Annotated in this window: 51 protein-coding genes (2 of these 51 only partly in view); 22 read left to right on the top strand and 29 right to left on the bottom strand. The window is 72.8% G+C overall.

Annotated elements, in window-relative coordinates; all coding sequences use genetic code 11:
• Positions 1–276: the 3' end of a thioredoxin fold domain-containing protein gene (locus IT347_12520; GenBank protein MCC6350403.1), read on the top strand. It extends 1,677 nt beyond the left edge of the window; only the last 276 of its 1,953 coding nucleotides appear in the window; the start codon falls outside the window, past its left edge; the stop codon is at positions 274–276.
• A gap of 79 nt (positions 277–355) precedes the next feature.
• On the opposite strand, the gene IT347_12525 is transcribed toward IT347_12520, so the two are convergent.
• Positions 356–841: a hypothetical protein gene (locus tag IT347_12525; protein MCC6350404.1), complete on the bottom strand. Its 486-nt coding sequence runs from the start codon at positions 839–841 to the stop codon at positions 356–358.
• 208 nt (positions 842–1,049) lie between these two features.
• Between IT347_12525 and IT347_12530 the strand changes: the two genes are divergently transcribed.
• Together IT347_12530 and IT347_12535 are read left to right on the top strand one after the other, a co-directional pair.
• Positions 1,050–2,966: an aspartyl protease family protein gene (locus IT347_12530; GenBank protein MCC6350405.1), complete on the top strand. Its 1,917-nt coding sequence runs from the start codon at positions 1,050–1,052 to the stop codon at positions 2,964–2,966.
• A complete protein-coding gene (locus IT347_12535) occupies positions 2,963–5,215 on the top strand; it encodes a hypothetical protein (GenBank protein MCC6350406.1) in 2,253 nt (750 codons plus the stop codon). The genes IT347_12530 and IT347_12535 overlap by 4 nt, the downstream gene beginning before the upstream one ends.
• A 43-nt stretch (positions 5,216–5,258) precedes the next feature.
• On the opposite strand, the gene IT347_12540 is transcribed toward IT347_12535, so the two are convergent.
• From IT347_12540 to IT347_12600, 13 genes are all read right to left on the bottom strand, one after another.
• The gene (locus tag IT347_12540) at positions 5,259–6,476 is read right to left on the bottom strand and encodes a hypothetical protein (GenBank protein ID MCC6350407.1); all 1,218 of its coding nucleotides are present in this window, start codon (positions 6,474–6,476) and stop codon (positions 5,259–5,261) included.
• A gap of 131 nt (positions 6,477–6,607) precedes the next feature.
• Positions 6,608–7,387 carry a hypothetical protein gene (locus tag IT347_12545; protein MCC6350408.1) on the bottom strand — a complete coding sequence of 260 codons (780 nt, stop codon included), beginning with the start codon at positions 7,385–7,387 and terminating at the stop codon, positions 6,608–6,610.
• On the bottom strand, positions 7,384–7,611 hold the full coding sequence (locus IT347_12550) for a hypothetical protein (protein ID MCC6350409.1): 228 nt from the start codon (positions 7,609–7,611) through the stop codon (positions 7,384–7,386). The genes IT347_12545 and IT347_12550 overlap by 4 nt, the downstream gene beginning before the upstream one ends.
• Before the next feature lie 220 nt (positions 7,612–7,831).
• Positions 7,832–8,680, bottom strand: a complete 849-nt coding sequence (locus tag IT347_12555) for an isocitrate lyase/phosphoenolpyruvate mutase family protein (protein MCC6350410.1) — start codon at positions 8,678–8,680, stop codon at positions 7,832–7,834.
• A 126-nt stretch (positions 8,681–8,806) separates the two neighbouring features.
• A complete protein-coding gene (locus IT347_12560; GenBank protein ID MCC6350411.1) occupies positions 8,807–9,211 on the bottom strand; it encodes a DUF1801 domain-containing protein in 405 nt (134 codons plus the stop codon).
• Positions 9,212–9,398: 187 nt separating this feature from the next.
• Entirely contained in the window at positions 9,399–9,749 is a 351-nt protein-coding gene (locus tag IT347_12565; protein ID MCC6350412.1) for a cupin domain-containing protein, read from the bottom strand.
• A 58-nt stretch (positions 9,750–9,807) separates the two neighbouring features.
• A complete protein-coding gene (locus IT347_12570; protein MCC6350413.1) occupies positions 9,808–10,287 on the bottom strand; it encodes a nuclear transport factor 2 family protein in 480 nt (159 codons plus the stop codon).
• Positions 10,288–10,395: 108 nt separating this feature from the next.
• Positions 10,396–11,802, bottom strand: a complete 1,407-nt coding sequence (locus IT347_12575) for an amidase (GenBank protein ID MCC6350414.1) — start codon at positions 11,800–11,802, stop codon at positions 10,396–10,398.
• A 1-nt stretch (position 11,803) separates the two neighbouring features.
• Positions 11,804–12,112: a hypothetical protein gene (locus tag IT347_12580; protein ID MCC6350415.1), complete on the bottom strand. Its 309-nt coding sequence runs from the start codon at positions 12,110–12,112 to the stop codon at positions 11,804–11,806.
• Positions 12,109–12,549 carry an acyl-CoA thioesterase gene (locus IT347_12585; protein MCC6350416.1) on the bottom strand — a complete coding sequence of 147 codons (441 nt, stop codon included), beginning with the start codon at positions 12,547–12,549 and terminating at the stop codon, positions 12,109–12,111. Before IT347_12585 ends, IT347_12580 begins: the two co-directional genes overlap by 4 nt.
• Positions 12,550–12,594: 45 nt before the next feature.
• Positions 12,595–13,869: a GNAT family N-acetyltransferase gene (locus tag IT347_12590; GenBank protein ID MCC6350417.1), complete on the bottom strand. Its 1,275-nt coding sequence runs from the start codon at positions 13,867–13,869 to the stop codon at positions 12,595–12,597.
• Positions 13,866–14,378: a hypothetical protein gene (locus IT347_12595; protein MCC6350418.1), complete on the bottom strand. Its 513-nt coding sequence runs from the start codon at positions 14,376–14,378 to the stop codon at positions 13,866–13,868. Before IT347_12595 ends, IT347_12590 begins: the two co-directional genes overlap by 4 nt.
• 161 nt (positions 14,379–14,539) lie before the next feature.
• Positions 14,540–15,094 carry a DinB family protein gene (locus tag IT347_12600; protein MCC6350419.1) on the bottom strand — a complete coding sequence of 185 codons (555 nt, stop codon included), beginning with the start codon at positions 15,092–15,094 and terminating at the stop codon, positions 14,540–14,542.
• 249 nt (positions 15,095–15,343) lie between these two features.
• On the opposite strand from IT347_12600, the gene IT347_12605 reads away from it, so the two are divergent.
• The 3 genes from IT347_12605 (at position 15,344) to IT347_12615 (ending at position 17,888) form a co-directional block, all read left to right on the top strand.
• Positions 15,344–16,039 carry a hypothetical protein gene (locus tag IT347_12605; protein MCC6350420.1) on the top strand — a complete coding sequence of 232 codons (696 nt, stop codon included), beginning with the start codon at positions 15,344–15,346 and terminating at the stop codon, positions 16,037–16,039.
• A gap of 268 nt (positions 16,040–16,307) precedes the next feature.
• Positions 16,308–17,063, top strand: coding sequence for a hypothetical protein (locus IT347_12610; GenBank protein MCC6350421.1), 756 nt, complete (start codon positions 16,308–16,310; stop codon positions 17,061–17,063).
• 81 nt (positions 17,064–17,144) lie between these two features.
• The gene (locus IT347_12615; GenBank protein MCC6350422.1) at positions 17,145–17,888 is read left to right on the top strand and encodes a hypothetical protein; all 744 of its coding nucleotides are present in this window, start codon (positions 17,145–17,147) and stop codon (positions 17,886–17,888) included.
• Positions 17,889–18,007: 119 nt separating this feature from the next.
• Here IT347_12615 and IT347_12620 read toward each other — a convergent pair whose 3' ends face one another.
• From IT347_12620 to IT347_12630, 3 genes are all read right to left on the bottom strand, one after another.
• On the bottom strand, positions 18,008–19,090 hold the full coding sequence (locus tag IT347_12620; GenBank protein ID MCC6350423.1) for an undecaprenyl/decaprenyl-phosphate alpha-N-acetylglucosaminyl 1-phosphate transferase: 1,083 nt from the start codon (positions 19,088–19,090) through the stop codon (positions 18,008–18,010).
• The gene (locus IT347_12625) at positions 19,090–19,944 is read right to left on the bottom strand and encodes a glycosyltransferase family 2 protein (protein MCC6350424.1); all 855 of its coding nucleotides are present in this window, start codon (positions 19,942–19,944) and stop codon (positions 19,090–19,092) included. Before IT347_12625 ends, IT347_12620 begins: the two co-directional genes overlap by 1 nt.
• Positions 19,945–20,313: 369 nt before the next feature.
• Positions 20,314–20,793, bottom strand: a complete 480-nt coding sequence (locus IT347_12630) for a hypothetical protein (protein ID MCC6350425.1) — start codon at positions 20,791–20,793, stop codon at positions 20,314–20,316.
• A 168-nt stretch (positions 20,794–20,961) separates the two neighbouring features.
• On the opposite strand from IT347_12630, the gene IT347_12635 reads away from it, so the two are divergent.
• Positions 20,962–22,200: a hypothetical protein gene (locus tag IT347_12635; GenBank protein ID MCC6350426.1), complete on the top strand. Its 1,239-nt coding sequence runs from the start codon at positions 20,962–20,964 to the stop codon at positions 22,198–22,200.
• Positions 22,201–22,587: 387 nt separating this feature from the next.
• A complete protein-coding gene (locus IT347_12640; GenBank protein ID MCC6350427.1) occupies positions 22,588–24,585 on the top strand; it encodes a right-handed parallel beta-helix repeat-containing protein in 1,998 nt (665 codons plus the stop codon).
• A 27-nt stretch (positions 24,586–24,612) separates the two neighbouring features.
• Here the strand turns inward: IT347_12640 and IT347_12645 are convergent, their stop codons facing one another.
• From IT347_12645 to IT347_12655, 3 genes are read right to left on the bottom strand one after another with little or no spacing between them, the layout of a single operon-like run.
• Positions 24,613–26,010: a TldD/PmbA family protein gene (locus tag IT347_12645; GenBank protein MCC6350428.1), complete on the bottom strand. Its 1,398-nt coding sequence runs from the start codon at positions 26,008–26,010 to the stop codon at positions 24,613–24,615.
• On the bottom strand, positions 26,007–26,828 hold the full coding sequence (locus IT347_12650) for a hypothetical protein (protein ID MCC6350429.1): 822 nt from the start codon (positions 26,826–26,828) through the stop codon (positions 26,007–26,009). The genes IT347_12645 and IT347_12650 overlap by 4 nt, the downstream gene beginning before the upstream one ends.
• A gap of 23 nt (positions 26,829–26,851) precedes the next feature.
• On the bottom strand, positions 26,852–28,288 hold the full coding sequence (locus IT347_12655; GenBank protein ID MCC6350430.1) for a TldD/PmbA family protein: 1,437 nt from the start codon (positions 28,286–28,288) through the stop codon (positions 26,852–26,854).
• A gap of 229 nt (positions 28,289–28,517) precedes the next feature.
• Between IT347_12655 and IT347_12660 the strand changes: the two genes are divergently transcribed.
• The 5 genes from IT347_12660 to IT347_12680 all read left to right on the top strand — a co-directional run bounded on the left by IT347_12660 (position 28,518) and on the right by IT347_12680 (position 33,649).
• The gene (locus IT347_12660) at positions 28,518–29,189 is read left to right on the top strand and encodes a TetR/AcrR family transcriptional regulator (GenBank protein ID MCC6350431.1); all 672 of its coding nucleotides are present in this window, start codon (positions 28,518–28,520) and stop codon (positions 29,187–29,189) included.
• The gene (locus IT347_12665; protein MCC6350432.1) at positions 29,186–30,538 is read left to right on the top strand and encodes a TolC family protein; all 1,353 of its coding nucleotides are present in this window, start codon (positions 29,186–29,188) and stop codon (positions 30,536–30,538) included. The genes IT347_12660 and IT347_12665 overlap by 4 nt, the downstream gene beginning before the upstream one ends.
• A gap of 34 nt (positions 30,539–30,572) precedes the next feature.
• Positions 30,573–31,643, top strand: coding sequence for an HlyD family secretion protein (locus tag IT347_12670; GenBank protein ID MCC6350433.1), 1,071 nt, complete (start codon positions 30,573–30,575; stop codon positions 31,641–31,643).
• Between the two features lies 1 nt (position 31,644).
• Positions 31,645–33,234 carry a DHA2 family efflux MFS transporter permease subunit gene (locus IT347_12675; protein ID MCC6350434.1) on the top strand — a complete coding sequence of 530 codons (1,590 nt, stop codon included), beginning with the start codon at positions 31,645–31,647 and terminating at the stop codon, positions 33,232–33,234.
• A gap of 64 nt (positions 33,235–33,298) precedes the next feature.
• Entirely contained in the window at positions 33,299–33,649 is a 351-nt protein-coding gene (locus IT347_12680) for a cation transporter (GenBank protein MCC6350435.1), read from the top strand.
• A gap of 28 nt (positions 33,650–33,677) precedes the next feature.
• Here IT347_12680 and IT347_12685 read toward each other — a convergent pair whose 3' ends face one another.
• Positions 33,678–34,838, bottom strand: coding sequence for a hypothetical protein (locus IT347_12685; protein ID MCC6350436.1), 1,161 nt, complete (start codon positions 34,836–34,838; stop codon positions 33,678–33,680).
• A gap of 119 nt (positions 34,839–34,957) precedes the next feature.
• On the opposite strand from IT347_12685, the gene cadA reads away from it, so the two are divergent.
• The gene (gene cadA, locus IT347_12690) at positions 34,958–37,345 is read left to right on the top strand and encodes a cadmium-translocating P-type ATPase (GenBank protein ID MCC6350437.1); all 2,388 of its coding nucleotides are present in this window, start codon (positions 34,958–34,960) and stop codon (positions 37,343–37,345) included.
• Positions 37,346–37,390: 45 nt separating this feature from the next.
• Here cadA and IT347_12695 read toward each other — a convergent pair whose 3' ends face one another.
• Positions 37,391–38,029: a hypothetical protein gene (locus tag IT347_12695; protein ID MCC6350438.1), complete on the bottom strand. Its 639-nt coding sequence runs from the start codon at positions 38,027–38,029 to the stop codon at positions 37,391–37,393.
• 187 nt (positions 38,030–38,216) lie between these two features.
• On the opposite strand from IT347_12695, the gene rocF reads away from it, so the two are divergent.
• Entirely contained in the window at positions 38,217–39,137 is a 921-nt protein-coding gene (gene rocF, locus IT347_12700) for an arginase (protein MCC6350439.1), read from the top strand.
• A gap of 37 nt (positions 39,138–39,174) precedes the next feature.
• Here the strand turns inward: rocF and IT347_12705 are convergent, their stop codons facing one another.
• Together IT347_12705 and IT347_12710 are read right to left on the bottom strand one after the other, a co-directional pair.
• Positions 39,175–40,884, bottom strand: a complete 1,710-nt coding sequence (locus tag IT347_12705; protein MCC6350440.1) for a hypothetical protein — start codon at positions 40,882–40,884, stop codon at positions 39,175–39,177.
• Between the two features lie 5 nt (positions 40,885–40,889).
• Positions 40,890–41,132 carry a hypothetical protein gene (locus IT347_12710; GenBank protein ID MCC6350441.1) on the bottom strand — a complete coding sequence of 81 codons (243 nt, stop codon included), beginning with the start codon at positions 41,130–41,132 and terminating at the stop codon, positions 40,890–40,892.
• A 360-nt stretch (positions 41,133–41,492) separates the two neighbouring features.
• Between IT347_12710 and IT347_12715 the strand changes: the two genes are divergently transcribed.
• The 5 genes from IT347_12715 to IT347_12735 all read left to right on the top strand — a co-directional run bounded on the left by IT347_12715 (position 41,493) and on the right by IT347_12735 (position 48,743).
• Complete coding sequence (locus tag IT347_12715) at positions 41,493–41,915, top strand: hypothetical protein (GenBank protein MCC6350442.1); 423 nt, start codon at positions 41,493–41,495, stop codon at positions 41,913–41,915.
• Between the two features lie 221 nt (positions 41,916–42,136).
• Entirely contained in the window at positions 42,137–42,487 is a 351-nt protein-coding gene (locus tag IT347_12720; GenBank protein ID MCC6350443.1) for a cupredoxin domain-containing protein, read from the top strand.
• Positions 42,488–42,500: 13 nt separating this feature from the next.
• Positions 42,501–43,928, top strand: coding sequence for a TolC family protein (locus IT347_12725; protein MCC6350444.1), 1,428 nt, complete (start codon positions 42,501–42,503; stop codon positions 43,926–43,928).
• Between the two features lie 142 nt (positions 43,929–44,070).
• Entirely contained in the window at positions 44,071–45,402 is a 1,332-nt protein-coding gene (locus tag IT347_12730; GenBank protein MCC6350445.1) for an efflux RND transporter periplasmic adaptor subunit, read from the top strand.
• Entirely contained in the window at positions 45,399–48,743 is a 3,345-nt protein-coding gene (locus IT347_12735) for an efflux RND transporter permease subunit (GenBank protein ID MCC6350446.1), read from the top strand. The genes IT347_12730 and IT347_12735 overlap by 4 nt, the downstream gene beginning before the upstream one ends.
• 55 nt (positions 48,744–48,798) lie before the next feature.
• Here IT347_12735 and IT347_12740 read toward each other — a convergent pair whose 3' ends face one another.
• The 5 genes from IT347_12740 to IT347_12760 form a co-directional block, all read right to left on the bottom strand.
• Positions 48,799–49,161: a hypothetical protein gene (locus IT347_12740; protein MCC6350447.1), complete on the bottom strand. Its 363-nt coding sequence runs from the start codon at positions 49,159–49,161 to the stop codon at positions 48,799–48,801.
• A gap of 224 nt (positions 49,162–49,385) precedes the next feature.
• Positions 49,386–50,276, bottom strand: a complete 891-nt coding sequence (locus IT347_12745; protein MCC6350448.1) for a histone deacetylase — start codon at positions 50,274–50,276, stop codon at positions 49,386–49,388.
• A gap of 56 nt (positions 50,277–50,332) precedes the next feature.
• Positions 50,333–50,884 carry a methylated-DNA--[protein]-cysteine S-methyltransferase gene (locus tag IT347_12750; GenBank protein MCC6350449.1) on the bottom strand — a complete coding sequence of 184 codons (552 nt, stop codon included), beginning with the start codon at positions 50,882–50,884 and terminating at the stop codon, positions 50,333–50,335.
• The gene (locus IT347_12755) at positions 50,881–52,353 is read right to left on the bottom strand and encodes a DNA-3-methyladenine glycosylase 2 family protein (GenBank protein ID MCC6350450.1); all 1,473 of its coding nucleotides are present in this window, start codon (positions 52,351–52,353) and stop codon (positions 50,881–50,883) included. The genes IT347_12750 and IT347_12755 overlap by 4 nt, the downstream gene beginning before the upstream one ends.
• Positions 52,354–52,361: 8 nt before the next feature.
• Positions 52,362–54,101: a hypothetical protein gene (locus IT347_12760; protein MCC6350451.1), complete on the bottom strand. Its 1,740-nt coding sequence runs from the start codon at positions 54,099–54,101 to the stop codon at positions 52,362–52,364.
• Between the two features lie 242 nt (positions 54,102–54,343).
• Between IT347_12760 and IT347_12765 the strand changes: the two genes are divergently transcribed.
• A complete protein-coding gene (locus IT347_12765) occupies positions 54,344–56,656 on the top strand; it encodes a hypothetical protein (GenBank protein ID MCC6350452.1) in 2,313 nt (770 codons plus the stop codon).
• A gap of 17 nt (positions 56,657–56,673) precedes the next feature.
• Positions 56,674–57,286, top strand: partial view of a hypothetical protein gene (locus tag IT347_12770; protein MCC6350453.1) — the 5' portion only. 1,703 nt of this gene lie beyond the right edge of the window; the window shows 613 of its 2,316 coding nt (coding positions 1–613); the start codon lies at positions 56,674–56,676; its stop codon lies beyond the right edge, outside the window.

Here is a 57,286-nt window from a genome sequence, read left to right on the forward strand (position 1 = left end):
TGCGTGCCGTGCCACGAGCTCGAGCTGCAGACATTCCCGGACCCGAACGTGGTCGCCGCCGCGCGTCCGTTCGACGCCTACAAGGTGGACCTCACGAACGACGACTCGCCCGAGACGATCGCCTTCCGCAAGCGCTACGCGGTGCGCGGCGTGCCGACGATCGTCTTTCTCGCGCCCGACGGCTCCGAGGTGGGCGACACGCGCGTCGAGGGGTTCGTGAACGCGCCCGAGTTCGTGAAGCGGCTGCGGGCCGCGGGCGGCGGCGCGAAGGACTGACGGCCGGCGCAAGACATCGCGGGCCGCCTCGATCGAGGCGGCCCGCGATGTCGGCCTTTGGCGAGGTGTCGCGGCGCCGCTACCGCAGCTTGAAGTGCCAGCCGGCGAGGACCTTGAAGTCCGGGCCGTCGCCCAGGCCGATCTTGCCCTCGACGAAGAAGCGGCTGCCCCGCTGCGTGGGCACGTCGGCGCCGAAGACGATCGTGCCCTCGGCGACGGTGTCGCTGCTGTCGCCGATGGGCCCCGGAGCGTCCCAGCTCACGAAGTGGACCGCGATGCCGCCGCCCGCGTAGGGCTGCCAGCTCATGCCCGAGACGGCGATGCGGTAGTGGAAGTCGCCGTTCAGCGACACGATCGTCATGTCGTCGCCGATGCCGAGGTCCACGCCCGGCACGAAGTCGAGCTGCGGGGCGACGTCGCCCATCTGCAGCTGGCCGCCGAAGACGACCTGGCTCGGGTCGGTCGAGAAGCCGATGTGGGGGCCGAAGGTCTGGAACGGGTTCGCCCACGCGGCGGCCGGCACGAGCGCGGCGACGGCGAGGGTGAGGACGAGCTTGCGGATCATGTCGAGTCCTTTCGTTGTGGAGGGAGCGGCGCGCCGGGCACAAGTAGCACGGCGGGCGCGCGGGACGCAATGCCCGCCGGCTCCGGCGGGGCCGCGCCCGGACGAGCCGGCGCGGCGCCCGTGCGGTTCCGGTTTCGGCGGGCCCGCGCGCTCCGTTAGACTTCCCGCCCGTTCGCCTCCTGTCCGCGACCTGTCAGAGGGAGTCCCGATGCCCCGATCCTTCGCGCCGCGTGCCGCCGCTGCGTCCGCCGCGCTCGTGGTCGCCATCGCGACCGGGCCGTTCGCACCGGCCGCCCGCGCCGAGATCAGCCCCGAGGCGGCGCGGGTCGTCGCGCGCTACCTCGAGGTCACGGGCGGGGCCGCCGCCGCGGCGGCCGAGCAGACCACCTACACGCACGCACGCGTGCAGGCCTTCGGCTTCACGGGCTTCGTCGAGACCTGGTCGGCGCGGCCCGACCGGCACTTCAGCCGCACCGAGCTCGGGCCGTTCAAGCTCTCGGAGGGCAGCGAAGGCGGAGCGAGCTGGCGCACCGACCCGACGACCGGCCGGGTCGTCAGCCTCGCCGATCGCGACCTGCTCGAATCGCGCGTCGCGACCTGGTTCGAGCTCGAGCGCTGGAGCGAACCGGACCAGGGCGGCGGCCGGGTGAGCGTCGCGGGCCGCGAGCGCGACACCCTCGGCGCCTGCACGGTGCTGGCGATCGAGGCGCCCGGCGCGGCCGAGCTCAAGCCGCGCAAGCTGTGGTTCTCGGATTCGACCGGACTGCTCGTGCGCATGGAGGCGCCGCACGACCAGTCGTGGGTCACCACCGACTTCGCCGACTGGCGGCGCGCCGCCGGCCGGCTGCGGCCGTTCGTCAGCGTCACGGGTGTCTCGAGCATGCCGGCCAACCGCATGCGCGCTGTCGTGGACTCGGTCACCACGAACGTGAGCGTCGCCGGCGTCGCCTTCGCGCTGCCCGACTCGGGAGGCGGCAACGCGATCACCTGGCTCGGCAAGCCGGGCCGCGCGACGCTGCCGTTCGACTACACGGCGCGTCACGTGTGGCTCAGGGCCTCGATCAACGGCGGGCCCGAGCAGGACTTCCTGTTCGACACCGGCGCCAGCGTGACGGTGCTCGACAGCACGTTCGCGGCGACGCACGGCATCGCGACCGAGGGCCGCATGCAGGCGGCGGGCGCGGGGGCCTCGGGCAGCGCCGCGTTCGCGAAGATCGCCTCGCTCGCCGTGCGCGGCCCCGACGGCGACGGCGTCGAGCTGCACGACCTGCGCGTCGCGGTGCTGTCGGTGAACCCGATGTTCGCGCCCTACTTCTGGCGCGACATCGCCGGGATCGTCGGCTACGACTTCATCAGCCGCTTCGTGGTGACGCTGGACTACGACCGCGACGTGCTGGTGCTGAACGACCCGAAGACGTTCCACTTCGCCGGCAGCGAGGCGCCGCTGCCGATGGTGATGAACGGCGTCGTGCCGGCGCTGCGCGGCACGCTCGACGGCCGGTACGAGGGCCTGTTCCGGCTCGACGTCGGCAGCAGCTCGACCGTGGACCTGCACTCGCCGTTCGCGAAGAAGCACGGGCTCGAGAAGCGCCTGCGCGACGCGCGCACCGTGACCGGCGCCGGCTTCGGCGGGCATTTCACCAGCTCGCTCGGCCGCGCCCGCGAGATGGCGTTCGGCCCCTACCACTGGGCCGATCCGATGGTCTCGATCTCGCACGCCACCGAGGGCGCGTTCGCGAGCGAGGAGTTCGCGGGCAACGTCGGCAACCGCATCCTCGAGCGCTTCCGCGTGACGCTCGACTACGACGGCCGGCGCGTGTGGCTCGAGCCCGGCGCGCGCTACCGCGAGCGCGACTCGTTCACGCGCGCCGGGGTGCTGCTGGTGCGCGACGGCGGCCGCGTGCTGGCGCGCTCGGTGCTGGCCGGCTCGCCGGCGGCGAGGGCCGGCCTGCGCGAGGGCGACGAGGTGACGGCGGTGGACGGCCGCGCGATGGACGACTGGAAGCTGCGCGACCTCGAGAACCTGTTCGAGCGCGGCGAGAACGGCCGCAAGGTCACGCTGGCGGTCCGGCGCGACGGCGGGACCGAGGCGCTGACCCTGACGCTGCGCGAGATGCTGAGGTGAGCGACGACCGCCCGCGCCCCCGCGCGGGCCGCCGGCTCGCGCTCGCCGGACTCGTGGCGCTGCTCGCGCTCGGCGGCTGCGGCAAGGGGAAGTACGTCGGCCTGATGCCGGCCAACCAGCGCCCCGAGTTGGAACTGACGCAGGTTCCCGCCTCGACGACCCAGCCGTACTTCTACGCCTACGAGATCCGCTGGGCGGGCTTCGACGCCGACGGCGTCGTGGACCACTACCTTTACTGTGTGGACCCGCCGACGACGGCGGGGACCGACACGCCCTGGGTCTCGACCACCGCGAACCGGCAGACGTTCGTGTTCCGCGCCGACCAGGTGGATTCGGCGACCGCGCGCACCGGGCACGCCTACCACACCTTCGTCATGAAGGCCGTGGACAACGGCGGACTCGCCTCGCTGCCCGAGCACCGCTCGTTCAACGCCTTCACGATCACCCCGACGATCAAGATCCAGACGCCGATCCTCAACCACCTGTTCACGCCGACCTTCGGTTCCTCGTTCCGCGTGACCTGGAAGGGCGAGGACCCCGACGGACGGACCAGCCACGCGCCGGTCCGGTACAAGTACAAGGTCTTCGAGGACGGCGGCGAGATCACGCTGCTCAACGTCCTGCTCGAGCCCGACACGCTGCGGCGCCGCTACGGGCCCGCGTTCGCGACCTGGGACTCGGTCGGCGGCGACACCACCGATCTCACGCTGCGCGACCTGACCCCCGGGCTCAAGCTCGCCGTGTTCGTGGCGTTCGACGAGGCGGGCGCCTTCTCGCCGGTCTTCAGCCTCGACGACAACATGCTGCTCTTCAACGTCTCGTACTCGAACGCCCTCGGGCCGGCGTTGACGTTGTGGAACGAGTTCCTCTACTACAAGTTCACCACGCCGATCTTCTCGATCGATCCGGCGACCTACATCGGCGCCGAGTTCCCGGCCGGCGTTCCGCTCCGGCTCAACTGGTCGGGCACGACGCACAGCGGCACGTTCGTCGGCGGCTATCGCTGGAAACTGGACGGGGACGTCTCGGACCAGACTCCGCGCTCCGACGAGGCGCTCGACGTCGGGCACTGGAGCCGCTGGTCGCCGCTCACCACGGAATGCGTCCTGCCGCCGATCGTCCCGCCGCAGGGCCAGAGCAGCGAGACCCACTTCTTCTACCTGCAGGCGCGCGACAACGAAGGCCAGATGAGCATGGCGGTCCTGCGTTTCGACGCCATCCGGGCCACCTTCGACAAGGGCCTGCTGATCGTGGACGACACGCGCTTCAAGCTCGACACGCGCCTCGCCAACGGCAACCTCGCCGCCCCGAGCGGCGCGTGGCCGACCGCGGCGGAGTTCGACACCTTCCTGTGCGCGGTCGGCGGCGTGCCCTGGCGCGGCTACGCCGCGGGCACGCTCAGTCCGCCGGGACTTTTCGCGGGCTACGATTTCGACACGCTCGGCACGCGCTTCCTGCCGGGAGGGCAGCTGCCGCTGGGCCTGCTCAGCCGCTACCGCCAGATCATCTGGATCGTGGACGGCAGGAGCGCGACCTACCTGAACCCCGTGGACTACCCGCGCGATCCGATGCCCGTGCTGCACGCCGTGTCGTACCCGGGCAAGTCGAACCCGCTCACGGTCTGGGTCGCGCAGGGCGGGCAGGGCTGGCTGATGGGCGGCGGCGCCGCGATGTGCCTGCAGAAGGAATGGGAAAAGTACGGCACCAGCGCGTTGACCTTCTCGAGCGCCGACAGCGAGCTCGTCCAGGGCCGGTTCATGTTCGACATCCCGCACTGGCGCAGCGAGATCCTGACCGGGCTCGGCCGCCAGGCCGCACGCTCGACGGCCGGGCGTTACCCGTGGCCGGGAATGCCCGACTACTCCGCGCTGCCCGCGACGCTGTCGGAGAAGACCGCGGCCACCGATCCGATCGCGACCTACGCGCCCGGCCGGCTGCTGCCCAACGACTACTACCAGAGCGTCTTCAACGCCGAGGTGCTGAGCAAGGCCAACACGATCGTGCAGGACAGCGACCCGGACCCGAACTTCCAGCTCATGACGCCGGTGCTCGACACGCTGTACGCGACGTCGGGCGGCGCCGTCGGCTCGGGCAGACCGATCATGACCCTGTACCACGGCAACGAAAACACGCCGTTCGTGTTCTCGGGATTCCCGCTCTGGTACTTCCAGCGCACGCAGTCCATCGGCGTTCTCGATTTCGTCCTGCAGCGCCTGTGGGGCGTGCCGCGCCGCCCGGCGCCGCGCTGACGCCGCAACGCCGGGTGCCGGCGCCGCGGCGGCGGCGCCGACCTCAGCGCAGTCGTGCGATGCGGCGCGTGAGCATCGCGCCCGGCGCGGTGAGCCGCGCGAAGTAAAGCCCCGGCGCCACGGCGCCGCCCTGCGGTCCGGAGCCGTCCCAGCGAACGGCGTGAGCGCCCGCGCCCTGCCCGCCTTCGGCCAGCACGCGCACGAGGCGGCCGGCGCAGTCGAGCACCTCGAGCCGCACGCGCGCCGGCGAGGCGAGCGAGAAGCGCAGCGTCACGCCCGCCGAACTCGGGTTGAGCTCGGGAGGCGCGAACGCGAGCGCGCCCGCGACCGGTGGCGCGACCGACAGCGTCACCGGCCCGCGGCGCGCCGCCCAGATCGTGGCGTTCATCAGCAGCAGGCTGTCGCGTCCGCTCGCCTCGCCCCAGCCGTCGTAGATGCTGCTGTTGCCGGGCTGCGCCGAACCGTCGTCGATCGGCGAGCTGTCACCGAGGAAGAACACGCGGCCGTCGCCGTACTCCGAACGCGCCGCCATCAGGCCGGTGTTGCCGTGCGCCAGACCGTTCATCCAGATCACGCCGCGCACGCGCGGGTTCGCGACCGGATTCAGCACGAGCGTCGTGCCGTTGTGGAACTCGACGCTGTCGGCGATCCCCACGGCCCCGTGGACGATCGAATCGGCGGGCGAGGTCCCGACGTTGCCGCTGTTCTGGGTGATGTTGTTGTTCGCTTCGCCGAAGACCTGCCAGTGGACGCCGAGCGACTGCGTCGGGTCGAACGCGTTCCAGATCTCGGGCGAGTCCCAGCCGTCGCCGTTGCGATCCGAGTTGCCGTGGTCGCCGACCGCGACCAGCCCGCCGCCGCCGGCGACGAAGGCGAGGATCGCCGCCGCCTCGCCGGCGGTGAAGAGCGTGTTGGGCTCCGGCACGATGAACACGTCGAACTTCGAGAGGTCGTACGGTTTCGTCGTGTCGCCGAAGGTGATGGCGTTGGGCGCCGAGAGGGTCGTCACCTCGAAGCCGCGCTTGACCAGATCAACGCCCCACGACGAAATCGCCCCCAGCCAGTAGGTGCGCGGTGTCGCCGGCCCGACCGTGGACTGATCCGGCAGCGGCAGCGGCATGTCGGTGTCCACGATCCAGTCGGCGTTGCCCGCGGTCTCCGCGTGCGTGTTGTCGAACAGCGCGCGTTTCGGCGCGGCGGCGGTCGGCGCCGCGAACGACGCGAACGTGGCGGCGAGAAGCAGAGCGAGGTGCGGGCGCATGGGACCTTTCGTTCGGGCCGCCGGGCGCGGGAGGATCCCGACGGCGTGGCGGGACGAAAAGTCTAGCCCGACCTATTCATGAACCGTGAGCCGAGAGTGACGGATGCCCGTGAAGCGCTGCGTCGTCGCCGTCAGACCGCCGCGAGCAGCCGGCCGGCCGCCTCGAGGCCCATCGGCTCGGCCGTCGCCTCGTCCAGCACCAGCACCGCCTTCCCGGGAATCCGCGCGTACGGAATGCGGCTCCCGAGCGGCAGCGGCGAGAACTCGGCCACGGCAACGCGCCACAGCGGCTCGTTCAGCATGAGCGCCCGGCCGGTCTCGGAGCGCGAACCCACGAGCCATGCGCGACAGCCGCTCCCGGGCGCGAGCTGCGCCCGCCGATCGCGCACCACCTTTCGCGACAGCGCGCCGAACAACGCGGCCAGCTCGTCCGGGTGCCCGGGCGTGAGTCGGTAGTACGCCGTCCCGCGCGCGTGCCGCAGCCACCGATCGAACTCGGAATCCAGGGACGGATCGGCCGTCACACCGGCGCCGGCGAGCATCCACCGGTCCTCGAAGGATTTGATCGCGGAGGCGACCACGACCGGGAAGACCCCCTCGCGGCGCAACTGTCCCAGCACGCGCACGCGGTCCGGCGTGCTCGTGACGGCCGCGACCGGATCGGTCGCGAGATAGAGGAGGAGCGCCTCGCTCAGCGCGCCCGGCTCGACCGGTGCGGCCAGGGGCCGCAGCGCCTCGCGCAGCGCCGTGAGTTCGGGCCTGGCCGAGGCGACTTCGGCGAGGAAGGAGGCCGGCTCCGTCATGCCAGCCAGCAGCGCCTCGGCCCACCCGATCACCTCACGCTCGTGAACGCGGCCGACCAGCAGCGCCGCGCGCAGGACGCAGGCTTCGAAGCCGATGTCGGGGATCATGGTCCCTGCCTCTGGCCCGGAGGAGGAAGCATGCACGCCGGGTTCCGCCGGTGGCGCACGTAGCCGGTCAGCGTGAAGAGCCCGCCCGAGGCGACACCCCAGGCCGCCGCGAACTTCGCCGCGTCCGCCGCAACGTTTCCCCGCAGGAGCCGAACGACGAAGAGCAACGCGGCCGCGACGAATGTCGCGACGAGAAACCGCACGAGCCAGAATCGAGCACCCATGTTCGCTCCGCTTCCCGCCGCGCCGTCACGCAACCCGACCCCATCGCGCCGCCAGGTCGTGCCGGCCCGATCGAAGCCTCGAGTGTGCCGGAGAGTCCCTCCGGCGCCTGCCGGAGGAAATGTACAGGCTCGAGAGGGCGCTGCCCATGATTCCCGCAAGGACGAGTGGACCCGCTCGCCGAAGTGCCCGCGCACTTCCGGGCAGGGAACGTCCGGCGCGCTACGCGTCGGCCCGGGGGGCGGCGAACAGACGCTGGAGGCTCCCGTAATCCAGCGCGGCGTCGAGGCCCTCGAAGCTGCCCGTGCGCCGCAGTCGCTCCGCCGCCTCGCGGGCGCTCGCGAACGCGATCGTGGACAGCCGCGTGGCCGTGCTGACGCGCGCCACGCCCAGGCGCCCGAGCCCGGCCAGATCCGGCAGGCCGGCGCGGGCGCCGATGTTGACCGGGCCCGGAATCGCCGCGCACAGCCGGGCGATCACCCCGGGATTCGCGAGGGCGATGGGGTAGATGCAGTCGGCGCCGGCGTCGAGATAGGCGCGTGCCCTTCGCAGGGTTTCCTCGACGCGCTCCTCCGTGGAGGATTCGCCGCCGACGATCCAGGCATCCACGCGCGCGTTGATCACGATCGGCACCCCCGCCTCGCGCGCGGCCTGCCGCGCCGCCGCGATCCGCCGGGCCGCGTCGTCCATCGCGCGCAGGCTCTGGTGACGAATCCCGTCCTCGAGATTGATGCCCGCGGCGCCGGCCTCGATCACCGCCCGGACGCTGGCGGCCACCGCCTCGGGGGAATCGCCGTAGCCCGCCTCGAAGTCCACGCTGAGCGGCAGCGAGGTGACGCGCGCCATGCGCCGGATCGCCGCCAGCACCTCGCCCAGCGGCGCCTGCTCGCCGTCGGGGTAGCCCAGCGACCAGGCCACGCCGCCGCTCGTGGTGGCGATGGCGTCGAAGCCGAGGCCGGCGAAGATCGCCGCGCTGCCCGCGTCCCAGGCGTTGGGCAGGAGCAGCACGCGGCCGCGGTCATGGAGCGAGCGAAAGCGTTCCGCACGTTGCGCCTGCGTGAGGGTGTCCATCCTCCATCCTCCTGCCCTTCGGCACGATGATCCGGGGACCGCGACGTGCGGTGACGCGGGTGTGGGGCATGCGCCGCCACGGACCTGTCCTCCGGCGCTGCGCCGCCTTCGCGGGCGATGCCGGACCTACCGCTTCCTTCTCCCGACGCCCGGCACCGCCGCGACCTGCTTCATCCACGCCGCGACCTGGCGCTCGTCGAGATCGTTCACGGACTCGAGCTCCACGCCCCGCGTGGCCCTGCCCATCGCCACCGGCGTCACCGGCGGCACCGGCTCGAGCGCGGCGCCGTTCACGAACATGAGTTTGACGTGGCCCGCGAAGCCGCCGCAACAGAAGCACCAGCCATCGCCGACGCCGTAGTACGACATGCCCCACTTCACCGAGCGCTGAAGGCCCGCGAGCGTCCGTGCCGCCAGCGCGTCCACTCGTTCCGCGATGCCGCGCTGGGGCTGGGGCAGGCTGGCGATGTAGGCGAAGACCGCCGCGTCGCCGACGGCCGCCTTCGCGGGGCTGGCCTTGCCGGTGAGCATGGAATCGGGCAGCGCCTTCGCGGTCCCGCCTCGCGGCTTCGCGCGCGCGGGCGCCCTCCGGGTCGCGGGCTTCACGGACCTGCCGGTCTTGCGCGCGGGCAACGGGGCCTCCAGTGTTCGAGGGGTGCCTCGACGTGACACACGAGTGGAGCTTGATCGATCGTCGGCCGGCGGACGGCGCGCCCGCCTATGCGGTGCGACGGGGGGCGGCCGTGGCTGCGTTCCCCGTGTTCGGTGTTCCCGCGAGCTCGATGAGGAGCAGATGGGCCTCCTCCTCCGCGAAAGGGCAGTGCTCGACGCCCCTGGGCACGACGAATACCTCGCCGGCCGCGAGCGCCACGTCGCCCTCGCGCATGCGGAGGGTGATGCGGCCCTTGAGCACGAGAAAGAAGTCGTCCGTGGCTTCGTGGCTGTGCCATACGAACTCGCCCTTGACCTTCACGACCAGCAGGTCGTGCCCGTTGAACCGGCCCACGACGCGTGGCTGCCAGTGATCGGAGAACGTCTCGAGCTTCTGCGCCAGGTTGATCGCGGACATGCCTTCTCGCTTTGGCGGAGGGACTTTCGGTTGGAGGAGCCTGCCGGGTGTGCAGGAACTACTTCCCGGGAGTCTCCGCGACGTTGTTGGCGTGCCTGAACGCCAGAAGCCACCGGTCGCCCTGTCGCATCCATGCGTTCGTATACCGCCTGCGAAGCACCTTGCCTTCGTTGGGCGCCCCGGGCGCCGGAACCACGGTCTCATCTCCCATCACGACGACCAGATCCTTGTAGAACAGGAACTTCTCGGGCCTGCGCTCGAAGCGCGTGTAGCGAATCGTGCCTCCGCGAATCAGCTTCAGCAGCTCGGCCTTCTCCTGAACGATGCGGTTGGTCGGATGATTGACGGTGTGATCGTCCGGCAGCAGCTCCTGCAATGTGATCGAGTCGCCCTTGAAGATCGCCTGTGCGTGAGCCAGGTCCAGCTTGCGGATCTGCTCCTTCAGTTCGGGATTGTCGGGAAGCTGAAGCTGTCCCGCGAACGACGCGGAGCCGGCCACGCTCAGCAGGACGGCAAGACCAAAACGGATCCACCTCATGTGACACTCCTCCCGCCGTGCGCCACGGCCTGGGTTGCTCCGCGAAATGAAGACTGCCTGAATGTGACGCCGGGCAACGCGAATCGCCCGCGCCCCGTGCCCCCGCGGTCACCCCAGCGTCGCGTGCGCGAGATGATGCTTCGTGACCTTCTGGTACGCGTCGCCGAGGTCGAGCAGCAGCGCTTCGGAGAAAGGCGCGCCGAGGAGCTGGAACGAAACGGGCAGGCCGCCGCGTCCGGCGCCCGAGGGCAGCGCGAGCGCGGGCAGGCCGCAGGCGACGCCGATCGCGCCGGCCGGGTCGCCGTAGGGGAGCGCGGCGTTCAGGTCCATGGTCACGGGCGGCGCGACGGACTTGAAGTTGGGCGTCACGACGACGTCGTACTTCGTGAAAAACTCGCCCACCCTGCCCTGCAGCTCGAAGCGCATGCGTTGCGCCTTCATCGCGTCGGCGCCGGTGATGGCGGCGCCGATCTCGCGCTGCTTCCAGGCCATGTCGTCCACGAGCTGCCGGACGCGGCCGTCGTTCAGGAACGGCTCGAACGCGGCGAGGGCCTCGACGGTGATGAGCAGGCCCGCCACTTCGCTCGCCGGGTACTCGGGCAGCGGCGCCTCTTCGGTCTGCAGTCCCAGCGCGCGCAGCGCGGCGGCCGCGGCGTCGAACGCCTGCTTCGCCTCGGGCTCACCGGTCTTCGACCAGTCGAGCGAGACGAGCGCGGCGCGCAGCTTGCCGGGCGCGGGCGAGGCGCCGGCCGCGAGCGCGAGCGTCTCGCCGCTCGACGCCGGGTCCCGCGGGTCGGGGCCCTGCAGGGCGTCGAGCACGATGCGGCAGTCGGCGGCCGAGCGCGCCATGGGTCCGATCTTGTCGAACGAGTAGGCGCCGACCATGCTGCCGGCGCGCGAGACGAGTCCGTAGGTGGGGCGCAGCCCGGTGAGCCCGCAGAAGGCCGAGGGGCACAGGATCGAGCCCCAGGTCTCGGTGCCGAGCGCGAACGCGCACAGCCCCGCGGCGACGGCGGCGCCCGAGCCCGACGACGAGCCGCCGGTCCAGCGTTCGGGGTTCCACGGATTGCGGCCGGGGCCGGCGACCGAGGCGTTCGCGAAGCGGTAGCCGAGGCAGCCGGCGAACTCGACGCAGTGGGTCTTGCCGAGCATCACCGCGCCGGCTTCGTGCAGCTTGCGCACCACGGTCGCGTCCTCGTCGAACACCTGGCCGGCGAGAAACTTCGTGCCCCAGCCGGTCGGGATGCCGCGGGTGGCGAGCAGGTCCTTGGCTCCCCACGGCATGCCGTGCAGCGGTCCGCGCCAGCGGCCGGCGGCGATCTCGGTTTCGGCGGCGCGCGCCTGTTGCCGCGCGAGGTCCGCGGTCACGGTGACGAACGCGTTGAAGCGGTCGCTGTACCGGGCGATGCGCGCGAGGTAGCCCTCGGTCAGCTCGACGGGCGAGAGCGCACGCGAGCGGATGCGCGAAGCCAGCTCGGTGACGGGCGCGAAGAAGACGTCCTCGGAGAGCGCCATGTCAGCGCTCCCGCTTCGCGCCGCGGCGCGCGCGGAAGACCGACGCCATCTCGGTGCCGGGCGGCATGGCGTGACCGCGGATCACCTTCAGGGTGTCGAGCGTCGCGGACTTCTGGCGCTCGTACTCCCTGCGCTGCGCGGGGGTCATCGCGGCGGCGGCCTGCGCGCCGGCCGCGGCTCGCGCACGCGCGGGCGCGGCGGCGGCAGCGGCGGCGACGGGCCGGGCGAGCAGCGCGGCCGAGCCGGCGGCCATCACCGCGACGAAGCGGCGGCGCGAAACGGACGTGGGAGGCTTCGGGCGATCGTTCATGACTTCACCTCGCGCGTGAGCGGGCGGCCTTCGAACGCTTCGAGCCGCGCGCGCATCTCCGGCGGGCAGGAAAGGCTCCGCTTGGTCGCGTAGTCGTAGAACACCTGCACGCTGCTCGCGGTCACGACGACGCGCTTCGTCGTCGCCTCGCGGATCTCGTATTCGAACCCGAACGACTTGTCGCCGATGAACGAGCAGCGGATGCACAGCTCGAGCAGCTCGTGCACGAGCGCCTCGGAGCGAAAGTCCATCTCGACGCGCGCGAAGATGAACGGCACGACCCGGTAGTCGGGGTCGCCCTTGAACGCGCGCCAGTACTCCTGCCGCGCCACCTCGATGTAGGTCACGTAGACCGCGTTGTTGATGTGGCCCATCGCGTCGGTGTCGCGAAAGCGCGGCCGCAGCGGCGCGGTCACGGTCCAGTTCGTTCCGCTCAAGCTTCCTCCGGTCGGCGTCCGCCTCGCGCGGCGGCGCGGCGCGATTCAGAACGCATTCAGCGAGTACAGGTAGGCGGGGCGCGCGCGGAACCACGGCTCCATGATCTCGGCGGCGCCGCGCACGTCGTCCACCAGGCCGGCCTCGGCCGCGCGCACGGGCGCGAGCGTGCCGGCGACGATCGACGCGAGCGCGCCGACCGGCGCCGACAGGCGCGGCAGCGCGCGCCCGCGGCCGTGCGCGCGCTCGGGCCGCACCTGCAGCCGGCCGTCGCGCGCGCTCACGCGCCAGGCGCGGGCGTTGTGCGGCAGCAGCGGGTCGTCCACCTCGAGCGTCACCTCGCCGCGCGCGTGCGGCGCGATCGGCAGCACTTCGAGCGCGCCCTTGACGTCCACCAGCCGCAGCATCGCGCCGTAGCCGAGGTGCCCGGTCGAGCGGATGACGCCGAGCTTGAACTCGCCGTTCACGTTGCTCGCGTCGCTCAGGACCGCGGGCCAGAGCTCGTCGCCGGGCATCGAGGCGACGATCTCGACGGCCTGGTCGCGCAGCGCGTGCAGGTGCCCCCACAGGCCGCGATGCGCGGCGGGCGTCGAGGCGACGAACTCGTTGACGGTCACGACCAGCTTCCACGGCCCGTCGGCGGCGTCCACCTGGTACTGCAGGTAGCCCTCGATCGCGCCGCGGCGGCGGCCCTCGTACACGACCCACTCGCCGTCGTAGGTCCACAGGCGCTTCTCCCACCACTCGGGGCGGCGCGCGAGCGCGAAATGACCGGCCGTCTGCGCGCGGTGCTCGAACAGCGCCTGCACGGCGGGACGGTCGGGAATGCGCAGCTTGCGCACGCGGCGCGATTCCTCGGACGCCGGCAGGGCCGCGGGCGGCAGCGACAGCAGGTTCGTGCGCTCGATGAGCGACCAGCCGAAGCGCGCGTAGAAGTCCGAGCGGAACGCGTACAGCAGCGACATCGTGTCGCCGCGCTGGCGCAGGTCGCGCAGCGTCGCGCGCACGAGCGCTTCGGCGACTCCGCGGCGGCGGTGCTCGGGCGAGACGGCCACCGAACCGATGCCGGCGACCGGCAGCCGCACGCCGCGCACCCACGCGAGCAGCGGGTACAGCACGAGCAGCGCGACCGTCTCGCCGTCCAGCTCGCCGACGCGCACGTCGCGGATCGAGAAGCGCGGATGATCGGTGAAGAACTCGCGGCGCGCTTCGAGGCTCGAGACGCGGTAGGCGCGCAGCGCCAGCTCGGCGAGCGCGTCCACGTCGGTGCGCCGCGCCGGCCGGTAGCGCAGCGCGGGCGGGCGCGGGGTGCTGCGGCTCATCGTTCGAGCTCCTCTTCGAGGCGGAAGGCGGCTTCCCCCTGTTTCGTGCGCGTGATGCCGGGGCCGCGCAGCGTTCGGCCGTCGTCGGTCGCCCGCAGCACGGCGGCGGTCTGCCACTCGGGCGTGAAGTAGGCGAGCAGTTCGAAGCGGTAGGTGCCGGGCGGAAGCGGGCCCATGTCGCCGGCGATCGGCACGGTCTCGAAGCGGCCGTCGCTGACGAGTGCCTGCGTCATGGCGACCGAGCTGCCGCCGCCCCGCGGGCGCACGGCGACCTGCAGGCGCGTTCCCTCGGGCAGGTTCACGCGCCCGTACACGCGCAGCGCGCCGCCATCCATGCGCACGACCTGCAGGGAATCCACAACGGGCAGCCCGTGCGAGAGGCCGGCGGTGTCGGGCAGCGTCTCGAAGGTGACCGGCTGCGACTGCTTCGGTCCGCCCCCGCAGCCCGCGACGAGCGCCGCGAGCAACACGCCGGGCAGCAGCCATCGCCTGGGACGGGCACGTCGCATGACACGCACGTTAGCGAACGGTCGCGCGGCCGTGAAGCGCTATTCGCGCCGGGGCGTCCGCGGCGGCGGGACGGTCGCGCGCCGCTCGCCGGGTTCTGCCCCGGCGAGGGCGGCGTCGCCGCCCATGGGTCGCGCCTCGCGCGCCGGTGCGGGCGGCTTCGCTACCCGCCGGTCGCGCGCCGCGCGCGTTCGGCCTGGCCCAGGTGCCGCTCGGCGTGCGCGATCAGGATCTCGAACGCGTCGCCGAGGTTGAGCGGCAGCGGCGCGAGCGGCGACCACAGGCGCTCGCGCAGGTCCGCGCCGTCGGCGACGTGCATCAGGCCCTCGAGCTTCGTGAGCGAATCGAGAAACGCTTCGATCACGCCCGCGCGGACGGTCAGCGGCCGCATCCTCGGCGTCGTCGGCAGCCGCCGGGGGTTGGACTCCGAGATCGCCCCGAGCAGCAGGCCGCCGAACAGCGAGCGGCGGTGCGCCCGCGGCGGGCGTCCGCGCCGGCGGGCCGCCGCGATCGAGGCGGAGATGGCTCCGAAGTACGCGTCGCTGCCCCGGCAGAGGTGCTCGAGCACCTGCGCGATGCTCCAGCCGCCGTGGGGCGGAGCCGCCTCGAGCCTCGCGGCGGAAAGGCCCGCGACCACGTTCATCGTGCGCGCGGGAAGTGCGCCCAGGCGCGCGGCGAGGCCGGCCAGAAGCGCATCGCGAAAGCCATCCGGTGTCATGGGGCGTCTTCCTGGGGTTTCGCCGCCGAAGCGTGACCGGCCGGAGGACGGTCGCGGACACGCCGCGGGAATCTACCAGCCCCCGCGGGGGAAAATCGTCCGCATTGCGGGCGGGCGAGCGCCTTTGCTAGCTTCCCCGCTCCGACTGCACACCGACCGCCCCGCCAGCTTCGTGCGCACGCGCACCGGCCGCCCTTCGCGGGGCAAACCCGACCGGGTTCATCGGTTCACCTCTTGAGGAGCACCCTGGTGTTCAACCGACCTGGAATCAAGCGACTCGCCGCGGTCGCCGCCGCGCTCGCCCTTGCCGGAGCGCTGACCACGACGACCGCCGAGGCCGCCGACGCGCCGGCGCCCGTCGCGGCGAAGCCCGAGGCGAAGGCCGCCGCCAAGCCCGCGAAGGTCGAGAAGTCCTACGCGGAGCGCCGGGCCGCCGACGGTCCGTGGGCGCAGGGCGCGGACTGGATCCAGTTCGGCGCCGGCTACGCGCGCGCGGGCGGCAAGAACGCCGGCGACGGGCTCGGCGGCTACGGTGTCGCCTACCAGCACATGCTCAGCAACAAGTGGTCGTTCGGAGCCTCGATCCGTCACGAGGTCCTCGGCCACCTCGGATCCAGCTACGAGATCTCGGTGCCCTTCACGGCCGAGTTCGTCCGGCACTTCAAGTGGAAGACCGTGATGCGGCCCTACGCGGGCTTCGGCGGCGGCTACTACTTCCACAAGTACTACCGGACCGCCGGCGACGACACCGGCGCGCCGGGTGGCGGCTGGCACCTGTGCATCGGCACGAACCTGCCGCTCGACGACCGGCACGTCCTGGGCGTGGATGCGCGCGCCGGCTTCGTGCAGGGCCGCGGCGAGGGGGTCGTGAACCCGGTCTTCGGTCCCGAGCCCGACTCGATCACGGAGTGGAGCGTCAAGCTCAACTGGGCGATCGTGCAGTAGTCGCGATTCCGCAGGCGTCCGCACTCACCCTTCACCCCGGTTCGCCCGCGCGAGCCGGGGTGATTCGATTTCGCCGGGGATCGGGCCGCCGCGACCGCAGGGCGTCGCCGGCGACGCCGCGACGACGTGGCGTACGCGCCTCGTGCGCGCCTCCGCGCGCGATCCTCAATGCCGGCGCGTTCGCGCGCGACGCGCGGCGCCGGCACGCGCCGTGCAGTGGATGCGCCACGCTTCCCCCGGATCGCGCCCCCGCCATGGAGGAGCCGCCGTGATCCGCCTGATCAAGCACGTCGTCGCTTCACGCCCCGCGAGGACCCTGACAGCCGCCGCCGCGCTGTGCGCCTGCACGCTGTCCGCGCCCGCCGCGCTCGCCTGCTGGGAGTGCGACGGCATCGCATGCCTCGTCTCGGCGGGCGGCGCCCGCGCGTGCTTCTACGGCGTCGGCGGCTGCGTCGCCTGGGGCGGGTGCGGAACCGGGACGCGGCCTCCCGTCGAGAGCGACGCCCTCATGGCGCTGCAGCTCACCTGGCTCGAGGCTCCGCCAGATGGCGCGATCAGTTCCGCGGGCTCGGCGGCCGCGCCGCGCATCGCGCGCGGCGTGGGCCGGCGGGCCTTCGGCGCCGCGGCGGCCCGCGCGTTCCGCGCCTCGGCCGGCGGCGAAGGCGGCACGCCCGCGGTCGTCGCGGCCATCGTCGGCTTCGGGAACGCCTTCGATGTCGCGCTGCGCGATCCCTCGGGCGGCGGGGTCACGCTCGCCTGGCAGGCCGCGGGCCGTGGCGGGCGCATCCGCGTGCGCGCGGCCGAATCGGGGCGGCCGCTGGCGGAGGAGCAGCTCGCCGAAAGCGACGCGTTGCTCGTGCCCGTGCGCTGCGAGGGCCGCGACTACGTGCTGCTCGCGCAGCCCCGACCGCTGGCACGTCTGGCGGTGCGGCTCGAATCGGAGGAGCTGGTGCGCGTCGCGCGCGACGCGGTCCGCCCGGGAAAGCCGCGGCTCGCGATCTCGGTGAGCGAAGCGCAGCCGTGAGCCGCGGCGTCGGCCGCGACCGATCGGCACGCGCACGCGAGCACGCCCGACCCCCGCTTCATCCAGATAAAGGAGAGTGACATGCGAACGAGATCGGATCGTGCGGGATGGGTCTTCGGCGTGGTCGCCGCCCTGGCCGCCGCTCTGGCCTGCTGGCCCGCGGAGGTCCGCGCCTGCCAGACGTGCGCACCGGAGATGTGGTGCGTCGAGACGGCGCGCGGCGCCCTCGCCTGCATCGGCAGCGGCGATGCCTGCCTGATGGCCGGCCGGTGCGGACTGGGCCGCGGCGGGCCCTACCTCGGGGATGCTTCGGTCATCCAGGTGAGCCTGCTCGAGGACTCGCCGGGCCTGGGCGCGATCGGGCGCTCGCGCGTGCTGCGCGGCGCCGGCCCGCTGGCGCTCGGCCGGAGGGCCCAGCGGCTCGCGCGCGAAGCGGCGGACGGCCTCGCCGGCGAGCCCGAGGTGCTGTTCAGCGGCATCGGCACCACCGAGGGCGCGACGCTGGCGTTTCGCTCGCGGCGTGGCGACGGCTTCACGCTGCGGCGTGACGCCGACGGTCGCGGGGCGATCGTCACGGTCCGCAACCTGTGGGCGCGTCACGCCGGCGCGCTGCTGGCGCGCGAGCGGCTGGACGAGGACGACGCGCTGGCCGTGCGGGTGACGCTCGATGGCCGTCCGCGCGTGCTGATCGTGCAGGCGCCGACTCTGCCGCACGCCGAGGCCGAAACGCGCGAGCGCGAGGCGCGTCTGGCGCTGCGCGGCGCGAACGGCTCCCGGCCCGGCCGGCCCGAGCTGCCGTTCGAGCTGGACGCCGTGGCGGACTGAAAGCGCGCGAGCGTCGGGTTCCCGGCGGTCTGCGCAGCCGCCGGGACCCGGACGCCACCGCCCGCCCGCCCGCGCGGCGGGTCTCGGCTGACGGTGCGCCGGCGCCCGCGGGCGCCGCTTCAGCGCCGGCGCGTATCGCGCCGCGGCGCGGCGGCCGCGCCGGATTCGCGCGCGCGCCGCAGCGTGCGGAGCAGCTCGAGCGTCACGTAGAGCACCGCCGCGAGCACCGTGACGAGCAGCGCCGACCAGGAGCGCGGAAGCCAGGTGAGCAGCACGGCGATGGTGCCGAAGAACGCGCTCAGCGCCCACATCGCGAACATCGCCGCGCGCGGCGAGAGCCCGACGGCGAGGAACTGGTGGTGCACGTGCGAGATGTCGCCGCGGAACACGTGCTGACGCCGCACCAGCCGGCGCACCAGCGCGAGCGCGCTGTCGGCGATCGGCACGCCGAAGGCCACGAGCGGCAGCAGCAGCGTCAGGGCGGCGGTTCCCTTGCGGTTCTCGAGCAGCGAGACGGCGGCGAGCGTCAGCCCGAGGAACTGGCTGCCCGTGTCGCCCATGAACACGCTCGCGGGCGGAAAGTTCCAGCGCAGGAACCCGAGGCACGACCCGATGAGCAGCGCCGAGATGAACATGACATAGAAGTCCGCGTGCAATCGCCCGGTCACCCACAACGCGCAGCACGCGATCGTCACCACGCCGGCGGCGAGGCCGTCGAGCCCGTCCACGAGGTTGATGGCGTTGGTCACGACCAGCACCCACAGCACGGTGATCGGCGCGTTGAACGCGCCCAGCTCGATGGCCGGGCCGAACGGGTTCGTCAGCACCGGCACGTCGAAGCCGAACAGCGTCAGGACCAGCGCCGCGCACGCCTGCACGCTCAGCTTCACCCACGGCGAGACGTTCCAGCGGTCGTCGGCCATGCCGAGCGCGAGGATCGGCACCGCCGCGCAGGTGAGCCCGATGAGCGGGCGCGGATCGAGCGCCGCGGCGGGGCCCGGCAGCAGCCGCGCCGCCCACGCGACCAGCAGCACGCCGGCCGCGATCGCCAGCCCGCCGAAGCGTGGCGTCGGCGTGGTGTGCACGCGCCGCTCGTCGGGCAGATCAATGGCGCCGGCGCGCAGCGCCAGCCGGCGCGCGAGCGGGGTGAGCGCGAGCGAGACGGCCGCGGCGGCCAGCGCGAGCAGGAGGGAATACGGCATCAGCGGCGCAGGGCGTTCGCGGCCAGCATGAGCCGCGCGCGCAGGTGGATGAACCCGGCGGCGAGCGTTTCGAGCGCCGGGTTCGTGCGGTGGTACTTGCGGAAGTAGTGGATCATCCCGCGGTGGCGCTCGAGGATCACGCGCGCCGCGACGCGCCCCTTGCTCGCGCCGATCGCGTGCACGACCCTGGCCGCGGCGACGAAGTCCACGGACCAGCCCGCGTTCTTCATCGCGTGGCACCAGTCCACGTCCTCGTTGAACATGAAGTAGAACTCGTCCATGCCGCCCACCTGCTCGATCGCCGCGCGGCGGACGAACATGCAAGCGCCCGAGACCCAGTCCACCGCGCGGTCCGACGCGTGGTCCCAGTCGGAGAGCAGGTAGCGCCGCGACCACGGGTTGCCCGGCCACAGGCGCGTCGCCAGCGAGTAGCGGTTGAACAGGAACGTCAGGTGACTGGGGAACGAGCGGGCGCTGTACTCGACCGTGCCGTCGGGGTTCAGGATGCGCGGCGCCGCGATCGCGCTGCGCGGGTGCGCGCGCATCCATTCGTGCAGCGCCGCGAGCGCGTCCGGGGCGAGCACGCAGTCGGGGTTCAGCACGAGCACGAACTCGCCGCTGCTCTCGCGGATGCCGCGGTTGACCGCCCGCGCGTAGCCGAGGTTGTCGCCCGTCTCGATCACGCGCGCCGACGGAAAGCCGGAGCGGACGGCCTGCACCGTGCCGTCCGCCGAGGCGTTGTCCACCACGACCGTCTCCATGGACAGCCCGCCGCGGGCCTGCGCGAGCGAACGCAGGCAGGCCGCGACGTGGTCGCGGGAGTTGTAGGTGACGACGACGGCGGAAAGGTCCATGCGGGCCGCTGGGGTGGGTGTCGGCGCTGCGCTCGGGATCGAAAGTCTAGCCCGGCGCGTTCGGCACTCGCGAGCGGCGAGTGCCGGGCGTGCCGCGGGCCGGCGCGAGGTCAGCGGGGGCAGCGGGCCTCAAACGAGAGCGCCAGGCCGGGCGGGAAGGTCGCCCGCATCGGACCTGGCGCTTCGTACGTCTCGAACGAATCGAGGGCCTGATCGAACCTCTCCCCACGATCTCTCCGGGTTCGAACCCGGCGCGCACGCTTCGTTCGCGGCCGGATTCTCGCGGAATCCCCGCCTCCGGCGCAATGCCGGAATGCCCGGAAACACGTTTTCAGGCGGGCTCGGGAGGCCTTTTCGTCACGGAACGGTTCAGGTGGACAGGCCGGTGACCGGCCTGCCGAGCGCGGCCTCGAACCACTTTCCGAGCCGTTCCGTGTGGCTGCCGGTCCAGTACCACTGTCCGCAGGCCGGGCACCAGGTGAGCAGCGCGTTCGCGCGCGTGACCCGGCCCGGAACCTCGCCGATGGCTTCGAAGCTCGTGCGCCGATGCAGCGCCTGATTGCAGCGCGGGCAGCGGCTGAAGGGAGGTCCGGCCGGCTCGTGCGCGTTCGCGATGGCGCGCACCGCCGCGGCCGGGTCGGCGCCCGGCACGGTCACCGCGGCGACGTGGCTCCACCGGCGCGGGTGGCGCGTGCTGGTCGTGAGCACCACGCGGCCCTCGCGCTCGGCCGCCTCGAACAGCTCCTCGAGCCGCGCGCCCGGGTGCGTGACCACGTCGAAACCAAGAAAGCGCAGTCGTCGCGCCACGAACTCGAGCGAGGCGGCGGTGACGAAGCGGGCGGGAGGCATGCCGGCACGCTAACGGCGGCGACGGCCGGGCCGCAACGCGAGGCGGCGACGCCCGGGATCTCCGCGGCCGCCCGTGGAAGTCCACGGCGCAGGCCCCGATGCGTCGTCGCACCCGCAGTTCAAGGCTTTGCCGGGCAGGCGCTTAGAAGACAGTGTTGACGCTCCCGGGTGCCGCTGCCACCTTTCGTGCCCATGGAAGGCCATCCAGGGGGCGCGCCCCGCCCGCGACCGTCGCGGCCGGAGTTCACCACCCTCACGCTCGACCGCCGCCGCTTCCTCGTGCTGCTCGGCGGCGCGGCGGCGTACACGGCGATCGCGCCCAGGCTCGGATGGGCGGACCGGGGATCGCGCCCCGCGACGGAGTCCGTCTGGACGCTGCCCGAGTCGCTGCCGGTGAACGCGCTCGATGCGACGCGCGCGCTGATCGGCGCCGCGATCCTCGCGCCGAGCTTCTGGAACGCGCAGCCGTGGCGCTTCGAGGTGGATCCGGCCGAGCTGCGCCTGACGCTCGACCCCGACCGCGCGCTGCCGGCGTGCGACCCCGACCAGCGCTTCGCGATGATGTCGCTCGGCGCCGCGCTCGAGAACCTGCTGGTCGCCGCGCGCGCCTGGGGCCTGCAGCCGACGGTCCAGTACCTGCCGTTCGGGACCAGCGTGCGCGCGGGCGCTCCGCTCGTGGTGGCGCGCGTCACCTGGACGCCGGGGGATCAGCCGCGCGACCGGATGCTGTTCGCCTCGCTGCCCGACCGGCGCTCGAACCCCGACCATTACGGCGGCCGCGCCATCACCATGTCGGCGCGCGCGCAGCTGCTCGCGCAGGTGCCCGAGGACCTGCGGCTTCACTGGATCGACGACCGCAACGAGATCCGCCGCGTCGGGCGGCTCGTGCGCGAAGCGACTGAGTCCATCGCGGCCGACGCGGTGGCGCAGGCCGAGCGCTGCCGCTGGCTGAGGCTCTCCGACGGCGCCGCCCGGCGCCACGGCGACGGCGTGACGCCCGAGCGCATCGGCCTCGGGGGCCCGCTCGGCTGGCTCGCCGCGCGCGCGCTGCACCCGCGCAGCCTGCTGCACGGCTGGGGCACCGGAAGCTGGGCGCACGAAGCCGAGGACACGGTCCGCTCGAGCGGCGCGCTGGCGCTGCTCACGACCCCGAAGCGCTCCGACGCGACCGCGATCGTCGCCGGTCAGGTTTACGAACGGCTGGCGCTGCAGGTCGCGAACTTCGGGCTCGCCCAGCAGCCGCTCTCGGCGCCGATCGAATCGCCGAAGCACCGCGCCGCGCTGGCCACGCGCTTCGCAGCGGCCGGCGAGGAGCCGTTGCTGCTGGTGCGGCTGGGCCACGGCAGGCCGCCCGACCCGGCGCCCCGGCGCGCCGTGGCGCTCGTCAGCACCTGGCGCAACAGCTAGCCCGACCTATTCACGAGCCCGTGGCCTGCAAGTGACGGCTGCCCGCGAATCGCTGCGTCGCAGGGCTGGCCAGCTTCCTCGACGTGTCACCGACACGACTGCGTCGCTGGCCAGCCCTGCTCCATGCGCTTCACGGGCATCCGTCACTCTCGGCTCACGGTTCATGAATAGGTCGGGCTAGCGCAGGGGGCGCGCCATTGAGTCGGGCTCCGGGCGAGCTGCGGTTTCCCGGCCACGTGAGCCGTCGCCGGCCCTCCGGCGTGCTCGCCGATACGAAAAAGCGTAAGCAACGCCGACATTGCATATCCAGCAGCCGAGGTGTCCAATTCGCGCGCGTCCGGGCAAGGTCACCGAACCACGCAATCACCTGCGATATCGGAGATATCCATGAGTCTCCCCAGGCACGCTCCGGTCAGTCGCGCTCCGCGCGCGCACGGTTTCCGCATCGCGCTGTCCGCCGCCCTCGCGCTGCTCGCCGCTCCCGCGTTCGCAACGCACTACGTCGTGGATCTCAACGGCGGCGGCGACTTCGCGACCATCAAGGCGGCGCTCCACCAGCAGTGGTTCCAATGGCGCGACTCGATCTTCATTCACCCCGGCTGCTACCCGGAGACAATCGCCCTGGATCTGCCCGTCCCCAGGTACCTCGGCCCCCTGAGGGAACCGGGGTGGATCGAGATAGACAGCCTGGCCAGTACAAACTATTGGTCGATGGCGTGCGTGCTCGACCACCTGGTATTTCGGACCCATGTCGAGCTTGGCTATGGACTCTTCCAATCGGCGGAGTTCCGCAGTTGCGTCTTCAAGAGGGGCATTTCCAGTGGCGCGGTGCTGCCGCCCAGTTTCATTGATTGCGATTTTCATGGGCTGGCCAAGTTCGGGACGATCGAGAATCCCGGATATCCCATCTTTCGAGGATCGCGGTTCCATTCGGCACCGCTGAGCTTCGCTGCATCCAACGGGGATGTTCGTGCCATCGATTGCACCTTCGAAGGCCCGGCGGATACGCTGATTCACCTCTTCAGGGCCACAAATGACGATCGCGTGTCCTTTGCTGGCTGCACCTTTTCACAGGCGGATCATGGGATCGTTGCGGACTTCGGGTTCGGCGCCGGGCTTGTGGTGCGAGCGAGTGTGTTTCGTGATCTGGAGAAGGCCGGGATCTGGTACGAGCAAATCGAGAAGGTGCCGCCGTGGTTCTTGACTTTTCCCTTCGGCTGTGAAGTCGACGACTCGCGCTTCGAAGCTTGCGGCGAAGCTGTTCACTGGCGGGGGCTTCTGTCGGACTCGACTGGTCGCTGGGTAGGTGTGAACGTGCTGTTGCAACGGGATACGGTGGTTTCGTGCACGAGCAACGGCCTCGACGTCGGACCGCTCTCACGAAGCGGGATCTACAACTGCCTGATCGACGGTAGCGGCGGAGCCGGAGCGGTCGTGCGGCAGGAGGTCCCGGCAACAGGCGGGAGTGACGACGGGCTGTCCATCTTCGTCACGATCTCGACGTTCAGGAACAACCGCGGGGACGGACTCGTGCTCAGGGACACGGCCGCCACCGCTCACGAGTCCGTGGTCAACGACTTGCCCGGGCCCGATTTTTGGATACGTGGGTGCACGTTTTCGGGAAACGGTGGGCGCGGACTCGAGGTGAGCACCGCGGACTGGAGCGTGGAGGGCTGCACCGCGCTGGCCAACGGCAGTGACGGGTTCGCGTGGTCCACGTCGGCGCCCGGAATGCCGAGCGAACTCTCGTCGAACACCAGCGTGTTCAATCGTGGTGACGGCTACCGCGCCACGCGACCGACGCGGCTCGGCGACTCGCTGCAATTCATCCAGAACAACCTCGCCGCCATGAACGCCGGCGCCGGGTTTCGCATGCCCAGCGTGCCGTTCGGGTCGCTCGCGCGGAACGACTCCTGGGGCAACTACCTCGCGCCGTACCTCGGCGCGTGGGGCTCGCTCGACAGCAACCTGGCGGTGAACCCGCGCTTCTGCGACCTCCCGGCCGGCGTGACCGGGCTCGGGCTCGAGCAGGGCTCGCCGTGCGGGCCGTCGGGCGTCTACGGCCTGATCGGCGCGCGGCCGGAGGAGTGCCCGAACACGCTCGCGGTCGGGTCCGGCGCGCCGTCCGCGCTCGCGTTCGCCGTTCGCCCCAGCATCGCGCGCGGCCTCGCCGAGTTCGTGCCCCCAGCGACCGGCGGCGAGGGCGTCGTCGAGCTCCACGACCTCGCGGGCCGCGTCGTGTGGCGCGCGCCACTGGGACCTGCGACCAGCGTCGTGCGCTGGCACGGCGAGGGCGAGAGCGGCCGCGTGCGCGCCGGGCTCTACTGGGCGCGCTTCACGTGCGGCGCCGAGCGCGCGACGCGGCGGCTGGTGTGGCTGGAGTAGACGCCCCGGCCGCGCAGTGTGCGCGAGCTACTCCCCGCTCACCGTCATCTCGCCGATCAGCAGCGTGGGGCAGGCGACCGAGGTGCGGAACTCGAGGTCGTCGCCGACGGCGGTGATGGCGCGAAGCATCGCGAGCGAGTTGCCGGCGACGGTCACGCCGTCCACGGGATAGGCCTTCTCGCCCTTTTCGATCCACCAGCCCCGTGCCTGGAACGAGTAGTCGCCGGTCACGGGGTTGAAGCCGAACGAACCCGAGTCGTCGTACCAGAACCCGCGGTCCACCGAGCGCACGATGGCCTCGGGCGGGGATTCGCCGGGTTCGACGAACAGGTTGTGAAAGCCGATGCCGGGCACGCTCGCGAAGCCGCGGATGCCGTTGCCGGTGAGCGGGTGACCGGTGCGGCGCGCATGGTAGTAATCGTAGGCGAACGACGCGCAGCGGCCGGCGTCGATCAGCACGTTGCGACGAGTGCGCACGCCTTCGCAGTCGTAGGGCGAGCTGCCCAGGCCGCGCACGATCGTGCCGTCGTCCACGAGCGTCATGAGCGGCGAGGCGATCGGCTCGCCGAGCCTGCCGGTCAGCCAGGACGAGCGCTTGAGCACCGCCTCGCCGGTGAAGGCCTCGTAGATCTCGGAGATCCACGCCGCCGCGACCTCGGGCGACATCACGACAGGGACGCGGGCGGTCGGCACGCGGCGCGCGCCGAGGCGGCCGAGCGCGCGGCGCGCCGCCTCGCGCCCGATCGCCTCCATGGGCGGCAGGTCGGCGAGGTGGCGCTTCGACATGCCGTGGACGCCGCTCTGTTGCTTTCCCCCGCCGTCGTCGGCGAGAGCGACGACCCAGGCGCTCGCCGCGGTGCCTTCCCATGCGCGCGCGACGCCGCGCGAGTTGGCGATCGCGAACGAGCCCGCGCTGCTCGCGACCGTGGCCCCGTCGGTGCGCCGGATGCGCGGGTCGGCTCCGAGCGCGGCGCGCTCGAGTTCGAGCGCCATCTCGATCTTGCGCTCGGGCGAGAACTCGAGGGCCCGCGGATCGAACGACTGCAGGTCGAGCGAGGCGTCGTCGCCGGCCTCCTCGGGCGCGGGCACGCCGTTCGCCTCGTCGGGCGTCGTGTAGCGGGCGAGCGCCACGGCGCGGCGCGCCAGATCGTCAATGCCGGCGGCGCTCAGGTCGGTGCCCGAGCAGAAGCCCACCGCGCCGTTCACGATCACGCGCACGCCGAGGCCGAGCGTGCCGCTCTGCTGCAGCGTCTCGATCCGCCCGCCGAGCACGCTCGCGGTGAACGCGCGCGAGCTTTCGAGGCACGCGTCGGCCGTGTCGGCGCCCGCGGCCCGGGCGCGCGCGAGAGCCTGTTCGGCCAGCTCCAGCAGCCGCCCGGGCGGGGCGTGGACGGTCGCCCCGCCCGCCGGGTCGGTGACGCTCAACGCCGGCCCCGGATCGTCCAGTTGAGACCGGCGGTGAACTGCCAGCCGCCGCCGTCGATCTTCGCCCGCGCGTCGTCCTCGAGGCGGCGCAGGGGCTCGTCCACGATCTCGGTGCCGGCCGAGGAGCGGTTCCGGTACTGACCCTCGAGCTCGCCGAAGTCGCGCCACAGCCAGGCGCCGCGCGCCGTCAGCCACCAGTTGCCGTACAGGGGCCGCCGCCAGCCGAGAAGCGGGCCGCCGGAAAACGACACGGCGTGAAAGGCGCCGCTGACGCTCGCGTCGTTCGCGGGCGAGCGGTAGACGGTCAGCGCGAACTGCTCCGAATAGTGCGCGAACGCGAGGCCGGCCGAACCGCCGACTTCGAAGCCCAGCAGCCACGCCGGCCGGTACGTCGTCACGGCGCGCACGTCCATCGTGGACATGAGCGAGATCAGGTCGAGCGAGCCGGTCCCTGTGCCCGCAGCGAACGTGTGCACGCGCTGGCGCTGCAGCTCGGTCGCGACGCCCCATGCCCAGCGTCCGTGCCGCAATCCGAGCTCCACGGCGTACGCGCCCGCGTCGCCGAAGCGCCGGAACGGCGTCGGCGTGCCGAGGCTGTCCACGCCGACGCGTTCCATGTAGGCGATGTTGGCGTTCGGATCGGTCAGGTCCTGCGGCGCGAATCCGCCGCGCACCTCGACGTACAGGCCGGACGGCGCCGGCGTGAACACGGCTTTCGGCGCCGGCGCCTTCGCCGCGGCCGCGCCGGCGCCTTCCTGCGCGGACGCGGCGGAAGCGAACATCGCGAACACGAAAAGGAAGAGGGACAGGGGCTTCATCTGCAGGTGCCTCCGGGACAGCGTCAGACCGCGGTGCCTCCCACGGTGATGCCGGTGAATCGGACGGTCGGCTGGCCCACGCCGACGGGTTTCCACTGGCCGTCCTTGCCGCACGATCCGGTGGTGCCGTCAATGAGCAGGTCGTTGCCGACGCCGTCAATCTTCAGCATGGCGTCGTTGCCGTTGCCGGCGAGTGTCGCGTTGCGGACCGGGTGCGTCAGCCGGCCCTTTTCGATCTGCCAGGCCTCGGTGACCTGGAACGAGAAGTTGCCGTCCGCCGGGCTCACCGAACCGCCGCCCAGGCGCTTGCAGTAAAGGCCGCGGTCCACCGACCCGATCAGCTCGTCCGGCGAGTGCGGACCGGGCTCGATGTAGGTGTTGGTCATCCGGCACAGCGGCACGTCGCGATACGACGCGCGACGGCCGTTGCCGGTCGGCGCGTTGCCGGTGAGCGTCGCGTTGAGCCGGTCCCAGAGGTAGCCGGTGAGCACGCCGTCCTCGACGAGCACGGTGCGCTGCGCCGGCGTGCCCTCGTCGTCCACCCGGAACGAGCCGCGCGAGAGGGGAACGAGCCCCGAGTCCACGATGGTCACGCCCTTCGCCGCGACCACCTGCCCCCTTTGCACGGCGCGGATGCTGCTGCCCTTGCGGATCGTGTCGCCTTCCATGCTGTGGCCGAAGCACTCGTGGACCATCACGCCGCCCCAGCCGTTGCAGACGACGACCGGGTACGAGCCCGCTTCCGGCTCGCGCGCCGACAGCAGCAGCACGGCGCTGCCGGCGGCTTCGGTGGCGATGTCCTCGGGGCTGCGCTCGGACTCGAAGTACGAAGCCTCGACGCAGCCGCCGCCGGCGGCGAAGCCTTCCTGGCGCCCGTCGCCGTCCAGCGCGAGCGTGGTCACCGCGAAGCGCGAGAGCAGCGTGCGGTCCTCGGCCCAGACGCCGTCGCTGTTGGCGATCAGGAAGCAGCGGGCGCTGGTCACCAGGTGCACGCTCACCTCGCGCACGCGCGGGTCGTGCCCGCGCGCGGCGGCGTCGGCGCGGCGCAGCAGTTCGACGCGCTTCGCCTCGTCGAGCGCCAGCGCCGCCGGGTGCGCGAGCGTGAAGGGCGCGGGCGCTTCCACGACGCGGAACGCGCGTGGCGCCCCCGAGGCGCGTCCGTCGCGGGCGATGCGGGCTGCGACCCGCGCCGCCTCGCGCGCCCCGGCGGCGCCGAAGCCGTCGGCGTACGCGTAGCCCGTCTGGTCGCCGGTGATCGCCCGGACGCCGATGCCGTTGAGCACCGAGTAGGAGGCCGTCCGCACGCGGCCCTCGTCGAACGAAAAGCCGGACAGGATCGAGTGCTCGGCGTAGACGTCGGCGAACTCGGCGCCGGAGTTGCGCGCGAGCGCGAGCAGTTCGCCCACCAGTTCGCGCGGGACGAGGGTCGAGAGGTCGGGCAGCGGGGCGTCGGTCGCCATCGTTCGGCAAGGCTCTCCAGCGGTCCGGGCGGCAAGGTCGGGTCCGGCAGGTTAGCGCCGGCGGCGCGAATCGTCATGTCGGCAGGGCGTTGCGGGGGGCCGCGTTGGACCGGACGTCGGAAAAAACTTGTTGACCTGACGGTCAGTTGCCGAATAGATTACCGGCCAGTCAGTAAGTAACGCCTCATCTGCTTCTGAACGGAAGGCACACCCGGAACGGAATCGACTCATGACCACGCATCCCAACGCCGGCGAGCGCGGCGCGAATCCCCGCTGGCACCGCCGCAAGGAAACCCGGCCCGCCGAGATTCTCGAAGCGGCGCTGCAGGAGTTCGTCGAGCGCGGCTACGCCGCCACGCGCCTCGACGACATCGCCCGGCGCGCCGGCTGCACGAAGGGCACGATCTTCCTCTACTTCGCGACCAAGGAGGAACTGTTCAAGGCGGTCGTGCGCGAACACGTCGTGCCGCGAATCCTGCAGGCCGAGCAGACCGTGGAGCAGCACGCGGGCTCCGCGCGCGAGCTGCTCGAGAAGGTGCTGCGCACGCGCTGGCAGACGCTCTACCACTCCGAGCTGAGCGGGCTGCCGAAACTGATGTTCGCCGAAGCCGGCAACTTCCCCGACCTCGCGCGCTTCTACCACGACGAGGTCATCGCACGCAGCCAGGCGATCGTGAAGGGCATCGTGCAGCGCGGCATCGAGCGCGGCGAGTTCCGTCCGGTGGACGCGCACAGCATCGCGCTCGTCGCCTCGGCGCCGATGCTCATGGCGGCGCTGTGGAAACATTCCTTCTCGCACTGCGTCCCTTCGTACGCGGACGCCCGGGCCTACTTCGAAGCCTCGCTCGACAACCTGCTCAGCGGGCTCACGCACACCGGAACGACGGGAGGCGGATCGTGAGGCGCGCCTGGCTTTTCCTTGCGGCGGCCGCCTGGCTGGCGGCGCCGGCCACGAACGAGGCCGCGGTCCCCGCCGGCGCCGACTCCGCGCCGGCGCCCGCGCTCGGCTTCGCCGAGGCGGTCGCGCTGGCCGCGCGGCAGAACGCCAGCGTCCAGGTCGCGCAACTGCGCGTCGGCGAGGCGAACGCGCGTGTCGCCCAGTCACGGGCGGCGTTCCTGCCGTCGGTGACGGCGCAGGCGACCATGACCGACCGCACGTTCAACCTCAACGCGCTCGGCATGGCGATTCCCGGCTTTCCCAGGCTGGCCGATCCGCTGATCGGCCCGGTATGGGAATCCGAGGCGCGCATCCGGGTGACGCAGACCGTGCTGGACCTGTCCTCATGGCAGAAGCTGCGCGGCGCGCGGCTCGGCGCCCTCGCCGCGCGCGCCGACCAGGCCGGCTCGGCCGAGACCGCGGCGCAGGCGGCCGGCCTGGCGTACCTGAGGGCGGCGCGCGCGGCGGCGCTCGTCCACGCCCGCGACGAGGATCTGACCCTCGCCCGCGATCTGCAGACGCTGGCCGAGGCCCAGCTCGAGGCGGGCACCTCGCCCAATATTGACGCCACGCGTGCGCGCACGCAGGTCGCCGTCTCGCGCGGCGCCGTGCTGATGGCGCGCAACGCCTCCGATCGTGCGCGCATCGAGCTCGCGCGCGTGCTCGGGCTCGATCCCGCGTCGCCGCCGGCGCTCGCCGACACCCTGAGCGAGGCGCTGGGCGCGAGCGCTGCTCCCGGCGAAACGGACGCCGCGGTGGCCTTCGCGCTCGCCAACCGCGAGGAGGTGCGCGGCGAGCAGGCGCGCGCCGACCGCGCGCGCGCCGACCGCAGCGCCACGCTGCTCGAGCGCCTGCCGCGCCTCGACGTGTCCGGCGACTGGGGCAGCAGCGGCGAGCACTACGGGGACGCGATCGCGACCCGCACCTACGCGGCCGCGCTCACCCTGCCGATCGTGGACGGCCTGCGCCGCGAGGGCCGGCTCAGGGAGCAGGGCGAGCTGCTGCGCGAGTCGCTCGTGCGCGAGAAGGACCTGCGCGACCAGATCACCGCCGAGACGAGCGGCGCGCTGCTCGACCTGTCGTCGGGCCTCGAGCAGCTCGGCGTCGCCGCCGAACAACTGCGGCTCGCCGAGGAGGAGGTCGCCCAGTCCCGCGAGCGGTTCACGAGCGGGATCGCCGGCAACATCGAAGTCATCGAAGCCCAGGCCTCGCTGCTGCGCGCGCGCGACGCCGACATCAACGCCCGCTTCGCCGTCGCCAGCGCCCGTGTCGCGCTGGCGCGCGCGGCCGGCGTCGCGCGCGGCATGCGCTGAGACGCCCACGAAATCGAGGAGAGGACCGAACCCCATGAGTGCATCCGTCGAGAACCCCGAGTTGTCCGGGACGCCGGCCGAGGCCGAAGCGGCGCCGGCGCGTCGCCGCCTGCCGGTGGCGCCGATCGTCTTCGCGGTCGTGCTGGTGATCGGAGGCGGCATCGGCGTGCAGCGCTGGCTGTGGTCGCGCGGGCACGTCGAAACCGACAACGCGCAGATCGAGGGCAGCGTGGTGCCGGCCATCGCGCGGGTGGGCGGCTACGTCACCGAGGTGCCCGTGGTCGAGAACCAGCGTGTCCGGGCCGGTGACCTGCTCGTGCTGCTCGACGATCGCGAGTCGCGCACGAAGCTCGCGCAGGCCGAGGCCGAGCTCGCGCTGGCGCTCGCCAATGCGGGCGAGCGGGGGCGTGTCGGCATGGCGCAGGCGCAGCTCGAGGCGGCGCGCGCGCAGGTCGTGCAGGCGCAGGCGAACGCGGGCAAGACCGCCGAGGACGCGCGCCGCTACACCGGCCTGGCCGGGCGCGGGATCGTCAGCCCGCAGCAGCTCGACGCGGCGAAAGCCGCCGCCGAGGCGGCGGGAGCCACGCTGACCGCCGCGAGGAAGCAGGTGCTGGCGGCCGAGGCCGCGCTGGCCGGCTCGGACGCGCGCCTGCGCGCCGCGCGCGCGGCGCGCGATCAGGCGGCGCTGCAGTTGTCCTACACGCGCGTCACCGCCCCGGTGTCGGGCGTCGTGAGCCGCAAGAACGTGGATCCCGGCCAGTACCTGCAGGCGGGCCAGTCCACGATGGCGGTCGTCGAGCTCGATTCCATTTACGTCGTCGCGAACCTGAAGGAGACTTCGATCGCCAACGTCCGCGTCGGCGACGACGTCCGGGTGGACGTGGACGCCTATCCGGGCCATCCGTTCAAGGGGCACGTCGAGAGCCTCAGCCCGGCGACCGGCGCGACCTTCTCGCTGCTGCCGCCCGACAACGCGACCGGCAACTTCACCAAGGTCGTCCAGCACGTTCCGGCGCGCATTCGCGTGGACGGCCCGGCCGACCCGCAGCGGCCGCTGCGGCCCGGCATGAGCGTGAACGTCACCATCACGACGCGCGCCCGCTGACGTGTCCGCCTCAACGGTCGCGGCCCTGCACGCATTGCCGCGCGACGACGAGTCGTACCGCAACCGCTGGATCATCGCGGTCACGGTGACGCTCGCCTCCATCCTCGAGATCCTCGACACGAGCATCGTCAACGTCGCGATCCCGCACATGATGGGCTCGCTCGGGGCGACGCTCGACCAGATCGCCTGGGTGTCCACGGGCTACATCGTCGCGAACGTCATCGTCCTGCCGATCACCGGCTGGCTGTCGGCCGCCTTCGGGCGCCGCCGCTATTTCGCGGGCTCGATGAGCCTGTTCATCTTCGCCTCCTTCATGTGCGGCAACTCGCACTCGCTCGGCGAACTGGTGCTGTGGCGGATCGTGCAGGGCGTGGGCGGCGGCGCGCTGCTCTCGACCTCGCAGGCGATCCTCTACGAGGTCTTTCCGGCGAGCGAGTACGGGCAGGCGATGGCGATCTTCGGCGTCGGCGTGATGGTCGGGCCGACCCTCGGGCCGACGCTGGGCGGCTACATCACCGACACGTTCTCGTGGCCGTGGATCTTCTACATCAACCTGCCGATCGGCGGTCTCGGGCTGATGATGGCGCTGGCCTACGTGCGCGACTCGCGCTTCGCGCAGAAGGTGGGGGACACCGACTGGCTGGGGCTCGCGCTGCTCGCGATCGGTGTCGGCTCGCTCCAGCTCATGCTCGAGCGCGGGGAGCGGCTCGACTGGTTCGCCTCGCGCCAGGTGGTCGCGTTCGCGATCCTCGCCGTGACGGGGCTGACTACTTTCATCTGGCACGAGCTGACGACCGCGCACCCGATCATTGACCTGCGCATCTTCGCGAACCGCCAGTTCGCCACCGGCGCGGTCCTCGGGCTCGTCCTCGGCGTGTGCCTGTACGCGACCGTGTTCGTCCTGCCGGTCTACCTGCAGACGCTCCAGCACTTCAGCGCCAACCAGACCGGCCTCGTGATCCTGCCCGGCGCCATCGCCAGCGCGGTGACCATGGCGGTCATGGCGCGCCGCATCGATCGGCAGGACGGCCGCATCGTCGCGGCCTGCGGCGCGGCGCTGTTCGCGGTGGCGATGCTCCTGTGGTCGCGCTTCACCACGATCAGCGGCTACGACGACTTCTGGTGGCCTTTGATCCTGCGCGGCGTCGCGCTCGGGCTGGTGTTCATTCCGCTGAACAACCTCGCGATGCTCGAGCTGCCGCTGGCGAGGATCGCCCCCGCGACCGGCCTGTACAACCTCATGCGCCAGCTCGGCGGCAGCATCGGCATCGCGCTGTCGGCGTCATTGGTCGCGCGTTTCAGCGCCGAGAGCCGTGCGGGCCTCGCCGAGAAGCTCTCGATGTACAACCCGGTCACCGCCGACCGCATCGAGGGCGTGACGGGCTGGCTGCGCTCGCACGGCGACATCGAGCCGGTCGCCCGCGCCAAGGCGGTCGGCATGCTCGAAGGCGCGGTCCAGCGGCAGGCGCTGATGCTGGCGTTCGAAAAGATCTTCCTGCTGTTCGGGCTGCTGTTCCTGATCTCGATCCCGTTGATCATGACCCTGCGCTGGCGGCGCGGGCAGGTGCGCGGCGGGGCGGACGTGCATTGAGCCCGCGTCCGGCACGCTGCTATCCTGCGCGTGCATCGCACCCGCGCCGCGGAGGCCATCCGTCGTGAACCGAAACGCCGCCCACATCGCCTTCATCGTCGCCGCCGTCGTGCTGCTCGCCGGGATCGGCACCTGGCTCGTGCGCGAGGTCGGAACGCTGCCCGGGGCGAAGCCGCTGGCGAGCCGTGCGAACCAGCGCATCGTCACGCTCGAGGTGAACGGCATGACCTGCGCGGCCTGCGAGGCCAGCATCCGCGCCGAGCTCGAGGACACCCCCGGCGTCGCGACCTGCGAGGTGCGGCGCGGGCAGCGGCGCGCCTACGTGGTGGTGGACGCGAAGACGGCGGATTCGACGCTGGTCGCCTCGGTGCGCCGCGCCGGCGGCGGCTTCCGCGCGGAGGTCGTGGGCAAGTAGCCGGCGATCCGTGCCGCGCGAAGGACGCCTACGGCGCCAGCGGCCGCGCGAACAGGCTGTCCCAGGTCGCCAGGCTCGGCTTGGGCGTGAGCGCGCTGTCCACGAATCCGATCGAGGCGAACAGCCGCAGCGACGGGTCCACCGTGCCGGGCCACTGCGAGAGCGCGAGGTCCGCGAACTCCAGGCCGTACCAGCCGATCGCGCGGGCCGCGTCGAGCAGTTGCGCCTGGCGGCGGACCCAGCGCGCCTGTTCCGCGGCCGAAGTGACGTAGGTCGCGTACGACTGCGTCGGCCAGCCGCCCTCGACGACCATGACGGGCCGGGCGGCGTCGGTGGCGATGCGCGAGAAGTAATCGAGCGGGATCTCCTCCGGCTCGGCGAAGCCGCCGAGGTAGGGGTACGAGGAGAGCCCCAGCACCTGCGAGAACGGGAAGTCGGCGAGGTCGGTGGCGATGCCGACGTAGGCGCCGCCGCCTCCGAGGCGCCCCCACGCGGTCTCGACCTGCACGCTGCTGTAGAGCACCGGCCTCGGCAGCGAGGGCCGGCGCGAGTGCATCGCCGAGAGCGACTCGGCGGTCGAGCGCGCGAGCGTGCCGAGCGCCGCGTAGAGCGAGGGCGGCGCGGCGAGACGCACGAGGTTCGTCTCGCACGCGAGCCCGAGCCAGTCGGGGTGCACGATGGTGTCGATCGCGGCCGCCCAGGCGCGGTAGGCGGCCTGCACCTGCGGTTCGGAAATGCTGCGCCCGAGGCGCACGAGCGCCGGATCCTCGGCGCCGCGGTTCAGGCCGTTGGTGGGGTCGATCTCGTAGACGATCTTGAGACCCTTGCCGAGCCGGTAGTAGCGCATGAGCGGCAGCTCGAGCCGGCGCACGATGGTGTCGGCCGGCATGCCGGCGAGCAGCGAGTCCCACGGCACCGAAGCGTGCTGAATGGCCGTGTCCGCGCGCCGCGACCACAGGTCAATGGTGGCGATCGCGACGGCTTCGTCGGGCACAGGGGGAATGCCCGCGAAGCCCATCGCCCACGAACGCGCCGGACCCGAAGCGGGTGGCGCGCTCGGCGACTTCGAGCAGCCGGGCGCGAGGAGCGCGGCCAGCGCCGCGACCAGCAGCGACGCCAGCGTGGCGCGCGGCCGGACCGCGCGCTTCGCGCTCGTGTTCGTCGGCTCCAAGCAGGACGGACGGAACATGACCCGCAGGGTATCGGCTCCGGGTTCGGGCCGCATGAGCGCCCGGCGCACGGGGAAGGCCGCCGGGGCGGCGGGCGGCGTGGCCGCGCCCGCGCGGCGCGGTGTATCTTGCGCCCGCCATGAGCCCCAACGACTTCAAGGGCGCGGCCTTCGCGGGCGCGGCGGCGCTCGCGCCGGGCGCCGCGCACCTGCCCGTCGCCGCCGGCCGCGAAGGCTGCATCGAGCTGCTCGCCCACCGCCTGCGCGACTGGCCGGGCGTGCTCGCCATCGAAGCGGACTTCCGCCAGAGCACGCTCACCGTGCGCTACGAGCCGCGCGAGGTTTCGCCCGAACAGCTGAACTCGTTCGCGGACGACGTGGGCGCGCTGTTCGCCCAGCGCGTCACGGCGTGCGAGAAGCGCGAGTCGCTCGAGGCGTGCGCGGAGTGCGCCCTGCGCTTCGGGCATCTCTCGGGCGAGGACCACGCGCGCTATCGCGCCGTCGCCACGCCCGGGCGCGTGGGACTGTCCCGCCGCGACGCCGAGGGGGACGGCGTCGAGGTGGTGCGGCCGCTCGCGGGAGCGAAGCCGTGGGGCGCGCCGCTCTCGCAGCAGGAGGAGATGCGTCGCGCGCGCGGCCGGGCCATGGCCGTTCTGACCGGCGTGTGCCTGACCAGCCTGCTGGCCGGCATCGCGGCCGAGCGGCTGCTCCCGCCCGGGAACCCCGGGTCGCAGGCGCTCTATCACGTCGCGGCCGTGACCGGCGGCTGGTTCGCCGCGCGCAGCACCTTCGCGGCCCTTCGCCGGCTCGAGTTCGACGTCAACCTGCTGATGATCCTGTCGGCCGCGGGCGCGGCAGCGATCGGCTACGTGTTCGAGGCCGCGGTCCTGATGTTCCTGTTCTCGCTCAGCAACACGCTCGAGGTCTACACGATGGGGCGCACGCGCAGCGCCCTGCGCGCGCTGCTCAAGCTGCGCCCCGCCCGCGCGCTGGTGCGCCGCGAGGGCCGCGAGATCGAGGTCGAAGCCGAGGCCGTGCAGGTCGGCGAGACCGTGATCGTGAAACCCGGCGAAGCCTTCCCCGTGGACGGCAGCGTCACGCTCGGAACGTCGCTCGCGGACCAGAGCAGCCTGACCGGCGAGTCCATGCCGGTCGCGAAGAACCCGGGCGACAAGGTCTTCGCGGGCACGCTCAACCAGCTCGGGGCGCTCGAGCTGATGGCCACGCGCGTCGCCGCGAACAGCGCGATCGCGCGCATTGTCGCGCTCGTGCAGGAGGCGCAGAAGCAGAAGTCGAAGACCGAGGAAGCCGCCGAGTGGGTGGGCCGCTACTACACGATCGCGGTCATGGCCGGCGCGGCGCTCATGCTGTTCCTTCCGCCGCTGCTGCTGGGCGAGCCGTGGCGCGCGTCGGTGTACCGCGCGATGACGCTGCTGGTCGTCGCCTCGCCGTGCGCGCTGGTGATCGCCACCCCGGCCACGATCCTGTCGGCGATCGCGAACGCCGCCCGCAACGGCATCCTGTTCAAGGGCGGCCGCAGCATCGAGGCGCTCGGCCGCGTGCGGGTGGTGGCGTTCGACAAGACGGGCACGCTGACGCGCGGGCGTTTCGAGGTGACGGACGTCGTCGCGCTGGGCGGCGCGGGCGAGCGGGAGCTGCTGGCGGTAGCCGCCGCCGCCGAGAAGCGCTCGCCGCACCCGCTGGCGCAGGCGGTGGTGCGCGCCGCGGAGTCGCGCGGCATCGCGTTCGAGCCCGCGCAGCAGATGGTGAACCATCCCGGCAAGGGCCTGGTCGCGTCCCGGGACGGCCGGACGACCGAGGTCGGGACGCCCGAGCTGTTCGACTCGCTCGGCATCGGGATTCCGCCCGAGGCGATCGAACGCGCGCGGGCGCTGGCCGCCGACGCCAAGACCGCGATGCTCGTGCATCGCCAGGGGTCGTGGGGCGTGATCGCGGCGGCCGACGAGCAGCGGCCGGCGGCGGCCGCGGTCGTGAAGAACCTGCGCGGACTCGGCATCGCGCACGTCGCCATGCTCTCGGGCGACAACGCCCGGACCGTCGAGGCGGTCGCCGAGCGCACCGGCGTGGACGAGCGCTTCGGCCAGCTGCTGCCCGAAGGCAAGGTCCGTGTGATCGCCGAGCTCGAGCAGCGGCACGGTCCGGTCGCGATGCTCGGCGACGGTGTGAACGACGCGCCGGCGCTGGCGCGCGCCACCGTCGGGGTGGCGATGGGCGGCATCGGCAGCGACGTCGCCATGGAAAGCGCCGACGTCGTGCTCATGGCCGACGACCTGACCGCGCTACCCTACGCGCTGCGGCTCGCGCAGCGCGCCAACCGGGTCGTCCTGCAGAACCTGGTGATCGCCACGGGGGTCATGCTGGCGCTGGTGGTGTGGGTGTTCGCCGGCCAGCACCTGCCGATGGGCCAGCTCAAGCTGCCGGTCGCGGTGTCGGGGCACGAGGGCAGCACGGTGGTCGTCATCCTGAACGGCCTGCGGCTGCTCGCCGGGCGGCGCGCGGGAGCGTGAGCCTGCCGGAGTCCGCGCTCCGGCCTTCGCCGGCGCGCCCCGCGCTCACTTGAGCAGCGTCACCACCACGTTGTCGTAGTAGGCGGTGAACTTGCCGACGCCGCCGGTGTACGCGGCGAGCGCGATGCGGCCGTTGGGACGGCGCGCGTCGGAGCGCTGAATCCTGAGATCGCCGTTCACGTACACGCGGAAGCGGTCGCCCTTCGCCTCGATCCGCACGTGGCTCCAGGTGGCGTTCGCGTTGGTGACCCTCGCCCTGCCGACCGGCCACTCGCGGATGTGGGCGACGATGTCCTGGTAGCCGCCGCCGCGCAGGTCCACCGCGAAGCCGGCGGTGCCGAGCACCCGGATGGCCCCGCCCTTGTCCACGCCGCGCATGCCGCAGACGTCGAAGTCGAGGGCGTAGTCGCGCCATTCCTCGCTGCCCGCGAACAGGAAGGATCGCGCCTGCTTCCTGTCGGGCAGGTCGGCCCGCAGCATGTGGCGCCACGCCGACCAGGCGGTCACCGAGTCCGGCGCCCATTTGCCGAGCCCGCCCGAGAAGTCGTCGGAGAACAGCACGCTGTCCGCCGGCAGCGCGAACGGCGGCGGCGAGGGCGGCAGGGCGAATCGGGTCGGGTCGTCCGCCCCCGTCAGCAGCAACGCGAGCGCCGGCACCGCGATCCTTGCGAGGGCGGAGCGCATCGCCTGCTACTAGAGCGCGTCACGCGGCGGGACGCAAGCGAAAGGAAGGCGTCGTCCGACCGGCGGCCGCTTCGCCGCCCGGCCGGTGGTCCCTTCGCTGCTCGAACGCGGTCAGAAGGGTGCTCCCTGACCCTCTCCGCGGGCCGCATTGCCGCGCCTGCGCCCGGCGTGTAGCCTTTCCGACCTCATGGGACGCAAGCGACGCAACATCGGCATCATCGGAGTGCCCATTGACCTCGGCGCGGGCCGCCGCGGCGTGGACATGGGCCCTTCCGCCATCCGCATCGGCGACCTCGAGAAGCGGCTCGAGGACCTCGGCCACAAGGTCGTGGACTACGGCGACCTCGACGTCATGATCCCCGAGACCCAGAAAGTCGGCACCGGCCGGCTGCGCTACAAGCAGCCGATCCTCGCGGCGTGCACCGGACTGATGAAGTCGGTGGACCGCTGCCTGGAAGAGGGCCGCATGCCGCTGGTGCTGGGCGGGGATCACAGCATCGCCATCGGCTCCGTGGCCGGCTCGACCAACTGGTACGCGCGCCGCGACGAGTCCATCGGCCTCATCTGGTTCGACGCACACGGCGACGCGAACACGCCCGAGACGACGCCGAGCGGCAACATCCACGGCATGGCGCTGGCGGTCTCGCTCGGCTTCGGAGACCAGGAGCTGGTGCATCTCGGCGGCCGCGCGCCGAAGGTGCAGACCCGCAACGCCGTGCTCATCGGCATCCGCGACCTCGACCCGGGCGAGCGCGACTTCCTCAAGAAGAGCGGCGTCACCTGCTACACGATGCGCGACCTCGACGAGCGCGGGATGCGCGACGTGCTCGACGAGGCGATCCGCCTGGCGAGCGACGGCACGGCGGGCATCCACCTGTCGTTCGACCTCGACGTCGTGGACCCCGAGGACGCGCCCGGCACGGGCACGCCCGTCTGGGGCGGCATCAGCTACCGCGAGGCGCACCTGGCCATGGAGATGTTCGCCGACCGCGCCAACATCGTGGCCATGGACCTGGTCGAGGTGAACCCGGTGCTCGACACCCAGAACATGACCGGGGTGCTCGCCGCCGAACTGGCACAGAGCGCGCTGGGCAAGACGATCCTGTAGCGTGGCGCGGGCGGCGCGCCCGCGGCGGCCCCGCGATTCACGCCCTCGCGCCTTTCGCCACCCGCGCCACCGCCGCCCCGAGCTTCGGGTGGGCGTCGAAGGCCCGCACGAAGTCGCTCTCGCGGCGGCCGCCCTTGGCGCGCATCACGGCCGCGAGCGCGAGCCGCTCGGCGGCGCTCCAGCGCTTCACGCCCGGCAGGAGCAGCGCGAGCGGGGCCCAGCGCTCCCACGCGAGGCGCTCGCCCGCGGTCCAGCCGCGGCCGGGGCCTGCGCCCAGCAGCGCGGCGGCCTCGCGGGCGCACACCGCGGCGCCGCGGTCGCCCTCACCGCCGAAGCGCCTCGCCAGGTAGTCGGTGACGGCGAAGCCGGCTTTGGCGAGCGGCAGCACGCCGAGCACGTCGGAGCGGGCCGCCCCCGCGTGCCAGTGGACGTTCTCCTCGGCGATGCGCGCGAGAAAGCGGCGGCCCGAGCGGCGCCCGGGATGGCGCGCGAGGCTCGCCTCCTCGGCGCGCATGGCGCGGCGCGCCCAGGCGGCGCGCGGCGCGAAGCCGAGCTTGCGGTAGAACCACCAGGCGCCGCTCGCGAGGCCCTCCTCGTTGCCGGCGCCGCCGAGCTGGTAGGGGGTCACGACGAAGCTGTCCGCGCCGAACAGATGTCGCGTCATCGCCAGCACGCGGCCGTACACGGCCGCGGCCTCGCCGCCGCGATTCGTCTCGAAGATGTTGTAGGCGATTTCGGCGCTGCGATAGAGCGTGCTGGTCAGCACGTAACCGGTCGGCACGCCGTTGCGCAGGGTGAGGAAGCCGTACACCGACTCGATCAGCAGCCGCCGCTCGGGCAGCAGCCCGAGGCACGCGAACACGAGCCCGTCGCCGCAGTCCACGAGCCGCACGTCGCGCGGGTCGGCGTAGGCGAACGCGTCGAGGTCGCGCGCGCGCGTCACCATGGCTTCGCCCGCCATCGCCACGAAGCGCCCGCCCTCGCGCGCCGAAAGCTCCCGGACCGAGAGCGGCGCCCGCGCGAGCTCGGCGCGCAGGTCGGGCCGGTCGCGGCGCAGCGGCCCGCGCTGGAAGCGGATCTTCGCCTGCCGCCACTTCGCGAGCGTGCGCGAGGGGCCGCCCGGGCCGGCGGCCAGCGCCATCGGCGCGTCCATGCCGTCCACCAGCTTCTCGAACACGAACGGGTCGCGAACGCGCGCGGCAAGACGCCGCATCACGAACGCGGCGTCGCCCTCGCGCGGGCCCTTCATGCGCGCGAGCCAGCCGCGCACGCCGAGGTCGTACTCGTCGAGCGCGGGCGATTCGCCGTGCACGGCGAGCAGCGACAGCAGCTCCTCGAGCCGGGCCGGGTCGTCCCACTCGTTCCAATCGTAGGTGAGGCGCCCGGGCCACAGCCGCGCGAGCCGCAGCGCGGTCGGGGCGAAGAAGCGGTAGCGCGTGAGCGTGCCGGCGATGCCGCTGCCGGCCAGCGCGCGCCGGTGGCGCGCCAGGTCGGCGCGCTTCGCGAAGCTCCGCAGCAGCCGCTCGACCCGCGCGAGCGTGGCGCGATCGTCGGGATAGGCGCGCGCCAGCACGAGGCACTCGTGCAGCCGCAGGAGGTCGCGCGCACGCCGGTGCCGCGTGCGCGCGGCGCGCGCGAGCAGCGCGCGGCGTTCGCGCGCGAAGCGGGGACCGAACTCGAAGCGGATCGCCTCGAGGCGCGCCAGCACTTTCGCTGCGGCCGACGCACGCAGGCGCGAAGGCGCCATGCGCGTCAGCCGGCCCGGCTCGCGGATGCGCCGGGCTGCGGGTCGCTCCCGGCCTCGACCGGGATCCAGCCGCTGTCGGGCACGAGCATGTCGGCGTCGCCGGTGAATCGGTCAATGCGCACGGGCACGAAGTCGCCGTCCACCGTCATGTGGTCGTAACGCCAGCGCGTGGGCCATACGAACGCCGCGAACGCCGCGATCAGCAGCAGCAGCACGAGGGCGCGGGCGAGCGATCCGGGGTTCTTCACGAGGCTCCTTGCTTCCGCGGGCGAGGGCCCGCGAGGGCGGCGGCGCGTTCGCGCCCCTCGGGGACTGGCGATGCGCCGGACGAGGTGAAGCGCGCAGGGTAGCCGACGGACGGGCGCGCGCAAGCGGGCCCGCGGGCGGTTCAGGCCGGGTCAATTGTCGGGCGGAACGGGCCCTTCGAAGCCCCGGCGGGTCGCCGGCGGCGACGCCGCGCTCCAGACGCGGCGCGCGAACGCCGAGAACCGGGGCGGAGACCTGACGCGGCACAGACAACCGCCGCCCGCGGCCCCGCGATAATCCCTTGCGCGAACCGCCGCCGCGCGGCACCCTGCGCGGCGTCGTTGCGAACCACGGGGACTTCCATGCGCACCCAGGGCTTTCGTTTCTTCGCGATCGTGAGCACACTGGCGCTGCTGTTCGGCGCGCAGGTGTGCATGGTCGTGCAGTGCGCGCCCGGCAAGTCCACGTCGCTTGCGCACCAGTGCTGCGTGAAGGCCGCCGCCGCGAACGCCGCGGACAGCCCGCTGCGGCATCCGGCGCCCCAGTCCCCGGCGCCGCACGAGAGCACGCGACCGTGCTGCGTCCAGGTCACGACCGCCGCGGCGCCCGAGCTGCATCCTCCGGCCGCGACCGGCTTCCAGGCGCTCGCCGCGGTGCTCGTCACCGCGCAGCTCGCCGTGGCGCCCGCCACGGCGCCCGCGCCGCCCCGTCCCGGCGACGTCCTCGCGCCAGGCTGCGCGCCGCCCCTTTCGGCGGCCGGCTCGCGCGCGCCCCCGCGCGCGTAAGGGACCGCCCGAAGCGACGTCTGCAGCCCGGTGAGGACGCCACGCACGTTGGCGCCCTGAACCGGGTCGGACCGCCCGGCGGTTCCACCCGGCCCGCGCCCCGCTCCACCCGCGCGGCCGGAGGGCGGCCACTCGTTCCGACGCTTCGCGATTTCCACGTCTTCATCGCACCGGCCGTTCGCGGTCGAACCCATACCTTGAAGGAGCAGGCCATGAAGCCCATGACCCGGATCCTCACGCTCACGCTCGCGCTCGCCGCCACCGCCGGTTCGCTCGCCCTCGCGAGCGCGGCGCCCGCGCCGGCGCGGGAACAGAAGGTCGTCCTCACCGTGACCAAGAAGGGCTTCGAGCCCGCGGCGGTGCGCGTGTTCGCCGACCGTCCCGTGCGGCTCGTCGTCACGCGCAAGGCCGAGGGGACGTGCGCGACCGAGATCGTCCTCAAGGACTACGGCATCCAGCGGCCGCTGCCCCTGGGCAAGACGGTCGAGGTGCGCTTCACGCCGAAGAAGGCGGGTACGATCCGCTACGCCTGCGCGATGGACATGATCGCCGGCAAGATCGTCGTCCAGTGAACCGGAGGTCGTGATGCCCTCCTCAGACAATCGGTGGCGCGGGCCGCTTCGCGGCCTGCTGGCGCTGCTCGTCGTCGCGATCGCCTCCCCCGCGGTCGCGGCGGCGGGCGTCGAGCTGACGCGCGACTCGCTGCTCGCGGGGCTGGTGCGCGAAGCGCTCGCGAATCGCCCCGAGGTCGCGCAGGCGCAGGCGGCGGCGAAGGCCGAGGCCGAGCGCGTGCCCCAGGCGCGCGCCCTGCCCGACCCGGTGCTGTCGCTGAGCCTGCAGAACGACGGCTTCGAGCGCCTGATGATCGGCGAGATGGAAACGAGCTACTGGACGGTCGCGGGCGCGCAGACCTTTCCATGGCCCGGCAAGCGCGGCCTGCGGGGACGCGCGCAGTCGCTGGGCGCGGAGCAGGCGGAAGCCGACCTCGAACGCGCGCGGCTCACGGCGCGGGCGGACGTCGAGCGCGCGTACGTGGACCTGCTGCTCGCCCGCGACCGGCTCGCGATCCTCGCGCGGCTCGAGACCGTGTGGGCGCAGGCCGAGGGGCTCTCGCGTTCGCGCTACGAAACCGGCGAAGGGGCGCAGTCCGACATCCTGCGCGCGCAGCTCGAGCGCAGCCGGCTGCGCCAGCAGCGCTGGGCGCTGATCGCCGAGGAGCGGCGCAGCCTGGCCGAGCTCGACCGCGCGAGCGGCCGCCCCGCGAACGCGCCGCTGGCGACGACGCTGTCGCTCGGAGATCTCGACGACCCGCTGCTGCCCGACTCGGCGGCGGCGGAGGCGGACGCGGAAGCGCGCAGCCCCGAGTTGCGCCGCGCCAGGCTCGGCCTCGAGCAGTCACGGGCGCTGGTCACGCTCGCGCGCCGCGACTACTTCCCCGACCTCACCCTGAGCGGCGGCGTGATGCCGCGCGGAGGGGCGTTCGAGCCGATGTGGCAGGCGGGCGTTTCGCTGCCGCTGCCGCTGTGGGCGGCGGGCAAGCAGTCCCGAGCGGTGCGCGAGTCGCGCCTGCGCGAGCAGGTGGCCGAGAGCGGTGCGGAAGCCGTGCGGCGGACGCTGCGGCAGCGGCTCGAGGAAAGGCGCGGCGCGCTGACCGCGCTGCTCGAGACGAACCGGCTCTACCGCGCCGGGCTCCTCGTCCAGTCGGAGGCGACGGTCTCCAGCACGATGGCCCAGTACCGGGTCGGGCGCGTGCCCTTCGCCTCGGTGCTCGAGGCGCTCGAAGGCTGGCTCGGCGACCTCGCCGGCTACTACGAATCGGTCGCGACCACGCAGCGCGTGGACATCGCGCGGCGCGAACTGAGTCTCGAACCCATCGCCGGCCCCGCGGCCGGCGGCCTGGGCGGCGGGCCGATGCCCGGCGCCGGCGGCTTGAGCGGCGCGCCCGCGTCCGCCGGCGGCGCATCGCCCGCCCCGGCCGCCGCGTCCGGCGCGTCGGCCATGCCCAGGATGTAGGACGGAGGATCCCGTGAACGACGAACCGAACGAAACCGGAGCGCCGGCCGCCCGCAGGGGCGGAGTGGCGCGCACCGCGACGCTGGCCACCGTGCTGATCGTCGCCGGGGTGGCGCTGGGAGTCGGCGCGACCTGGCTGGCGATGCGCCAGCCGGCGAAGGCGCCCGCGCCGGCGAGCGGGAAGGCCGCGGCCGAGAAGCCGCTCTACCAGTGCCCGATGCACCCGACCATCACGTCGGACCATCCGGGCGACTGCCCGATCTGCGGGATGAAGCTGGTCGAGGTGCACGGCGAGGCGAAGGCCGACGCCGAGGCGGGAACGCCGGAGCGCAAGATCCTCTTCTACCGCTCGCCGATGGATCCGCTGCAGACCTCGCACACGCCGCGCAAGGACGAGATGGGGATGGATTACCTTCCCGTCTACGCGGACGAGATGCAGTCGGAGAACGTGAAGGTGGACGGGCTCGCGACCGTGACGATCGATCCCGCGCGCCAGCAGCTCATCGGTCTGCACACCGCGCCGGTCCTGAGCGGCACGCTGTCGGGAAGCTGGCGCACCGTCGGGCGCGTCGAGGTGGACCCGACGCGGGTCCGCCGCACGAACGTCAAGGTCGAGGGCTACGTCGAGAAGCTGTACGTGGACTTCGTGGGCCAGCCGGTGCGGCGCGGCGAGCCGCTGTTCTCGCTCTACAGCCCCTCGCTGCTGGCGGCCGAGAACGAGTACGTCCTCGCGCTCAAGACCCGCGACGCGCTCGCGGGCGCGGGCTCCGCGGACGACGACGGTCCGGCGCTCGTCGAGGCGGCGCGCCGCAAGCTCGAGCTGTGGGACGTGCCGCCGGAGGAGATCCGCCGGCTCGAGCAGTCGCGCTCGCCCTCGCGCACGCTGACGTTCCTCTCGCCGATCGGCGGCGTGGTCACGGCCAAGAACGTCGTGCAGGGCGCGAGCCTCAAGCCCGGCGACACGCCGTACGAGATCACCGATCTCGGCGAGGTCTGGGTCATGGCCGACGCCTACGAAGGCGACCTGGCCAGCGTGCGTGTGGACATGCCGGCGGTCCTGACGCTGAAGGCCTATCCGGGCCGGACCTTCCGCGGCATGGTGGCGTTCATTGATCCGCTGCTGGACGCGGCGACGCGCACGGCGAAGGTGCACATGCACTTTCCCAACCCGGGCGGCGTGCTCAAGCCGGAGATGTTCGGCGAGGTCGTTCTCGAGGGCCGCGACCGCGAAGGCCTGATCATTCCCGCCGACGCGGTCATCCACACCGGCACGCGCGACGTCGTGTTCGTCGCGCTCGGCGAGGGCCGGTTCGCGCCGCGCGAGGTCCAGCTCGGGGTGCGCAGCGGCACCGAGGTCGAGGTCCGCGGCTCGCTCGAAGCCGGCCAGGAGGTCGTGACGCGGGCGAACTTCCTCGTGGATTCCGAGTCGCAGCTGCGCGCCTCGCTCGCGGCGATGGCCGGGAAGCAGCCATGATCCGGCGGATCATCCGCTTCTCGGCCGAGAACCGTTACCTGGTCATCGCCGCCACGCTGGTGGCGCTGGTGATCTCGTTCTGGACGATGAACCACATCGCCCTCGACGCGCTGCCGGATCTTTCCGACACGCAGGTGATCGTCTACACGCGCTGGGACCGCAGCCCGGACATCATCGAGGACCAGGTCACCTACCCGATCATCACCTCGCTGCTGGGCGCGCCGAAGGTCAAGGCCATCCGCGGCTTCTCGGACTTCGGATTCAGCCACGTGTACGTGGTCTTCCAGGACGGCACCGACATCTACTGGGCCCGCAGCCGCGTGCTCGAATACCTCTCGAAGATCTCGGCGCGGCTGCCGGAGGGGGTCAGGACCGAGCTGGGCCCCGACGCGACCAGCGTGGGCTGGGTGTTCCAGTACGCGCTCGTGGACCGCTCGGGCCGGCACTCGACGGACGAACTACGCAGCTACCAGGACTGGTTCCTGCGCTACGCCGTGCAGAGCGTGCCCGGCGTGGCCGAAGTCGCGACCGTGGGCGGGCAGGTGCGCCAGTACCAGGTCACGGTGAATCCCGCGAGCCTGGCGGCCTACGGGCTGCCGCTCGAGGCGGTCGTCGAGGCGGTGCGCCGCGGCAACAACGACGTCGGCGGCCGGCTCGTCGAGCTGTCGGGGCGCGAGTACATGGTGCGCGGCCGCGGCTACGTGAAATCCATCGGCGACCTCGAGAAGCTGGTGCTCAAGACCGAGAAGGGAACGCCCATCCAGATCAAGGACGTCGCGACGGTGGTGCTCGGCCCCGAGATGCGGCGCGGCATCGCCGACTACAACGGCGAGGGCGACGTGGTCGGCGGCATCGTCGTGATGCGGCAGGGCGAGAACGCCCTCAACGTCATCGAGCGCGTCAAGGAGAAGCTCGAGGAGCTCAAGCCGTCGCTGCCCGCCGGCGTCGAGGTGGTCACGACGTACGACCGCTCGGAGCTGATCCACCGCGCGATCCACACGGTGAAGAGCAAGATCCTCGAGGAAGTGCTGATCGTCGCGCTCGTGATCCTGCTGTTCCTGTGGCACATCCCGTCCGCGACCGTGCCCATCCTGACGATTCCGGTCAGCGTCGCGCTGGCGTTCATCCCGATGTACGCGATGGGGCTCAACGCCAACCTGCTGTCCATGGCGGGCATCGCCATCTCGATCGGCGTGCTCGTGGACGGCGCGATCATCGAGGTCGAGAACGCCTACAACAAGATCCACCGCTGGCAGGCCGGCGGCCGCAAGGGCGACTTCCACGAGGTCCGGCTGCAGGCGCTGCTCGAGGTCGGGCCGTCGGTGTTCTTCTCGCTGCTGATCATCGCCGTGGCGTTCCTGCCGGTCTTCACGCTGGTGGACCAGGAAGGCCGGCTGTTCAAGCCGCTCGCCTACACGAAGAACCTGACCATGGCGATCGCGGCGATCCTCGCCATCACGTTCAATCCGGCGACGCGGATGCTGTTCGCCCGCATCGACCCGTTCACCTTCCGGCCGCGCTGGCTGGCGCGCCTGGCGACGACGCTGCTCGTCGGCCGCTACTATTCCGAATCGCGGCATCCCATCAGCCGCGTGCTGCACCGCCTCTACGAGCGTCCCTGCCGGTTCGTCGTCCGGCACGCGAAGGCGACGGTGGCCGCCAGCGGCCTGCTCGTGCTGGCGACGGTTCCGGTCTTCCTGTCGCTCGGCTCGGAGTTCATGCCGCCGCTCGACGAGGGCTCGCTCCTTTACATGCCGTCGGCCGTGCAGCCGGGCATGTCCGTCGCCGAGGCGCAGAAGGCGCTGCAGGTGCAGGACAAGCTGCTGCGGACGTTCCCGGAGGTCGCGACCGTGTTCGGCAAGGCGGGCCGCGCCGACACGCCCACCGACCCGGCTCCGCTCTCGATGATGGAGACCACGGTCCTGCTCAAGCCGGAGTCGCAGTGGCGCGAACGGAAGCGCTGGTATTCGGGCTGGGCGCCGGAGTGGCTGAAGGGCGTGCTGCGGCCGGTCTGGCGCGACCGCATCTCCGAGGAGCAGCTCGTCGAGGAGATGGACGCGGCGCTGCGGCTGCCCGGGATCAGCAACGCCTGGACGATGCCGATCAAGGCGCGGCTCGACATGCTTTCGACGGGCATCCGCACGCCGGTCGGCATCAAGGTGAGCGGCGCCGACCTGCAGGTGATCCAGCGGACCGCACTCGAGATCGAGTCGGCGCTGCAGAAGGTGCCGGACACCCGCAGCGTGTACGCCGAGCGCGTCGCGAGCGGCTACTTCGTGGACTTCGTGCTCGATCGCGACCATCTTGCGCGCTACGGCCTGACGGTGGACGACGCGAACATGATGATCATGACCGCGGTCGGGGGCGACAACCAGACGACCACGGTCGAGGGCCGAGAGCGCTACGGCGTGAGCGTGCGCTACGCCCGCGACTACCGCGAGGACCTCGGCGCGCTCAGGCGCGTGCTGATTTCGCTGCCCGGCGGGCGCGGACAGATCCCGATGTCCGAGATCGCCGACGTCAAGCTCGTCGAAGGACCGTCCATGATCCGCGACGAGAACGGGCTGCTCTCCGGCTACGTCTACGTGGACTTCGACGTCGCGAAGACCGACATCGGCCGCTACGTCGAGCGCGCGAAGAAGGCGGTCGCGGCCGAGGTGAAACTGCCGACCGGCTACGCGCTCGCCTGGAGCGGGCAGTACGAGAACATGCTGCGCGTCTCGGAGCGCATGAAGTTCATCGTGCCGCTCACGCTCGTGCTGATCTTCGGCCTGCTCTACCTGAACACGAAGTCCGCGTTCAAGTCCATGGTGGTGATGCTGGCGGTGCCGTTCTCGCTGATCGGCGCGGTCCTGCTGCTGTGGATGCTCGGCTACAACATGTCCATCGCGGTGTGGGTCGGCATCATCGCGCTGGCCGGCCTGGACGCCGAGACCGGAGTGTTCATGCTGCTGTTCCTCGACCTTTCGCACGACGAGGCGAAGGAGCACGGCCGGCTGCGCACGACCGGCGATCTGGTCGAGGCGATCATCCACGGCGCGGTCAAGCGGATCCGGCCCAAGGCGATGACGGTGGCGGCGGCGTTCATGGGCCTGCTGCCGATCATGTGGTCCACCGAGACCGGCTCCGATCTCATGAAGCGCATCGCCGCGCCGATGGTCGGCGGGCTGGTGACCTCGTTCCTGCTCGAACTGCTGGTCTACCCGGCCATCTACTACCTGTGGCGCCGGCACGAGGTGGGCGAAGGCCCGGCGTCGCCCGACTGGGCCCTGGTGGACGCGCACGCCGACGACGAGCCGGCGACCGCGGGTCCGCAGGCGGCGGCGGCGCCGACGGCGTGAAGCGTGGCGGGCCGGGCGTCCTCGCGGATGCCCGGCCCGTCCCGTGCGCCGTTCGTCAGCGCGAGGCCGCGAGCGGCGCGGCCTTGACCACCACCTTGTGCGCCACCGGCTGGCCGCCCTCGTCGCGGTAGTACACCGTGACGCGGGCGTCCTTCTCGATCTCGCCGGTCGTCTTCATCTCGGCATGCCGCGTGAAGACGACGGTCTTCGCGAGCTTGCCGGACCGGGCCACCGTCAGCGAGCTCTTGTCGAGCGACGTGACGACGCCGGTGAACTGCCGGAACGCGTAGCTCTTCTTCGCGCCCGACACCGCGGCGACCGGCTTCTTCGTCGCCGCCTCGGCGCGAACGGCCATGACGACCGGCCCGCCGAGCAGCGCCGCCAGCGCGACCGCCAGGAACCTCCGACCCTGCTTCATTCTCCTCACCTCCTCCCGCTTCCCCGGGGGCAGGGCCGCGCGCACCATGCGCACGCCGGCCGCGCGCCGCAAGCGAATTCGCTCGCGTCGCCGCGGTGCGCGAACGCGTCAACGCCGGCGACGCGCGTCGCGACGCCCCTCGCGACGGCGAACGGCGCGGGGGTTCGCGTCGCCGTGCCGCGCCGCCCGCCCGCGGGCGTCAACGCCGGCGACGTCGCCGCGGCTCAGCGCGGCGGCGTGGCGCGGCGGCCGAGCGCGAGTCGCGCGGCGCGCCAGACGTTCGCGTGCGCCTCGACGGTCGCCTCGAGCGGCCGGCCGTAGCCGCCGCCTGCGGTGAGGACGACGGGCACGCCGCGCGATTCGAGCCACGCGAACACGCGGCGGTCCCGTTCGGCGAGCCCCTCGTGGGTCGCGCGCAGGCGGCCGAGCCGGTCGGCGTGCAGGGCGTCCACGCCGGCCTGGTAGAACGCCACGTCGGGCGCGTGACGGTCGAGCGCCGCGGGCAGCGTGCGCTCGAGCGCGCCGAGCAGCTCGTCGTCGCCCGCGCCGTCCGGCAGCTCGACGTCGAGCGATCCGGCCTCCTTGCGCAGCGGGTAGTTGTGCCGCGCGTGCAGCGAGTAGGTGAAGACGTCCCGGTCGCCCGCGAACAGGGCGGCGGTGCCGTTGCCCTGATGGACGTCGAGGTCCACGACGAACGGGCGGCGCACGCGACCTTCGCGGCGCAGCAGCGCGATCGCGACCGCGTGGTCGTTGAACAGGCAGTAGGCCTCGCCGCGATCGCGAAAGGCGTGGTGCGTTCCGCCGGCGAGGTTGCCGGCGACGCCGTGTTCGAGCGCCGCGCGCGCCGCCAGGACCGTGCCGTGGACGCTCGCCCGCGCCCGCGCCACGAGCCCCTCGGACCACGGCAGGCCGAGCCGCCGGATTTCGGCGGCGTCGAACCGGCCGGCGAAGGCGCGCTCGACGTAGGCCGGATCGTGCGCGGCGAGCAGCCACTCGATCGGCGCCGGCTCGGAGCGCGCCACGTCCTGCGCCGCGAGCACGCCCTCGCGCAGCAGCAGTTCGCGCAGCATCCCGTACTTGGCGACGGGGAAGGGGTGGCCTTCGGGCAGCGGCATCCCGACGTGATCGCTCGACCAGGCGAGCAGCCGGCGGTCCCGCGGCAAGCCGCGCCTCAGGCGCCGCCCAGGGTCAGCTCGCCCTGCGCGCGCGGGTCGGCGAAGCTCGCGCCTTCGTGCGCGAGCAGCCAGCGCTTGCGCTCCAGCCCGCCGCCGTATCCCCACAGCGTGTGGTCCGCGGCGATCACGCGGTGGCAGGGCACGAACAGCGCGATCGGGTTCGCGCCGTTGGCGGCGCCGACCGCGCGGCGCGCCTCCGGCCGACCGAGGTGCGCGGCCAGTTGCGAGTAGGTCCAGGTCGAGCCCGCGGGGATCCGGCGCAGCGCGGACCAGACGCGGACCTGGAACTCCGTGCCGAGAATGCCGACCGGCTGTTCGTCGAGCGCGTCCTTCTCGCCGGCGAAGTAGCGCGCCAGGCGGGTCGCGGCGCCGGCCGGGTCGGCCGCCTCGCGACGCGCGTGCGGGCCCAGCCGGCGCTCCAGGTGGCGCGTCAGCGAGTCGCGGCGCGCGAGGGCGTCGGCGAACTCGAGCCCGACGACGGCCCGATCGTTCGCGACCACGTACAGCGGCCCGATGGGGCTTGCGAAGGTGCAGACCGACAGCGTCATGGCTTCGCCCTTCTCGATGGGGTGTTCGCGGTGGCGCCTTGCGACCCGCCCTGCCACAGCGCCAGCGTCGCGTAGGCCCGCCACGGCCGCCACGCCTCGGCGCGCGCGAGCACCTGGCGTTCCGCGGGCAGGGCCCCGCCGGCGGCGAGCGCCCGGCGCACGCCGAGGTCGCCGGCCGGGAACGCGTCGGGCTCGCCGAGCGCCCGCATGGCCAGGTACTGAGCCGTCCACTCGCCGATGCCCGGCAGGGCGGTCAGGCGTTCGAGCGCGTCGCCGGGTCCGGTGAAGGCGTCCAGCTCGAGCGTTCCGCCGGCCACCGCGCGCGCGAAACCGCGCAGCGCCGCCGCCCGCGCGCGCGTCAGGCCGAGCGAGTCGAGCGGCGCGGCCGCCACCGCCGCCGGTGAGGGAAACCGGTGCGTGAGCGGGCCCTCCGGCCGGGACAGCGCCGTGCCGCAGGCGCGCACCAGCCGGCCCGCGAGCGTGCGCGCGGCCGCCACCGAAACCTGCTGGCCGAGCAGCGCGCGAACGCCCAGCTCGAACGCGTCCCACGCGCCCGGCACGCGCACCGTGCGGCCGGCGAGCGCGCGCCGCAGCAGCGGGTCGCGGGCGAGGTGCCGGGAGATCGCCGCGGCGTCGGCGTCGAGATCGAACACTCTCGCGGCCTTCGCGACGAGCCGGGGCAATGTCGCGGGCGCGGCGCCGGCGACGCGCAGCACCAGCCCGCGCGGCGAGGCCTCGATCTCGACGGTCGTCGCGGCGTCGCCGGCGGCCAGCGTGCGGCGGTACACCCGGCCCTCGACCTGCTCGACACCCGGGATCGCACGCGCCGAAAGGAACGCCAGCAGCGGCTCGGGCTCGAACGGTTCGCGCGCCGGCAGGCGCAGCGCGAGCGAGCCCGGAGGCCCCGCGTGCGGCGCGCGCCGGACATCGGCCGGCGCCCGGCGGAACGTGCGGCCGAACGCCGCCCGCAGCCGGCGAGCGCTGGCGAAGCCCGAAGCGGCGGCGACGTCGGCGACCGGAAGCCCGGTCTCGTCGAGCAGCCGCCGCGCGAAGTGCACGCGGCGTGTGAGCGCGACCTCGAGCGGCGAGGCCCCGACGTGCTCGGCGAACAGCCCGCGCAGCCAGCGCGACGTCACGCCGAGCCGCTCCGCGAGCGTCTCGACCGAGCCGTCCTCCATCGCGCCGGACTCGATCAGCCGGAGCGCGCGCTGGACGAGCGCGGACGTGCCGCGCCAGGCGGGCGAGCCCGGCGCCGTTTCGGGCCGGCAGCGCAGGCACGGACGGTAGCCCGCGGCCTCGGCCGCCGCGGCACTGGCGAAGAACGTGCAGTTGCGGCGGGCCGGCAGGCGGGCCGGGCAGACGGGCCGGCAGTAGATGCCGGTCGAGGAGACGCCCATGAACACGGCGCCGTCGAAGCGGCGGTCGCGCGTCGTCCAGGCGCGCCAGCTGATCTCGGGGTCCAGCGTCATGGACCGGGTTATAGCACCGCGCGCCGGGCCGGTGCGGACGAATTCGGAACTGGCGGCGCGGCCGCTTCGGACGGGGCCGGGAGCGGCCCCTCTCCGGCCGGCGCCGCTCCGGCGGCCGGCCGCCCGGTCCGCACCCGCACGAGCACCAGCGACGGCGTGCGCGCCAGGGTCTCCGCGACCGGCCAGGCCGCCCGCAGCGCCCCGAGCTTGCGCGCGTCGCGCAGCGCGACGTACGTCCAGCCATCGGCCGCCGCGAAGCCCGGCGCCGTGTCGTGCCCGCGCGTCACATCCGGCGCGACCACGAGGTTGCGATCCAGCAGCAGGCGCAGCGTCGGCGGCGCCGCCTGCGCGAGCACGAGCGGAGCGTCCCCGGGCGAGCGGGCCGCCATCGCCCGCGCGACGGTCCGCGTGGACAGCCACGGTTCGATCTCCGGCAGCACCCGCGCGAGCACCAGCGGCGCGCCGAGCCCGACGGGCAGCGCGAACAGCGCCGCCGCGAGTCGGCGGCGGCCGGCCAGGTTCGCGAGCAGCGGCGCCCACGAGGCCGCGAGCACGACGATCGCCGCAAGACGCAGACCGTGGCCGGCGTCCCCGAGACGCAGTGCGAGCACCGCGCCGAGCACGGCCGTCATCGTGCCGAGCAGCGCCGCCAGCCAGGTGGAGTGCGTCAGGTGCCGCCGGTCCACGTCGCCCTCGAGCGCCCGGTCGAGGAACCGGCCCGAGAGCAGCGCGATCGCGGGCAGCACGGGCAGCGCCCCGGTCAGCGGCGGCTGCGGCCAGAGCGCGAGCGGCACCGCGGCCGCGAAGCCGAGCGCGAGCACGAAGCTCGCGGCGTGCCCCGGCTCGCGCAGGTCCGCGGGGTCCGCGGCGTGACGGGCGCGCACGCGGCCGGCGGCGTCGCTCAGCGCCGCGCCGAGCAGCGCGGTCCACGGGAAGCCGATCACCGCCGTGAACGACAGCGCGACCAGCGGGCCCGCGAGCCAGCCGCCCCGCGGTTCGATCGCGTACGGAAACCACCACGCGCGCCGGAGAAACTCGCCACCGTAGAGCGCCGTCATCATGCCGTACCAGGGCAGGGCGATGCCGGCGACGATGGCCAGGCCCTCGGCGGGGCGGATCGCGCCCCAGCCGGCGCGCGAGCGGACGAGCGCGAAGTACAGCCCCGCGCCGGCGACGGGCCAGAGCGCCGAGAGCGGCCCGCCGCTGACCGCCGCCGCGCCGAGCGCGAACCACGACGCGAGCAGCGTCAGCGTGGTGCCGCGTGCGCGGCCGCGCGAGACCGCCAGCAGTCCGCCGGCGCCGAGCCAGCCGCACAGCGTCGCCAGCAGCTGCGCGCCGTCGGCGCGGGCCGCGAGCGGCAGGCCGAGGCTGCTCGCCAGCGCGCAGGCCGCGAGCCAGCCCGCGCGCGCACCGAACGCGCGCGTGCCGATCGCCGCGACGACGAGCGCCAGCGCCGCCGCCAGCGCCGCGCGCACCAGGCGGGACGCGCCCGCGTCGGCGGGCGGCGGGCGGAACCGGGCGGGCGGCAGGCGGCGCGCGATCAGATCCGGCGCGTAGCCGGCGAGCGGCTTCTCGAACAGCGGCTCGTTCGCGTACACCGGGCCGTACCATTCACCGCTCGTCTCCGACTCGACCACCACCCGCGCGTCGCGCGCCTCGCGCCAGTCGAGCGGCCCGACCGAGCGCAGCCCGGGCAGCAGCACCAGTGCGAGCAGGGCCGCGAGGGCGGCGGGCAGCAAGCGTCTCACGTGTGTGTGTTCCGCGGGCGCTGCGCCGGCGGGACGCGGTCACGGATCGGGGGCAATGCGGGCTCCGGGTGACGGGCGGGGAGGAAGGCCGGGCGCAGTCTAGCAAACCGGCGCCCGGCGCCCGCGCCGCGGTCATCGCGCGACGGTCGTGTCCGAAGCCGCCGCGGAGGTCATGCGCCGATTGACGGCGGCGCATTCCGGTCGCACCTTGGGCGCGCCGTCCCCGTTCGCCCGGAGGCCTCGTGTTTCGTCGCTTGAACTGGCTGATCGCGTTCCTGTTCCTGATCGCCGCACCGCCGGCCCGCGCCGGTTCGCCGTTCCCGGACTGGAGCTCGTTCCACGGCGCGTTCACCTCGTGGTCGCTCGATTCCTCGAAGATCGCCGACGTTCGCAGCCTGATGCTCCAGCGCGAGACCGGCACGTTCGTGCTCGAGGAGGGCCGGCTCGCGCTGGCGAAGCCGCTGGGCGGCCGCCGCGTCGCGGCGGTGTTCGTCGGGCGCGGCTCGTTCGTGTTCGCGCCGCGCTCGAAGGTCGAACGCGAACAGCTCCGGCGCTTCTACGAGACGCCGGTGCTCCGGCGGCCGTTCGGACGGCTGACGCTGATCGTGTCCGACACGACGTTCGCGGAGCTGATGCCGGCGCTGCAGTTCCGCACCGACACGCTGGGCGAGCTCGACCGCGCGTGGCAGGCCACGTTCCCCAACCTGACCGTGCGGGGACTCCAGCACCCCCGGCCGCTGCCGGTCGCGCAGATGCTGCTCGACGGCGCCGACAACGGCCTCTTCTGGTCCTACATCAGCGATCGCCGCGACGAGGACCCGCTGTTCTTCTCGATCGTTCCCGACTACACCGAACGCGTCGTGCTCGAACGTCGTCCGGAGGACGACCGCTCCGGGCTGCTGCGGCGCTACAACGCCGAAGTGGTCAGCCAGGCTTTCGCGGCCGGCGATCCGGACACGCTGCGCCGCGACCTGCAGCCCGGATACGAAGCGGTTCACTACGCGCTCGACGTGACGCTCACGAGCGACCTGTCCAGCACCGTGACCGCCGACATCGCGCTGCTCGCGCACGGCCGGCCGCGCGCGTGGATCGGGCTGCGATTCCCGCCCGAGCTGAAGCTGGATCGCGTCTCGCTCGGCGGTCGCGAGCAGGCGTTCTTCCAGGAGGCCGAGAACCCGATGGTCTGGGTCCGCCTCGACCGGGCGATCGAGCCAGGCGCCGCCGACACGCTGAAGGTCCGCTACCACGGCCTGATGTTCGAGCGCCGCGGCGACTGGATCTATCACCGTTTCCCGAGCAGCTGGTACCCCGAACCCTGGTACGGCTCGCTCGCGACCTGGGACCTGACGTTCCACCACCCGCGCGAGCTGCAGGTCATCGGCTCCGGCGAAAAGACGGGCGACCGCGAGGATCGCGGGATCCGGCACTCGACATGGCGGACGCGCCATCCGGCCGCTTCCGCCTCGTTCGACGTGAGCTTCCTGCGCGGCATCCGCGTCGTGAGCGACTCGCTGCCGCCGCTGACCGTGTGGCTGCGTCATGTGGAACGCGCCGGCCAGGTCGAGGACGCGACGCTGGCCGGGTTGCGCGGGTCGAAGGACCACGACCGTCGAACCGCGCTCGACGTCGCGCACGCCTTCCAGTTCTTCGAGGAGCAGCTCGGTCCGCCGCTCGCGGCCTCGTTCAACGCCGTCGAGACGCCGCTGTGGGTGTACGTGGCCTACCCCGGGCTCGTGCACCTGATGATGCGCGAGGACAAGATGCTGCCGGGACCGGAAAACACGCCGGACGTCTTCCGCGCCCACGAGGTGTCGCACCAGTGGTTCGGGCTCGGCATGGATCACGCGACCTATCACGACGCCTGGCTGTCGGAGGGCTTCGCCGACTTCTGCAGCATCTGGTACCTGCAGGCGTCGCGGAAGGACGCCCGCAACTATTTCAAGGTGCTCGAGTCGTGGCGCGACCAGCTCGTTTCCAACCGCCGCTTCGCCTTCGGCCGCGGGCAGAAGGCGGGTCCGGTCTGGCTCGGCACCCGCTCGGTCACGAGCGCGACACCCGAGGACTACCGCCTGGTCGTCTATGCGAAGGGCGCGTGGGTGCTGCACATGCTGCGCAACTACCTGCTCGAGGACTCCGATCCCGGCGAGACGCGCTTCCGCGGGATGCTGCGGGACTTCTACACGCGCTTCCGCGGCCGGCGCGCGTTCACCGAGGACTTCCGCGCCGCCGTCGAGCGCGCGACCGGCGAGGACATGGGCTGGTTCTTCGAGCAGTGGGTCTACGGCGCCGACGTTCCGGTCTGCCGCTTCGCCTGGAAGGTCGAGCCGGCCGGCGACCGCTGGAAGGTGACCGGCCGCATCGAGCAGACCGGGGTTCCCGAGTCGTTCCGCTATCCGGTGTTCCTGCGCGTGGACTTCGCCGACGGGCGGTACTCGCGGCAGCGCGTGTGGGTGCGCGGGCCCGTCACGGAGTTCGAACTTCCGCTGTCGCCGCAAAAGCCGGCCGGCGTCGTGTTCAACGACCTCGACGCGGTGCTCTGCGAGATGGCGAAGTAGCCGGGAACGGGCCGGTCGTGCGGACGGCGCTCGCGCTGGCGGTCCTGTTCGGGTTCGCGGTCGCCGCGCCCGCCGGGGCGGCGAGTCCGTTCGCGGACTGGGACGGGTTCTGGAGCGCGTTCACGCGATGGTCCCCCGACTCGCTCAGGATCGCGGACGTGCACGACCTGCGCATCGAGCGCGACGCGGGCACGCTCGTGCTCGAGGAGGGCCGCCTCGCGCTGGCGGAGCCGTTCGGCGGGCGCGACGTCGCGGCCGTGTTCACCGGCCGGGGCTCGTTCCGCTTCGCTCCCGGGCCCGAGGGCGAGCGCCAGCAGCTGCGGCGCTTTTACGGGGACACGCTGGTGCGCCGCTCGTTCGAGCGGCTGGTGCTGATCGTCGCCGACACGACGATGGCCGAACTCGCTCCGGCGCTGCGCCTGCGGACCGACACGCTCGGCCTGCTGCGCCGCGCCTGGCTGGCCGCGTTTCCCTACCTGACGGTGGCGAAGCTCGAGTACGCGCGTCCGCTGCCGGTGACGCAGATGCTGCTCGATGGCGCCGACAACGGTCTCTTCTGGGCGCTGATGACCGACCGGCGCAACGAGGACCCGCTGATCTTCTCGCTCGTGCCCGACTACACCGAGCGCG

The organism is Candidatus Eisenbacteria bacterium (assembly GCA_020847735.1).
Classification (GTDB): domain Bacteria; phylum Eisenbacteria; class RBG-16-71-46; order RBG-16-71-46; family RBG-16-71-46; genus CAIXRL01.

Coding starts and splice junctions, on each gene's coding strand:
- IT347_12600 (MCC6350419.1), bottom strand. CDS start 15,094: ATGACACCGGATGGCTTTCGCGATGCGCTTCTGGCCGGCCTCGCCGCG.
- IT347_12725 (MCC6350444.1), top strand. CDS start 42,501: ATGCCCTCCTCAGACAATCGGTGGCGCGGGCCGCTTCGCGGCCTGCTG.
- IT347_12660 (MCC6350431.1), top strand. CDS start 28,518: ATGACCACGCATCCCAACGCCGGCGAGCGCGGCGCGAATCCCCGCTGG.
- IT347_12670 (MCC6350433.1), top strand. CDS start 30,573: ATGAGTGCATCCGTCGAGAACCCCGAGTTGTCCGGGACGCCGGCCGAG.
- IT347_12630 (MCC6350425.1), bottom strand. CDS start 20,793: ATGCCTCCCGCCCGCTTCGTCACCGCCGCCTCGCTCGAGTTCGTGGCG.
- IT347_12530 (MCC6350405.1), top strand. CDS start 1,050: ATGCCCCGATCCTTCGCGCCGCGTGCCGCCGCTGCGTCCGCCGCGCTC.
- IT347_12650 (MCC6350429.1), bottom strand. CDS start 26,828: ATGAAGCCCCTGTCCCTCTTCCTTTTCGTGTTCGCGATGTTCGCTTCC.
- IT347_12595 (MCC6350418.1), bottom strand. CDS start 14,378: ATGCGACGTGCCCGTCCCAGGCGATGGCTGCTGCCCGGCGTGTTGCTC.
- IT347_12540 (MCC6350407.1), bottom strand. CDS start 6,476: ATGCGCCCGCACCTCGCTCTGCTTCTCGCCGCCACGTTCGCGTCGTTC.
- IT347_12550 (MCC6350409.1), bottom strand. CDS start 7,611: ATGGGTGCTCGATTCTGGCTCGTGCGGTTTCTCGTCGCGACATTCGTC.
- IT347_12570 (MCC6350413.1), bottom strand. CDS start 10,287: ATGAGGTGGATCCGTTTTGGTCTTGCCGTCCTGCTGAGCGTGGCCGGC.
- IT347_12545 (MCC6350408.1), bottom strand. CDS start 7,387: ATGATCCCCGACATCGGCTTCGAAGCCTGCGTCCTGCGCGCGGCGCTG.
- IT347_12685 (MCC6350436.1), bottom strand. CDS start 34,838: ATGTTCCGTCCGTCCTGCTTGGAGCCGACGAACACGAGCGCGAAGCGC.
- IT347_12735 (MCC6350446.1), top strand. CDS start 45,399: ATGATCCGGCGGATCATCCGCTTCTCGGCCGAGAACCGTTACCTGGTC.
- IT347_12755 (MCC6350450.1), bottom strand. CDS start 52,353: ATGACGCTGGACCCCGAGATCAGCTGGCGCGCCTGGACGACGCGCGAC.
- IT347_12555 (MCC6350410.1), bottom strand. CDS start 8,680: ATGGACACCCTCACGCAGGCGCAACGTGCGGAACGCTTTCGCTCGCTC.
- IT347_12695 (MCC6350438.1), bottom strand. CDS start 38,029: ATGCGCTCCGCCCTCGCAAGGATCGCGGTGCCGGCGCTCGCGTTGCTG.
- IT347_12615 (MCC6350422.1), top strand. CDS start 17,145: ATGCGAACGAGATCGGATCGTGCGGGATGGGTCTTCGGCGTGGTCGCC.
- IT347_12745 (MCC6350448.1), bottom strand. CDS start 50,276: ATGCCGCTGCCCGAAGGCCACCCCTTCCCCGTCGCCAAGTACGGGATG.
- IT347_12565 (MCC6350412.1), bottom strand. CDS start 9,749: ATGTCCGCGATCAACCTGGCGCAGAAGCTCGAGACGTTCTCCGATCAC.
- IT347_12705 (MCC6350440.1), bottom strand. CDS start 40,884: ATGGCGCCTTCGCGCCTGCGTGCGTCGGCCGCAGCGAAAGTGCTGGCG.
- IT347_12625 (MCC6350424.1), bottom strand. CDS start 19,944: ATGGACCTTTCCGCCGTCGTCGTCACCTACAACTCCCGCGACCACGTC.
- IT347_12575 (MCC6350414.1), bottom strand. CDS start 11,802: ATGGCGCTCTCCGAGGACGTCTTCTTCGCGCCCGTCACCGAGCTGGCT.
- cadA (MCC6350437.1), top strand. CDS start 34,958: ATGAGCCCCAACGACTTCAAGGGCGCGGCCTTCGCGGGCGCGGCGGCG.
- IT347_12750 (MCC6350449.1), bottom strand. CDS start 50,884: ATGACGCTGTCGGTCTGCACCTTCGCAAGCCCCATCGGGCCGCTGTAC.
- IT347_12730 (MCC6350445.1), top strand. CDS start 44,071: ATGCGCCAGCCGGCGAAGGCGCCCGCGCCGGCGAGCGGGAAGGCCGCG.
- IT347_12525 (MCC6350404.1), bottom strand. CDS start 841: ATGATCCGCAAGCTCGTCCTCACCCTCGCCGTCGCCGCGCTCGTGCCG.
- IT347_12560 (MCC6350411.1), bottom strand. CDS start 9,211: ATGCTCACCGGCAAGGCCAGCCCCGCGAAGGCGGCCGTCGGCGACGCG.
- IT347_12580 (MCC6350415.1), bottom strand. CDS start 12,112: ATGAACGATCGCCCGAAGCCTCCCACGTCCGTTTCGCGCCGCCGCTTC.
- IT347_12715 (MCC6350442.1), top strand. CDS start 41,493: ATGCGCACCCAGGGCTTTCGTTTCTTCGCGATCGTGAGCACACTGGCG.
- IT347_12655 (MCC6350430.1), bottom strand. CDS start 28,288: ATGGCGACCGACGCCCCGCTGCCCGACCTCTCGACCCTCGTCCCGCGC.
- rocF (MCC6350439.1), top strand. CDS start 38,217: ATGGGACGCAAGCGACGCAACATCGGCATCATCGGAGTGCCCATTGAC.
- IT347_12590 (MCC6350417.1), bottom strand. CDS start 13,869: ATGAGCCGCAGCACCCCGCGCCCGCCCGCGCTGCGCTACCGGCCGGCG.
- IT347_12640 (MCC6350427.1), top strand. CDS start 22,588: ATGAGTCTCCCCAGGCACGCTCCGGTCAGTCGCGCTCCGCGCGCGCAC.
- IT347_12720 (MCC6350443.1), top strand. CDS start 42,137: ATGACCCGGATCCTCACGCTCACGCTCGCGCTCGCCGCCACCGCCGGT.
- IT347_12740 (MCC6350447.1), bottom strand. CDS start 49,161: ATGAAGCAGGGTCGGAGGTTCCTGGCGGTCGCGCTGGCGGCGCTGCTC.
- IT347_12620 (MCC6350423.1), bottom strand. CDS start 19,090: ATGCCGTATTCCCTCCTGCTCGCGCTGGCCGCCGCGGCCGTCTCGCTC.